Source organism: Paenibacillus illinoisensis NBRC 15959, assembly GCF_004000925.1.
Taxonomy (GTDB): Bacteria; Bacillota; Bacilli; order Paenibacillales; family Paenibacillaceae; genus Paenibacillus; species Paenibacillus illinoisensis.
In genome coordinates this window covers 57,672-114,873 of sequence record NZ_BIME01000016.1, presented here as the reverse complement: position 1 = coordinate 114,873, position 57,202 = coordinate 57,672, and the positions used below count along the sequence as shown (strand labels likewise).

Sequence of the window (57,202 nt, the reverse complement as noted above, 5' to 3'; positions counted from 1 at the left end):
GAACCACTGCCGATGATATTCGGTGGTGGTTTTTATTTTATATTCAATTATGATTATTATAAGAATGACTATTAAATAAATAAAGAGGAGGCCCTATTCAATAAGAATAGGGCCTCCTTATATTATGACTCATAAACACAATTTTAGTTAAGAAATAAATAGGGACCTACCCGGTGGGGATGTTGCACTAAATCATTTGTTTTTTTACTTAAGATGAAATTCTTATCTATTTGTGACTTCTTATATGTTTACGACCAGTTAGCAGCCTGAGGCTCTTTTTTCTTGCGGAGATTGAGCAATCGGGTGCGTTTGATGCGCTCCTTTTTCTGATTCTCTAATAATTGTTTAACGCCTCTAATAAGAAGCCGATATCTTAATTCATCATCATGCCCAAGTTTATGCATTTCTTCGAAGTATGCCTTGTCCATTCGTTCGTGCACCATCCAATCAGGTTAATCATTCAACTGTACCATAGGGATCTATACAAATTCTGAACAAGTATGGGCTCGACGCAACAACGGACAGCAATGGCAGGTTCGATATTCGAATATAGTTGGGGAAAGTGGGTTAATCCCAAATTTGAATTAATTAATTCGCGTTCTATGACATTCAACTGAATATGATGTGAAAGACCTGTCTAATCCATGGATTAGGCAGGTCTTTTAACTGTAAAGTTAACATCTATTCAATAATCAGACTATGAATCCTCTCCGAAACAGTACGTTTCCTATAATAAATAGCGATGGTCACAAGAACAAGCATCTCGGAGAGAGGAACAGCAAGCCATACACCCGTAACGCCCCAGAAAGATGGAAGGACTGCAATGAATGCAATCATGATGATCATCTCCCGTGCAGCCGTGATCCAGATCGCCATTTTGGCATTCCCTATCGATTGGAAATAGGTGCTCATGACAAAGTTGATCCCCATAAACAGGTAGGCAAAAGTAAATATTCTTAAACCGTACACGGCATTGCTTGTGACACTCTCACTGAAGCTTCCGAAGATCTGAACGAAGTAAGGTGCTCCCCATTGCACAACAAGCAGCAGTATGACACCACAAGCCAGAGCCGTTCTGGAGGCTATGCGAATGGTTTGTTTTTCACGCGCCATCTGTTTGGCTCCATGATAGTAACTAACCAGAGGTTGGGCAGCAGAAGCCAGACCCAGAAAAGCAAGCAAAACTACACCATGGATATAATTCAGTACCGTAAAGGATGCTACACCATCCGTACCTGCGATCCGGTCCAGTGAAATGTTGTGTGAGATGGAGAAGACAGACATGCCAAGTTCGGCAAGAAAGCTGGGAAAACCAATAAGAACAATGGTTCCGAGCAGTTTCGTATTCCATTTGAACCGAGTGAAGACAAGATTATTGGATTTTTTGAAAAAGTGAGACAACAGGACAAGCAGGGCTAAGGATGCCGAGACGATTGTACCGATGGCCACACCTTGCACACCCCATTCGAGTACATACAACGTTACATAATTAAGAACGATATTGGCTACGGCAAATGTGATCTGCGCGTACATGGAGGTGTTGGGATCACCGTCGTTACGGACAAAGATCGTCAGGGCATTTTCAATGGTGAAGACAAATCCGAACAACAGCATGATGTTTATATAGTCAGCGGCATAGGGAAACGTCTCTGCATTGGCACCCAAAGCATAGACCAGTTGGTCCTTGAACGTGAATGCGGTATACCCTATAGCCATCGTAATTAACAGAATAATCGTAATTGATTTCGTGAATATTTGTTTGGCGGTGGTCATATCCCTTTGACCCATATGGTTGGAATACAGGGTAGCTCCGCCCATGCCGATCCATAACGACATCGCTACAAAAAGGGTGTATACCGGTGAAGCAATACCAATTCCGGCGAGCGCAGTGGATCCAAGTTTGTGCCCAACCATGATGCCATCGATAATAAAATTAAAAGCAATGACCAGCATCCCAAGTATGGATGGCACAAGGTAGCTTACAAAAGCTTTTCCTACAGATTGCCTTTCGAGGGGATGCGTCCAGTTCGTGTTCATAATAACCTCCATTTAATAAACTGAATGTTCATTCTGTGATAAATAATACTGAACGTTCGTTCTGTATAATAACACGGGACGAATTTGCTTGGCAACTTTTCCTCCAAAACCTCGTTTATGTAGTAGAGTTACTGTAATCTTTTTTAATAAAGAAAGGGGGATCTGTTTGTGAAGCAGAACAAATATGATGAGTCAGAATTTTTCAGCAACTATAGTCAGATGGCTCGTTCTACTCAAGGGCTTGAGGCGGCAGGTGAGTGGTATAAACTGCGAACCATGTTACCTGAGTTAAAGGACAAAAATGTACTGGATCTGGGCTGTGGCTTTGGCTGGCATTGCCGATACGCACGGGAGCAGCAGGCCAGATCAGTTATTGGCGTGGATCTATCTGGGAATATGCTGCAGCGTGCACGGGAGATGACGGATGATTCACGAATTGAGTACAGGCATATGGCCATTGAAGATATTGAATTTGCCCCTGAACAATTCGATGTGGTCATTAGCTCGCTTGCACTGCACTACATTGAACAGTTGGATCAGGTATTTGCTCAAATCCATGCTTGTCTTGTCGAGGGTGGTACATTGGTATATTCAGTGGAACATCCGATCTTCACGGCTCGTGCTGCGCAGGATTGGCACTATGGGCCTCAAGGTGAGATTATGCATTGGCCTGTGGATGACTATCATCAGGAGGGAAAGCGTGTTACCAATTTTCTGAATCAGGACGTAGTTAAGTACCACCGGACATTGGCAACCCATCTGAATGAACTGATCCAGGCGGGATTTGTGATTCAGCAGGTGGCTGAGTCCAAACCTTCGCCTGAGATGATGGATCAATTCCCGGGTATGCGAGACGAGAATCGTCGTCCCATGTTTCTCATGATTGCTGCAGTTAAAGCATGAGCTATCTGTAAGTTGACTAGAATGGTTAGTATTAGGCGGCATAGCCTGAAGAGGGCTTAACCAGTAGGTTCAGATCGTTGGAACCCTGCTGGTTTATTTTATTTAATTTCAGAAAAGGAAATGAGAAAATGATCGGATCGGGAACCAAACCGGAATGGATACAGTCTTATTAAGTGAGGTGAACATCCGTTGGAATATCAATTTCTGGCCCAGGCCCAGACGATCGACAATTACACACTCAGCAGCATGATGGATGACTATGGGAATGATGTGTGGAACTATGCTTACTTTTTGACCAGAAGTACAGAGCAGGCAGACGAAATATCACAGCAAGTATTTATTCAGGCATATTCCGGGATTAAACACTTTCGCGGGGAGTGTTCCCTGAAAACCTGGTTGCTCACCATTGCTAGAAATACGACATTTACATACCGGAAATCGAGGTTTTTTCGCAGCAGTTTATGGGGGGAGACACTACCGATTGAATCAGAACAGGGTCCTTCACATATTCGTGAGATGACGCCTGCACATTATGCCCATCCCTCAGCTGAAGCCGAGGTAATAAGTAGGGAGCATGTACATGAAATATGGGACATCGTCATGGCTCTGCCGGATAAGTTTCGTGAGATCTTGTTGCTGCATCTGAAGTATGAGCTCACCATGAACGAAATTGCGGAAATGCTGAGAATCAGTACAGGCACGGTGAAATCGAGGTTATCACGGGGCAAAGATAAAGTGCGGAAACAATGGGAGGAGAGAAATAGATGAGGTTCAAGGATGAAGACTGGGAAAAAGAAATCCGCAAGGAGCCGTTTGCATCGTCTCCTTTTCAAGACCAGCACAAGCAGAATGTACTTCGTCAGGTGGAATGGATGAAAACGGGTGAGGAACATGTCAATGATGCTCCAGATCACAAACAGAAACAACAGATTATGAAGCGGAACCGTCGCACTGCTCGTTCACGTCCCCGGAAAGTTGTTGTAGTGACGACAGTTGCGGTAGCAGCAGCAGCAGCTATCTTATGGAATGGACAGGTTCTGGAGCCCATTGTAGAGAGGGTGTATCCTGTGTCTGCTCTGCAGCTCTCAGATGACCCTAGCATGAACCTGCTAACAAGTGAGATGAAGCAAACTGTGGCTATGTCGATGAGAGACTATCTAGGTAAACAACTGGAAGTCCATTATGCTAAGAAAGGGCCAATTACCGGCTGGGTATATATCGAGGCTGGCGACGTGAATAAATCAGAGTATGCCAAGATGTGGCTGGATGGGAAGACTGGAGCACTGGTTGAAGCCGATATGCGAAGTGAGATGCCTGGGAATGAGCTTGAGCACCGATTTTTGCGTCAAGTCCCTGGGCTTCTTAAAGGAATTAACAGTGATCCAACGTTGAAGCCGATCTCAGCCAGACGTTATGTGAAGATGAAGCAGGGTCAGGAGAAGCCTGTATGGTTCACCACATTATTTTTGGAGAACGGGAAGGGCAGTGGCAGCATTGAGTGGACACGGGATGAAGCAGTTTCGGTTTCTGGTACAGTGAGTAGCGACACAGTGTCCACAGATCTGATAACCAATGCGAGAAGCTCGATTGAAGCCTTGTCTGGTGAGCCAGCACCAGCTTTGAAAAGTGTAACGTTTACTCAAAATGATAAGCAGCTTGAAGAAACAACGGCCCTCTATTTTGGTGATCGGTATTTGGTAAGGAGTGTTGGTGGGAGATATAGCAATGAATATACTGTAATGGATTTTCAGAGGGGGGTTCCAGAACTCGAAACTGGTGAGGAGTATGAGCTCTACTTTGAGAAGTTGAGTAACATGGACGAAAAAATAATCAGGCAGAATGCAGCACCGATAATCCAAAAAATGTTCGATATTGATCTTGATAAATATGTCTTTGAGCGGGATACAAAGAATATTGGCATGGCAACATTCCGCTTGGAAGAGATGGCCAATATGATTCAAGTTCGTTATGAAGAAGATGCACGCATTACCATGATTACAATATCAGATCTTTAAGTTTAATCCGTATGGTACAATCCTAATAGCTGAGGAATTGAACATAAGGAGAGCATAATGAAATATTTGGTGAGTTCATGTCTGGCAGGAGTAGCTTGCCGTTACAACGGAACAGCGAGTCTGGATGAGAAGATTCAGGAGCTCGTAGCGCAAGAGCAGGCCTTGATGGTCTGTCCGGAACTGCTCGGTGGATTCTCCACTCCGCGGGAACCGGCAGAAGTTATCGGAGGTACAGGTAAGGATGTGCTCGCAGGCACAGCCCAGGTGATTGAGAGAGGTGGCAGGGACGTTACAGAACTGTATATTAAGGGAGCCTATCAAACGCTGGAATGGGCCAAAAGACTCAACGTTACTTGCATTGTGTTGAAGGAATTCAGTCCTTCCTGCGGCACACAAGCCATCTATGATGGTAACTTCGCTAATCACAAGGTACAAGGTGAAGGTGTCACATCAGCTCTGCTTCGGCATGAAGGCTATGAAGTCATCTCGGAATTTCAATTCATGGAACAATTGTAAAGCATACAAGGTATGGAACAAGCTGCCCAGGAGAATAATCAACTTCTCGAAGCAGCTTTTTTCTTTGTAACAACACAATACTTACTTTTAAATACTGAGAAACAATAATGTGCGTACTTTTAATTTGTGGTTATAGATTCTAAACTAATACTTAAGCAAATGATGAAAATAATGAAGACACCGAGAGTCAGCATACCATTCAATAATAAAAGAGAAGGAAGTGGAGTTTCATGGAGCCTACAACACAAGCAATGAAAAAGGAAGAAATTTTGAACGCGTATCATTTCCGGCATGCGACGAAGGTATTTGACGATTCACGCAAAATTACAGCGGAGGATTTTGAATTTATTCTGGAAACAGGAAGGTTATCACCGAGTTCGATCGGATTCGAGCCATGGAAGTTCTTGATTGTGCAAAAACCAGAGCTCCGCCAGCGCTTGTCTGAAGTATCCTCTGGAGCGCAGAAGCAATTGGCAACGGCGAGCCATTTCGTGGTCATCCTGGCCCGGACCGATGCAAGTTATAATTCCCCTTATGCGGAGTACATGCTCAAAGAGATTAAGGGGATGCCGGATGATGTATTCGAGTTAACAAGTGCGGCATATGGAAATTTTCAAAACAATCAGCGTCTGCTTGAGAACCCAAAAACGCTATTCGATTGGGCATCCAAACAGACTTACATTGCACTCGGCAATATGATGACCTCGGCAGCTCTTATTGGCATCGATTCTTGCCCGATTGAAGGTTTCAGCTACCAGGATGTACATCGTATTCTCGAAGAAGAAGGTTTGCTCGAAGATGGAGCGTGGGACATTTCGATGATGGCGGCTTTTGGCTATCGTGCAGAGGAACCAAAACGCGAAAAGTCAAGGCAGCCTCTGGACAAGATTACACAATGGATTGAGTAAATAAAATCATCCGAAGTAAGCCTCGGTTATCTCCTGTTACATCAAGGAGGTAGCAGGGGCTGCTTTTGCAAATGCCAACGCTCATATAAAACTTCTATAGAAATGAAGCTTGCTTATATATAGATATCTATGTATAATGAGGACATGCCAAAATATAATGCAATTGCACTAATCGCAAGGATTAGGGATCATGTAAACAAACGCATTGTTCAGGAACTGGAGCAGCATGACGTTACGGGGATTGTTCCATCCCACGGTGACATTTTGATGTTTTTGTACCGTGAAGATTCACTGTCCATCAAGATGCTGGCTGAACGTGTCCATCGCACACAACCAACAGTCACCGTGCTTGTGAACAAGCTGGAGAAGCTGGGCTATGTGGAACGCAGCAAGAGTGTGGAAGACAGCCGGGTGACGTTGATTCGCCTCACAGAGCAAGGACGGCAGCTGAAGCCCATTTTTGAACAGGTATCGGAAACGATTCAGGACATGTTCTATGGTGGAATGACAGATGAGCAAGCGGAACAGCTGGAGAGTCTGTTGATTGGAATTGTCCATAAGCTATAAAAAAAGAAAAAATTTTTTTGGACAAAAGAATAGATATCTATGAATATGTCTAGTGAGTATTAATTGCTCCACTATACTGCAACATAATATAACAAAAACCTGGAGGTACTTTATTATGAAACATCTTATCGTATATGCACATCCCCACGCAGACAGCTTCAATCGCGCCATTCTAAACACAGCTGTAGAAGCACTTGAAGCCCAAGGTCATGAGGTTGTTGTTCGTGATCTGTATGCCCTGGAATTTCAGCCTGTATTGAGCGCAGCTGACACGGCATCCATGCGCGCAGGACAGAATCCACAGGATATTGCGACAGAGCAGAAGTTTATCACGGATGCCGATGCAATTACGTTTATCTACCCAATCTGGTGGACTGGGCTGCCGGCAATTTTGAAAGGGTACGTTGACCGGGTATTTGCATATGGCTTTGCTTATGCTTCAGGCGAAGCAGGAATCGAGAAGCTGTTAACAGGCAAAAAAGGACTGATTATCAATACACACGGAACGCCTAGTGACATATATGACCAAATTGGCATGACTACCGGTATGAAAATGACCTCCGATGTCGGAATCTTTGATTTCGTAGGCATTGAATCCGTGGATCATTTGTTCTTTGGCAGTATCGGATATCTGGATGATGCGGCTTATCAATCCATGCTGGAGCAAGTGAAGCAAACGGTAAGCACCAAATTCTAACGAATACTAATGCAACAATTGGCAGGTCGATTCGGACGATGAATCGACCTGTTTGGTTTGCAAAATAGAAGAAAGGGGGTATAATCTTACCCATGGAACCTTTACTCATATTTAAAGCTTTGTCCAACGAGACACGCAGGCAGATACTGTCATGGCTCAAAGATCCGGAGCAGCATTTCTCACCTCTGGAATTGTCCCAGCATCCCGATGGAGGGAAGAGCGGGATCTGTGTCGGAACCATTCAGATGAAGGCTGGATTGGCTCAATCCGTCATATCCAGTTATTTGCTGACCATGCTCAAAGCCGGGCTGCTGCTCTCCGAGCGCAGGGGCCAGTGGACGTATTATCGCCGCAACGAAGAAACCATTCGTCAATTTGCCGAGTATGTACAGCACGAGTTATAAAGCCGGACGCCAGGACGGAAGCAAGAATGCAGCAGCAGGCGGGGATTCCGTCCGGATGTAAACGGCGAAGAATAATGCGGTAACTCCTATTTCTATGTGTTTTTACATCTATATATCTGGATATACAAAAATATATCTCACCAAAGGAGAACTTCTCATAATGACTACTGATAATCAAGTTTCATCCCATAAACAACATATTAGCGACGTTAAGCTGTCCATCCTGGATTTGGCTCCTGTCGTTGTGGGTGCTACACCCGCAGATGCGCTCCGGAACAGTCTGGATCTGGCACAGCATGCGGAGCGTTGGGGATACCATCGCTACTGGGTAGCTGAGCATCATAATATGCCCGGTATTGCTTCTTCCGCAACATCCGTAGTGATCGGATACCTGGCAAGTGGCACGAATACGATTCGTCTCGGTTCCGGTGGCATCATGCTGCCCAACCATGCACCACTCGTTATTGCTGAGCAGTTCGGAACATTGGAATCCCTGTATCCGGGCCGTATCGATCTTGGACTGGGCCGTGCACCAGGTAGTGACCGCCGTACCTCTCTTGCACTGCGCAAAGATCTCAACAGCGGAGAAGACTTCCCGGAATTGCTGGCTGAGCTGAGAGCGTACTTCGATGCATCTGCTACATCCTATCATGCCCCTGTTCGTGCGGTGCCGGGTGAAGGGTTGAACATCCCAATTTACCTGCTCGGTTCCAGTGATTTCAGTGCACGTTTGGCAGGGCGGCTTGGATTGCCGTTTGCTTTTGCCAGCCACTTCTCGCCCGATTATACTCGCATTGCCCTTGAAACATATCGAAGCAGCTTCCAGCCTTCCGACACACTGAAGGAGCCGCATGTTATTGTAGGTGTGAATGCAGTTGTTGCAGATACGGATGAAGAAGCAGCATGGCTCGGCACAACGATGCAGCAGCAGTTCCTGAACATCATCCGCGGGACAACAGGACTGGTACAGCCACCAGCCGATATGGAAGGCAAATGGACCGACCGCGAGAGAGCTGGAGTGGAACAGACGCTGAAAGCAGCCGTAAACGGCTCACCTGAGACGGTACGTGGACAGCTTGAATCATTTATTACCCAGACACAAGCGGATGAGCTTATTATTACATCCATGATTTATGACCATCAGGCACGTCTGCATTCTTATGAATTGATCGCACAATTGGCGGGTAAAGCATAACTTTAACAGCACATGAACAAGGATTAGAATATTGGATTCAATAACGGGTCGCTCTCGCAAGAGGCGGTCCGTTTTTAATTATCAAGAACTCATCCCAATGATTATATGAGGCAGTTCTGATTTTTTAGGGTAAAATGACATTACGGTCTATTTTGAAACGGTTAAAAGAGCCGTACGTATAAACCAAGAGCATTATACATATGTTGGCTTGTACAAGTTTCTTTATTCGCATGTGCATGAGGCATGCAGTATGAAAGCTTATTTTTTATCATGATCAGATACATAAGAGAGGAAGACATGCCCATGGAGCAACCCGAACAACCCCGCATTTGGCCGGATCGGTTTAAGCGGTTTTTTCTGAACAACAAGTTTGTCCTATTTCTGCTGATTCTGCTGCTGGTCGGACTAAACGTGATGGTGCTAACGAAGATATCCTTTGTACTGCATCCAGTTGCGGTGCTAATCAAGACGATTGTACTGCCTATCATTCTGTCTGGTATCCTCTACTATCTGCTGAATCCGCTGGTGGATGTGATGGAAAAGTGGAAGATTAAGCGTGGATGGTCGATACTGATCCTATACCTCGCGATTGGCGGCATTTTGACGGTTGTGGTATTGGCAGTCATTCCAGTGCTCCGCAATCAGATTATGGGGCTTATCGCCAATTTCCCGATGTATAGTGAAAATGTCAGACAGCAGTTCGAGGAGCTTACGGGCAGTCAGCTGTTCAGTCAGGTCCAGGAAACGGTGAACATGAACTGGCAGGATTGGTGGGGAACGATCTCCGAGAAAGCAACAGAGATTCTGAATTCCACCTGGAACAAACTCGGTGGTTTCCTTGGCGCTTTTACCGAAACGGTATTATCCATTGTAACGGTACCATTTATTCTGTTCTACCTGCTTAAGGACGGGAAGAAGCTTCCGGAGAAGATCCTGTCGTTTCTGCCAATCAAAAGCCGTACGGGTGCCATGGAGGTACTTCACGACATTAACCACCAGATCAGTTCGTTCATTCGCGGGCAAATTATCGTGAGCTTCTGTATCGGTATCCTGCTCTATATCGGTTATATGATCATTGGACTGGATTACGCATTGATTCTGGCCATTATCGCTTCCTTTACCAGCGTGGTGCCGTATCTGGGACCTGCGATTGCGATTACGCCTGCACTCATTGTGGCGCTGGTGACTTCTCCAGTGATGCTGCTGAAAATGGTGGCGGTATGGACAATTGTGCAGTTGATTGAAGGGAAGTTTATCTCTCCGCAGATCATGGGCAAAACGCTCAAGATTCATCCGATCACAATTATCTTTGTCATTCTGACATCAGGCAATCTGTTCGGTGTGGTGGGCATTCTGCTGGCCGTTCCGGGTTATGCGGTGCTTAAGGTCTGTGTATCCCACATCTTCAATTGGTTCAAGAGCCGTTCCGGTCTGTATGATCCAAACAAAAACAATTTACTGTAGGTATTGCATGTGGAAAACGGTACCCTTAACAAAAGAGAACCCCTGTCATCGGCAGCAGCCGAAAGACGGGGGTTCTCTTTGTCTGAACAGGCAGGCTTACGCCTAGCCATGTTTAATATGCTGGAGCGTTTGCAGGAAGATTTGCTCAATATGCGTATCATCCAGAGAATAATACACCGTCTTGCCTTCCTTGCGGCGCTTGACGATCCGCATGTTGCGGAGTGAACGCAGCTGGTGTGAAATGGCCGACTGTCCCATATCAAGCAGCACCGTAAGATCATGTACACATAATTCCTTCTGCAACAGCGCATCAATAATACGTAGTCGGGTTGGGTCACTGAACGCCTTGAACCAATCCGCCATCTCGGAAGAAGTCTCCCGATCTATAAGGGAAGTGCGGATAGACTCTACGTCCGCTTCCGTTCCCGAGCAGGCCGCATCACAATCCGCTGGCGCTTTAACCGGTTGTTCCATTTCCTATCACCGCCTATGCTAGCAACTATACGCCTATTATATCCAAAAAACGTCTAAAGCGAAATGATTACTATTAGCATATTCTGTCTGTAAAATCAACATCAATCGTTGACACTCCAGTTTAGGCGTGCATATAATAGGGTTAATCAAACATATGAATGATTGCTCATATATTAATTTCAATTAAAATGTTCATGCTGCTTCGAACTGCAAAGGGGAGAATTCACATGGGAACCGGTCAGGAACAGGTGAAACGGGAACTGCTGCTGGATGGATTGGATTGTGCCAATTGTGCGCTGAAGATTGAGAATGGTGTCAAAAAAATCAAGGGTATCACGGATTGCTCCGTTAATTTCGTAACCAAAACCTTACTGGTGCATACAACTTCCGATATGGATGAGCAAGTTCTGGAAGAAGCGAAGCGTAAGGTCCTGCGGCTTGAGCCGCACATTCGCATCTCGGAAAAAGGGAGACCACCGCTCGGCAATCAGGCTTCTGCTGGGCTGGGAGATCAATTGGACGGCCAACTGCACACACATGCAGGAACTGCGGCCGAAGGACATTATCACGAACATACAGGTCATTCTCATGACCATGATCATGAAGGAGCGCAGCACCATAGCCATGGTCATGGTGCTTATCATCATGCGCATGATCATCACAGTCATGCCGGGCATGATCACGGTCATTCACATGATCATGATGCGCATGCCGGGCATTCGCACGAGCATGGTGCAGGACAGACGAAGGTGCTGCTTGCAAGGCTTGCTGCTGGCTCTGCCCTACTTGCTGCGGCCATCTGGTCCCCACTGGACGGATGGGCACAGCTCGCTCTCTATGTAGTCGCTTATCTGATCGCAGGAGGAGATATCGTTCTCCAGGCGTTCAAAAACATTATTCGGGGTCAGGTATTCGACGAGTACTTCCTGATGTCGGTTGCAACGATTGGTGCTTTTGCCATTGGTGAGTATCCTGAAGGGGTAGCGGTCATGCTCTTTTATCAGCTTGGTGAGCTATTTCAGGGGATGGCGGTTAACCGCTCTCGCAAATCGATTCAGTCGCTTATGGATATTCGTCCGGACTATGCCAATATTCTGGTCGGTTCTGGCGATGAGACCAAGCGTGTCGCTCCAGAAGATGTGCGTATCGGTGATCGCATCGTTGTCCGTGCGGGTGAGAAGGTTCCGCTGGATGGAATAGTGAAGGCAGGACATTCCATGGTGGATACGTCTGCTCTTACAGGGGAATCCGTCCCTCGGGAACTGGAGCCTGGAAGTGATGTACTCAGTGGTTTTGTGAATAAGAATGGTATGCTGACGATTGAAGTGACCAAAACCTTCGGAGAATCGACGGTATCCAAGATTCTAGATCTGGTGCAGAATGCCAGCAGCCGCAAAGCGAAAACGGAACATTTCATCAGTAAATTTGCCCGTTATTACACGCCGGTCGTCGTTATTCTTGCAGCGTTGATTGCGTTTGTACCTCCGCTCGTGCTTAGTGGTGCAACATTTGCCGATTGGATCTATCGTGCACTGGTCTTTCTGGTCATCTCCTGTCCATGCGCACTGGTGGTTTCCATTCCACTCGGATTCTTCGGCGGGATTGGAGCTGCTTCTCGTAACGGGATTCTGGTGAAAGGCAGCAATTACCTTGAAGCATTGAATGATGTGAAAATAGTTGTTTTCGATAAAACGGGTACACTAACCAAAGGTGTATTCAACGTAACGGCTATTCGTCCGGAAGGTGGACGTACAGAAGGTGAACTGATGGAACTCGCAGCGATCGCGGAGGCCCAATCGAATCACCCCATCGCCGAATCCATTCGTGCAGCCTGGGCCCAAGATATCCGTACAGAAGGTGTTGAAGGATATGACGAGGTTGCCGGGCATGGGATCAGAGTCCGTGTGGATGGCCGTGAGGTGCTGGCAGGGAACGCCAAACTGATGGAACAGGCGGGTATTCTCTATACCAAGCCTGAAACGGTGGGAACAGTGGTACACGTTGCTGAAGCAGGCGCATATGCTGGCCATTTAATCATTGCGGACGAAGTGAAGGATGATGCTGCAGCAGCGATACAGGCACTGAAGACACTTGGCATCCGCAAAACGGTCATGCTCACAGGTGATGCCAAAGCCGTTGGTGAAGCCGTAGGCCAGGAGCTGGGAGTCGATGAGGTATACGCTGAGCTTTTGCCGCAACACAAAGTTGAACGGCTGGAAGAACTTGAAGCGGGCAAGTCTCCGAAGGAGAAAATGGTGTTCGTCGGGGATGGCATCAATGATACACCTGTGCTGGCTCGTGCGGATGTAGGCGTAGCTATGGGAGGACTCGGGTCTGATGCTGCCATCGAAGCCGCAGATGTGGTCATCATGACGGATGAGCCATCCCGATTGGCAAGCGCGATCCGCATTGCGAAGCGGACACGAATGATTGTCTGGCAAAATATCGGTTTTGCCTTGGGCGTTAAGGTGATCTTCCTCTTGCTGGGGGTGTTCGGCATAGCTACGATGTGGGAAGCTGTTTTCTCCGATGTAGGCGTAACGGTCCTGGCCGTTCTGAACGCCATGCGGGTGCTGCGCGTAAAGAACATTTAAGTTTTCGAAACGAACGACGCGGCTCTTCGTATATACGTAGAGCCGTTTTTTTATTTTTATGGCTGCAGGCATGTTTAGAGGCACGTTTGAAGAGAAGGGGAGAACAACTTGGCAGGAGCAATTGTAGGGTTAATATGCGGAGTGTGCTATTTCGTGTTGGGATTAATGCTGTTCAAAAAACCGCCGAAAAAGATTAATGGCATATATGGTTATCGTACCCCGCGCGCCATGAGTGATCCCGATTTATGGGACGAAGCTCAGCGTTACAGCGCCAACCTGATGATGCAGTTTGGGGTCATTATTACGGTGTTTGGTATTCTTGGATTCTGGTTTACCGATGTACAGGCTCTCGTACTCAGTCTGTTTGCAGTTGCGTTCTATACGTTCAGACTGTTTACAAAAGTGGAAGGGCGCTTAAAGGAAGTACAGCATGCTCAGAAGCGGAAGCAAAGCGAGCAAGGTGCATCATAGAAAATCTTTGTTCGATGTAAAAAAGATAGAGGCAGAGGATCCGCGGAGGCGGGTCTTTTTGTGTTCGGCGAGGTTCATGGCGCTGCTGCGATTGAAATCTAACGTTGACGTTAACGTTATAATTATATATAATTATGTACATAACATTATAGATATATTAAAAGTGAGGTGAAGGAAATGAGCTTGTATAAGATCGACGACGTAGCCAAGGAATGTGGGTTGACGAAGCGTACCATCCGGTATTACGAAGAGATTGGTGTCATGCCTTCACCTCAGCGGACGGACGGTGGCACGCGGCTGTATACGAGAGCGGATATCGACTATTTGAAAAAGGTTGTCCGTGCCAAGGAAGTGCTTGGCTTCTCTCTACAGGAACTGCATACGTATATCGCAACGACTGATGTGCTGAATGAGCAGCGATTTGATTACCAGCAGACAACCGAAGTGAAGGAACGGATTGAAAAACTCACGAGTATGGATGAAACGCTGGGTGGTCAACTACAGTTAATTGAACAGAAACTGCAGAGTATTCATGCCGTACAGGCAGAGCTGGAGGAATTGCGAGAACGGGTGCAGAACGGGATTCAGCGATTACAGAAGAATGAATCTATGGAACATCCCGAAGACGGATAAGCAAGGGAGCAACACATCACTCCATACAAACGAAATCGTGCAAGCACCGGGTGATCCGGTGTCATTTTGTGCCGTTTTGTTTCACTTGCTTTTGAAAGCGGAATGAAAATTTCATGTATTACAATCAAATTTCAATTTATAACCAGGAGGTATCATGTATGAAAAGAGAACCATCCTTACCTGACGAACTGCCGTCATCACGCGGAGGATTACTGTCCCAACCACGGGCTGTCTGGGCTGTCGCCTTCGCGTGTATCATTTCATTTATGGGACTGGGATTGGTTGACCCCATCCTGCCTGCCATTGCAGATCAGCTGCATGCATCCAAAAGCCAGGTTTCCCTGCTCTTTACGAGCTATAACGCCGTAACCGGGATTGCCATGCTGATTACTGGCGTTGTTTCCAGCCGGATCGGTGTCAAGTGGACGCTGCTTAGCGGGATTTTACTTATCGTCATCTTCTCCGCTCTGGGCGGAACATCAGATACAGTTGGTGCCCTGGTTGGTTACCGCGGAGGCTGGGGGCTAGGTAATGCCTTGTTTATCGCTACAGCGTTATCTGCGATTGTTGGTCTGTCCACTTCAGGGACGGCCAAAGCGATTATTTTGTACGAAGCCGCACTGGGTCTTGGGATTGCCGTAGGTCCACTGCTTGGCGGTGAGCTTGGTTCCATCTCGTGGCGTGGTCCATTCTATGGGGTTGCAGTCCTGATGATGATTGCCTTTATCAGCATTACGTTTATGCTGCCCAAAATGGCCAAGCCGAAAACACGCAGTTCCCTGTCCGATCCGTTCAAGGCGCTGAGTTATCCATCTCTGAAAACACTGGCGATTACGGCCTTTCTGTATAACTTTGGTTTCTTCACGTTGATGGCTTATTCACCTTATGTCATGAACCTGGATGAGCATGGACTTGGATATGTGTTCTTCGGTTGGGGCCTCATGCTTGCAATCACGTCTGTATTCGTGGCACCAAGACTGCAGCGTCGATTCGGCTCGGTTCCTTCCATGAGTGTGATGCTGACCCTGTTTGCGATTGACCTCATTGTTATGGCCGTGGGTACAGTCATGGGATCGTCCACAACTGTCATTGTTGCTGTTATCGTTGCCGGGATATTCCTTGGTATCAACAACACATTGATTACGACGGCTGTTATGGAGGCTGCTCCGGTTGAACGTTCGGTTGCTTCGGCTGCTTACAGCTTCGTACGTTTCCTTGGCGGTGCGCTGGCACCTTGGCTTGCAGGTAAATTGTCGGAATGGTTCCTGCCGGAAACACCGTTTTATTTTGGCGCATTGATGGTACTGGTTGGTGTCGTGGTTCTGCTTGCACGCCGTAGACATCTGCGTGATATCGATGCAGCAATTACACATTAATGGATGGGGGAATTGAAATGCTGGAACGAATCGTAGTAGCTGTTGATGGGTCGGATCATGCGCATAAGGCATTGGAAACAGCTGTTGACTTAGCTGAAAGTTTGAAGCATCCCGCCAGATTGATTATTGTGCATGTGAATCCTTCCGTATCCTTGAATGAGCCGGCTCTGGGAGTAGATCTGGAAGCACGAATTGCGGAAGAAGGGCAGCATATTATTGCACCGGTAGAACAGCTATTGTCCGGACATTCTATCCCTTATGAGACACTGCTCATTGCCGGGGACCCGGTAAACGAGATCTGCCGGGTGTCGCGCGAAAGAGAGTGCAGCCTCATTGTCATGGGTACGGGCGGCAAAAGCGTGCTGGCAGAAATCGTCGTTGGCAGTGTCAGCCACGGTGTATTGAAACAAGCAGCATGCCCGGTATTAACGGTGAAATAGGGCACTGCCGGAATTAAGGCTGGGTTGAAGATGCTGCTGTGGTGTATAAATAGATAAAGGATAACTGCGATCACAAGATTGTTCTGTCATGAACTTGACCCGCTGTAACTTCATAGGTCAAACTTGCAGCAATGATGGATTGGAGGATTCAATAATGAAAAAACAACATCTGTTTATCGGTGGTAAACCCACGGAATCAGTAGAATATAAGGCACTTCAGGCACCGTATTCCGGAGAAACATTGGCTGAAGTGTCTACCGCTTCGGCGGAGGAGGCAGAAGCAGCCATAACAGCTGCCGTTCAGGCCGGCAAGGAGATGCGCAGCATGCCTGCTCACCGGCGTGCAGACATCCTTTACAAGCTCTCCACCCTGCTGGAAGAGCGGAAGGAAGAGGCGGCACGAGTGATTGCGCTGGAAGCGGCCAAACCAATCACGGCTGCGCTTGCGGAAGTGGATCGTACGGTGGAAACGTACCGTTTTGCCGCAGAAGAAGCGAAGCGGCTCACAGGGGAGACCGTTCCTCTGGATGCAGCCAAGGGCGGTGAAGGGCGTATCGGATATACCATGCGACAGCCTCTGGGTGTCATCGGGGCGATTACGCCGTTTAATTTTCCGATGAATCTGGTGGCACATAAGGTTGGACCTGCCCTTGCAGCAGGCAATACCATCGTTCTGAAACCGGCTGAGCAGACACCGTTGTCTGCCTACTATATCGCGAACCTGCTTCAGGAAGCCGGGTTGCCGGATGGTGCATTAAACGTGGTAAGTGGGGATGGCAAAACGATTGGTGATGTGCTCGTATCCGATCCACGCATAGCCCATATTACATTTACGGGCAGCCCAGCGGTAGGGACAAGCATTCGCAGTCAGGCGGGATTGAAACGGGTAACGCTGGAGCTTGGATCGAATGCAGCTGTCATTGTGGATCAGGATGCGGATCTGGACAAAGTGGTCCCAAGATGTGTGACAGGTGCCTTTACGTATCAGGGTCAGGTATGCATTTCATTGCAGCGCATTTATGTACACAGTGCCATTGCAGACGAATTCATACGCCGCTTCGCGGAAGCAGCGAAACAAGTCGTGACAGGAGATCCGCTGAACCCGGATACTGTGGTTTCGGCACTCATTACAGCCAAAGACGTAAAGCGGACCCTGGATTGGATCGACGAAGCGAAACAGGCAGGAGCTACGGTCGCCGCAGGAGGAGAGGCTGAAGGAGGCGTGCTGCGTCCAACCGTACTCGTTAACGTGCCGCGTGATGCGAAGGTGTCGTGCCAGGAAGTCTTTGCACCGATTGTTGTTATTAACACTGTGAATTCGGTCCAAGAAGGCATTGAGCACGTGAATGATTCCATCTATGGACTTCAGGCAGGTATTTTTACGAACAATATTCATACTGCACTGCATGCAGCTGATCATATTGAGGCTGGAGGGGTCATGATCAACGACATTCCTACGTTCCGGGTGGATCACATGCCATACGGTGGTGTGAAGCAGAGCGGTATGGGACGTGAAGGTGTCAAATACGCTGTTGAAGAAATGACAGAACTCAAGTTTGTCATGTTCAATAAAAATTAAGGATATTTGCAAGCAGGCTGTTTTGCCCTGTCTAACATGAAATAATAAGGTCCCGCACCCAATGTAGTTGGTGTGGGGCTCTTTCTGTATGGATCGATAGGAAATAGTGAAAACACTTTCGATTTCCCTACTGACCCCCGGTTCACATCCCATCAGGAGGGTATAAATACTTTACATACCGCAAAACAATGCACTAATTGTTGTCCCAATCTTGTACCTAACTCAATCAACATAAAAGCAGTATGAATAACCCTGAATCATAATGCAGTGTAGACAGGAGGTGTTGCGAATGGCGTATACCATGGCGGACGTATCCGGCATGTCCGGTATCAGTCTGAATGAATTGAGCCAATATGTAAAATCAGGTTGGCTAACACCTGCATTTGCAGGTAGAGACCAGAATGAAGTTTATTATGAGAAACCGGAGCTGTTGAAGCTCCAGCAGATTCTGTTCTGTAAGGAGCTGGGAGTGGAACAGGAAGAGATCGGCTCCATGCTGCAGGAAGATCATCATGATATCATTCATATGATGCAGCAGCAGCGCATTCAGCTGCTCGAGAAAGCATTGCATTTGCATGGCTTGATCCAGACTCTGGACAAAACCATTTCCCATTTGCAGGGAGAGTATGAGCTTGAGGTCCGGGAGTTGTATCAGGGTTTTATCAAAAAAGGGCATCACAGTATGCTGCCTGATTCAACGGAGTCACCGAGCCATGAACCGGTCATAACGAAAAACTGGCATCCAGCACAATCTGAATCAGCCGTATCTTATGACGGGGAACTCAAAACCAAAGAAGATTACCTGGATTCCCAGGAAAAAATAGACCGAATCAACCGGGACTTGCAGCGGGCGATCGAAGATGGCCTGACACCTGAATCCCCGGAAGTTCAGCACATCATTGGCAGACATCTCGAATGGGTCAAGGATTACTACACGCCTACTGCCGAAATCTATCGTGATTTGGGCAATCTGTATGTGGAGCATCAAAATTTCCGCCAAATGTACGACGGTTATCATCCGAAGCTGGCTGAATTTTTGCGAGACGGCATGATGATCAAAGCGGAACAGGAATTGACCTAAATGCATAGAGTAACCATGGGCGAGCAGAACATGGATGTAAAGGCATAAGCCAAAAAGCACAGACCACTACTGGTCTGTGCTTTTTGGCTATCTTCAGTACGTATTGCTGTAACAACCTGCTTATTATAGGTACAATGACCTTCGGCAGAACCGTGGTTACAGCTGCTCTGTGAGCAGTTTCACGGCCTGTTCCAGGAAAATACGATCTTCGTCGTCAAAACGGTTTTTGATCGGGCTGTCGATGTCGAGCACCCCGTATAATTCGCCGTTTTTGATAATGGGCACGACAATTTCACTGTTCGATGCGGCATCGCAGGCGATATGACCTGGGAAAGCATGAACATCGTCTACAACGAGTGTACGTCGTTCCGCCGCAGATGTGCCGCACACCCCGCGTCCGAGCGGAATACGGATGCAGGCAGGCAGCCCTTGGAACGGACCAAGAACAAGTTCTTTGCCATCATACAGGTAGAATCCAACCCAATTGGTATCGGTTAAAAATACATTGAGCAGCGCCGCAGCGTTTGCCAGATTGGCAATGGCGCTTGGTTCATCGCGGATCAGAGCACTTAACTGTCCCAGGACGGCGGTGTGCTGCTCGCTTCGTGTTCCTTCATAGGAAACAGCTTGAAACATGGTGAATCACCCTCCCGAGCAAAAATGGTACTTATTTTCAAGATAGTGCAGTGCATGCCTTTAGTCAAGCGGAGGATTTCGGTAGAATTTTGATTAAGAAGGGGAAACCCCTGTAAATTCATCCTGTTTCTCAGCTTCTCGCACGGGGTAATTACTTAGCAATCACGGAGGGCTATAACCCTGGAAGGAGTTTGGATTATGCACGCAGAGGTACAGAATCTTTTTGTACGGATTCATCTTCTATATTTGGCCCAAAATCAGGATTTGACCGTTGGTGACGCACTGCCTCTATTGGAGGAGCGCGGCTATCGTGTTGGCGAGCGGGAGATCAAGCAGGAGCTTGAACATCTCACGCAGGAGAACTTCCTGACCGCCCATGGCGACCAGTGGAGCCTGACCGGGACAGGCATTGAAGAGTATAAGGAAATTACGGCTGTGCTTGGCCGGGTCAGCGATGAGCTGCTGGGAGCGGATAAGAAGGCTTCAACCGCCTGAAGATGAAACTCTGGCAGGACAAGCTGTTACGGACAGCTCGATTGAATCATACGTACAACAAGACCGGGACCCTTGCGGCCCGGTTTTTTTGATATCTAACCGATGACTGAACTGTTGCCATTCGGCGCAGGTTATGTTTAGATGACTATTGAATCTTATGGTCTGCAGAGATGGATCGGATCGGAGTGTCTTTTCATGTATAAATCTAAAGGGAGAATTCCCGAACTCGAGACAGCACGACTTCGTCTGCGCAAAATGCGCCGCCGGGATGCGGCTCAGATGTTCGCATACTGGTCAGACCGGGAGGTGACCCGTTATATGAATCTGGCGCCGATGATCGGGACAAGTGAAGCTGCGGATATGATTGGATTGCTTAATCATATGGCAGGGGAAGAGGAGGCGATTCGCTGGGGCATCGAACTGAAGGAAACAGGCCGTCTTATCGGCAGCTGTGGATACAATACATGGCAGCTTGAAGGCGCATTCCGCGGAGAGATTGGTTACGAGCTGGGTCGTGACTACTGGCGGCATGGATATATGACCGAAGTGTTCTCGGTGATGCTGCCTTTCGGGTATGAGACCATGGGGCTTAACCGGATTGAAGCATTGGTGGATCCAAGAAATGCCGCCTCGGGAGAGTTCCTGATCAACAACGGCTTTACGCGGGAAGGTCTGCTGCGTCAGGTACAGCATACTTCCACCGGATTTAAGGATATGGTGATGTATTCCCTGCTGTATGATGAGTGGCTTCGCAAGCATAAAAAATAAACAGAGAATATATAAGTTTAATTTTTTATTTACATCATAACAGCGATCGAAAGATTGTTCTGACCCGGAGTGGGAAGCGTAAATGATTGTTTTACTTATATAGAGAACAAAGAGAGAAGGGTTTGTGTGAATACAACCGGAGGTTTGAAACGCAGTTTCATCTTGGCGGGATTGTTGCTGGCAACCTTTTTGTCGGCGATTGAAGGAACGGTCATTGGTCCGGCGGGACCAACGATTGTCAGTGAGCTGGGAAGTGTGCAGCTGCTTAGCTGGATCTTTACCGCTTATCTGCTCACGATGGCTGTCAGCACGCCCATTTTTGGCAAGATCAGTGATCTGTACGGCCGAAAGCCCGTGTTCCTGATTGGCTGTGCATTGTTTTTGCTCGGTTCATTGCTGTGCTGCTTCTCACAGAATATGGAGCAGCTGATTATTTTCCGTGCCATTCAGGGGATTGGGGCAGGAGCGGTTGTGCCTGTTACGTTTACGATTATTGGAGACATTTACCGAATTGAAGAACGAGGCAAGATTCAGGGCTGGATCAGTTCGGTGTGGGGCATATCTTCCCTGGCAGGGCCGCTGCTTGGCGGTTACTTTGTCGACAATCTCGGTTGGCAGTGGATCTTTGGATTCAACGTGCCATTTGGCCTGCTTGCCATGTGGTTTGTATTTCGTTATTTGAAGGAAGACATCTCACCTCGTACCGCCAAAATCGACTACATCGGTGCGCTGACCTTCACGGTGGGCATAACGGCATTGCTCTTTGTGTTGTCAGCTGGCGGGCAGTATTATGCCTGGAGCTCTCCGCTCATTTTGGGGCTGAGTGCAGTTGCTGTTGTATTCATGATCTTATTCTTTGTCGTTGAGAAAAGAGCCCAGGCGCCAATGGTTCCACTGCATCTGTTCCGTATTCGGGACATCCGCGTTGCCAATATTGCGGGACTGCTCACCAGCACGTTGATGATCGGCCTGACCAGTTATTTACCGTTATGGGTACAGGGCGTTCGCGGAGGCAACGCGACTGAATCCGGACTGCTGCTCGCGCCGATGTCCGTAGGCTGGTTAATCGGTAGCGTGCTGGCGGGTCGTCTCCTGATGAAAATCGGGTCACGTCTGACTGCACTCATTGGATTGACCGGAATCGCGATTGGCTCGGGAGGACTTTTCCTGGTAGGGGGAACATCCCCGCAGGCCGTGCTGTTTATTTTGACCTTTATTTACGGACTTGGCTTTGGATTTGCGTTTACGATATTCACCATCATTGCACAGTCCTCTGTAGGATATCAGGAACGCGGATCTTCAACGGCACTGCATACGTTCATGCGTACTCTGGGACAAACGATTGGCGCGGCCGTATTTGGCACATGGTTGAACTACCGGATATCGAAATTATCCAGTGAACAGCACCTGGTCGATGCCGGCATTTCCGAAAGTGACTTGAATGAGCTGCTCGCACCGCATACGGACGCTGCTTTGTCGGATGACAAATGGGCATTGCTTCGGAATGTGCTGGAAGGCAGTCTGCATTCCCTGTTTGTCATCATGTTCGTCATCGCGATTGTATCCTGGTTAACCACATTAGCATTACGCAAACGTCTAATCGTACCGGAAGAGGCAGAGGCAGGGGCAGGAATGCCAAAACAGGCCAAGGTTGCCGGGAAGTGATTGTCGAACCCATGCGGTACATAAGACGAATACTTTGTTGATTAGCACAACGAGATAAAGCATTGATTTTCACAAGAAGGCAGCTGTGATCAGCTGCTTTTTTTGTTGGTTCCAAATGGAAATTTGATATAATTTACAGTAGGTTTTTAACTTTTCGCCGTACCAGATGGAGTTATCTGATATGAATGGGGCTGAGGTGTATTGAATAAGCCAAGGACTGAATCTAATTGGTTCATGCCATTTTCCATTAAATTATTTGCAGCCTTGCTGACCGTCATAACCATTTCTTTGTACGTTGGGATTTCAAGAGTGGTGACTTTGGCGGAACGAGCAGAAGGTACGTATTACTATCCTTTTTGGTATATATGGATCATAAGTTTGCTGATCAATGCAGCAACGATGCTATTCCTCATTCTGCCTTTCTCCCTGTTCATCGATCCTGTGCTTGCTTCAATGAAAATGAAGGGAGCTGGTACAAGGTTGATTTATGTAATTGTAGCTTATTTCCTGTTGGGGACGGGATGTGGTCTTCTATTCGCAATCTTCGTACTCAGGATGGATGCTTTTCGGCATACAGGGCCATATGTATATGTACTGATCGTTACGTTTGTTTATTTGTTTTGGCAATATATATTGAAATGGATTGGTAAGCTAAGGAAGCGCCGAGCATAATAACAGCCGGAGGCCTTGTTATCGTTGTTCTCGCCGTATTGATATGGATAAGGTAGGGTTGATTCCACAGCATTAACCGGTTACGCCGCAGAAGGGCGAAACCGGTTATTTTATTTTTTACTATTCATCCTGGTTATTTCTTCAACCATTAGCGGATAGACGGTCTGCGCCAAGCGCAAGCCTTTCCAACAACTCAGACAGCAATGTCTTGTCACTCTCGCTCAGACCACTGACTGCACGATCGATCTTGTGTGCATAACCTGGATAGATATCATCCATGGTCCGGTGACCTTCATCTGTCAGTTCCACAAATATAATCCGTCTGTCCTGCGGACAGTGTTTGCGAAGTAAGAGTCCTTTTTGCTCCAGCTTATCAATGACATAGGTTACGTTCCCGCTCTGCAGCAGAAGTTGTGCGCCTACCTGTTGAATCGGCTGTGCTCCTTTCATATACAGCACTTCCAGCACCCCGTATGCTGTAGGGTTGAAGCCGTGCACTTTGCTACCGGATACAGCGTGTTCATTCACGCTCTTGAATGTTTTGGCCAAGGTGCGGTACAGATGAAGTGAACGTTCGGTTCCGATTTCTTGTAATTCCAGCATGCTGATCCCGCCTTTTCAGTTTAGTGATATAAGTTGAAATAATAAGGTTACTATCTACCACTACGATGACAGAACAACCCTCCAATCACTGTTATCCCCAGATTTTTTTGAATCTTTTTCAAAGTTAAAATCCGGTGATAAAGTGAACGCGTTGCTTTTACAGGTTTTTTCTGTCCTCTTCGTTACGATTAACATGTAATCGATATATTCAACTTATATAGGGTTGAGTAGGTTACATTTGACGATTCAGATTGTCGCCATGTCCTTATTGTAAGCTTCTGTTTCCACGAAAAACATGCGATATGTCACAAGATCTGCATTTTTAGCATTTAAAATTTAAGCATTCGTCCTCCTCCAAGGCAGCTTGCACCTGAGAAAGTTCATCCTTCGGATGTTGGCACTTCTCCGTCTCCGGAAGGAGGTTGGAATAAGTTCCAATTTATATAATTAAAACCATATCAACATTCCGGCAAGTGGAGGAGAAGCGAAATGGAAATGACAATGAAGGGACAACGCGGACTGAAGCATAACCGTCCGTTTGTAACACTGATGGTGGCACAGGCCATCTCCAATCTGGGCGATTGGCTGCATCTGTTGGCGATCTTGACGTTGGTGGGGATACGTTGGAATGCTACGCCGTGGGAAATTACGTTTACTACACTTTGTGCGGCACTGCCTGTGCTGATAACAGGGCCGTTTGCAGGCGCGCTGGCGGATCGGATGAATCGGAAATGGTTGATGATCGCGGCGGACGTTGCACGAGTCGTGATTGTTGCCGGGTTCATTTTTGCCGATCAGATCTGGCATGTATACATATTGCTTATTCTCAAATCGTTATTCGACGTCGTATTCTCACCCGCCAAGAACGGGAAGTTGAAGGAATTTGTGCCGCATGAGCAGCTGGCTCAAGCCGTTTCCATCAGCTCGGTAATCGAACAGATGTCCAAAATTATAGGTCCTGCGCTTGGTGGATTGCTGGTGGCAGCCTTTGGGATTACCTGGTGTTTTATTCTGGATTCAGCCTCGTTTCTCATCTCGGGTATTATTTTGCTGTGGATTCCGGGTAAGCGGGTGATCCAATCTGCAAGACCGTCCGTACAAGAAAGTAAGGGAGAAGGAAAAAGGGGCATTTCATCCCGAGAGAAAGGTGTCTTCTTGAAGGATACGCTGGAAGGCGTTCGTATGCTCGCTTCACTTCCACAGGTAGGGTCTTCTCTCATTTTGCTGGCATCCGCCATTCTGTTCCTGCAATTTGCTGATTCCCAGACCGTTGTCTTGTTCAGACAGCTGCCCGGAATTTCGAGTGATCTGTTGGGATGGTGCGTTGGTGCCAGTGGGGTTGGTACGTTGATTGCAGCCATGAGTGTGAGGAAGTGGAAAAGAGCAGGGCATGTGCTGAAGATGGGGCTGGGGACATCAATAACGGGACTTGTCATTGGTGCAGCAGGCGTTGTTGTTGGCGTATGGCCGCATGCTGGTCTGGGTGCGAACCTGCTGCTGATATTGATGTTTGCCCTGGCAGGAATCGGAATTGGGTTCGCCGTGGTGCCTTTTCAAATTTTGCTGCAGGAACAAACTCCTGAAGCCATGACCGGGCGTGTATTTGGGACTGTTGGCAGCGTCATGACAGCAAGCAATATTATGGGTCCTGTTGTAGGGGGATTTCTGGTCACATCGTTTGGTGTTATCCCGGCCTTTGTATGTTCAGGTATTTTAATGACACTTCTGGGAATGGTCTATGTATTAAAACGCAGATCGAAAAAGATGGATGTAACGGTGACGAGTGAGGCAGTGGCTGTAAGCGAATAGCATCATTGTGTCAGTACTTAATTGACAACCATCATAACCAGAGTGTGTCCACGAGCGAAACCACAACGGTGGTGGGTTGTAATCGGTAAGATGATTTTCCACTGGATAATCATGAAAAAGCAGGGGCTCCGGAACCCCTGCTTTTTTTGTGTGTTTAAAGGTTTTTCATTGTCCACCTCTAATTCATTAAAGATGCTCAAAATGATCAAACACAAAGCTAATAACTCCATTAGAATAATGGAGAACACACTGGACAAGTCATTAACCGGGGAGTGAAGGCCATGAAGATCGAAATTGAGGAGTCAGCATCGAAGCAGTCCATACTGGACGTACATATAGCAGAGGCAGGATATGAAGCAGGCAAGTCGACGATACAAAACATCCAAATCCAGGTGTATCCAGGAGAACTGGTAGGTATTATTGGTCCAAACGGGGCCGGCAAAAGCACGACCATCAAAACGATGCTTGGCTTGCTGGAGCACGCCGAGTTTGAGATTGCAATTGGAGGAGAGGGCAGATATGCCTACATCCCGGAGCAGCCTGTCTTTTATGAATATATGACTCTCTGGGAGCATCTTGATCTTGCGGCAGCGGCGTACGAAATGGAGGAAGGGGAATTTGTTGCGAGAGCGGAGGAATTGCTGGTTCGTTTCAATATGGATCATGTACGCGATGATCTTCCCGGCAGTTTTTCCAAAGGCATGCGTCAGAAAATGATGCTGATGATCGGCTTCCTGGCCTCACCTGATGTATATATTGTAGATGAGCCTTTTATTGGACTGGATCCACGCGCAACGAAGGATTTCCTGCAGCTGCTTGATGAGGAACGCCGCCGCGGGGCAGGGGTGCTAATGTCCACGCATGTACTTGATACAGCGGAACGGATCTGTGACCGGTTTGTACTGATTGCAGCAGGCAGATCGGCCGCTGAAGGTACGCTGGATGAGATTCGCGCTGTCGCCGGGCAGCCCGAATTATCCTTATTCGACTGTTTTGATATACTGACATCCTAGTCAGGGAGGTGAATAGAGGGATGGGAAACTCTGAGCGATATACACCAATTCGTTTATATAGACGCAGGCGTCGAGAGCATTTCAATGGACAGTTAAAAAATCTGAGATTGGCAGTGGACTGGACCGTATGGTTGTATCTGCTGGTTCCGGGGCTGCTGTATCTGATTGGGTGGTATTCGAGTTTATGGACCAAACCGCTGCCTACATGGGCGACTGAACTATCTGTGCCTGTCCTGACAGGGCTAATCGATATCGTTATGCTCTCAGGCGGTGTACTGATCTTTGTGGAAGAAGCAGACATGCTGTTTCTGAAATCAAGACCATTATGGATGCGGACCTTAATGAAGCAAGGGCTTTTCCGAGCCTGTTTGCTGCATTTGGGCAAAATGATTGTGATTACGGCCTTGACCGCACCCTTGTGGTCTCGTGTTTATGGCATGTCATTTACACCTATCGCGCTCCTTGCGCTCTGGTTTGGTATAGTAGCTTCAATTCAGGCGATCGCTCTGCACATCATTAAGGTGCGAAATACCGGATGGAGACGCTGGATTCGACTCATCCCTGCCGCGATTGCCTTGGGACTTTTTACGATCCGTACAACGTCATGGATGGACGGAGAGATCTGGAGACAGCTTGCTGGAATCTTTGTCGGAATCCTTATCCTTGTCACTTTGATCCAAATGAGGCTGTTGATGAAGGGCACGTTTGAGGGGGATGTACGGGAGGATTTACGAGGTCGATTGAAGCTAACAGCGCTTATGTTAAGTCAGTCTGTGTCCAAGCCGAAGGTTCCTCGTACAAAAACAGTCGTTTTTCGCAAAAGGCGCAGGCTTCTGCGCAATCGTTCCATGTCCAACCGGACAGCCGAAACGGCTTTCAAAGCTTTTTTTCGAGACTCTTCCACGATGAAACTGTATTTGCAGCTGGGTAGTCTCTCCACAGCAGCAGTCATGCTTCCCCCTTTTCCCGTTAATGTCATCGTGTGCTGCTTGCTGATTATTATGCTGACCCTGCTGTTTTATCGCTCATGGGATGTGTTCGTGACTTCAGACTACGTGCAGCTCCTATCCTATGACCCGGCTGCTCTGCACCGTGCAGGATTGACGATGGTTCGGATGCTTTTTATCCCGCTGGGCCTTATCATGGGTTTGGCTTTGGGAATAACCTGGCTTGGCTGGCTGTTAAGTGTCATTGTTGCAGCAGCTGTCGTGGTCTTTGGACTCTTCTGCCTTTCCGTGGGAGGATGGATTCGAATGACCCGTTCAAGCTAAAGTATTCCAGTAGAAATCGCATATCGTTTTCCATTAGTGACCATGCTATAGGAGAGATCAACTGTAGCGAGGAGGAAAAAACGAATGATGGACGATAGTGAACTTCAGGTACATTTTTCTGACCATTCAGCATTGCTTGCGGCGGAGGCCACGCTGAAGGAGCTTGGATATAAGCCGTATCAATCGGGGCCGCTGGAATTGTACATTCCTACCGATCGCCAGGATATACAGTCGGCGGTGGAGATTGTGCAGTCACACGGAGGAAGCGCAGCGTTCCTGGCTGAAACAGACGGGTTTGATCAATTTCAGGATATATCCATTCCGGCTCATATCATTAACGAGGATTGGCAAGAAGGTTATGCAAATGGAAATCAGGACAGTGGGCTTCAACAAGGATTGCATAATCGGGACGATGACCCAACCTTTGACGATTCAGTGGATGGATTCTCCGGCAGTGTAAAAGCATAATCAGATGAATAGTCAAAAAACCTCGGGTCCCACAGCATGTGGGCACTTCGAGGTTTTCTTGTTTTTGGCATGTTTATTTATCTTTACTACTGGCGTTTTTGTACTCTGCGGCATGCATGCCAGCGGTGTATCCGGTAGAGAATGCAGCGGTAATGTTATACCCACCAGTGTAGCCGTGGATGTCCAGAACCTCACCGCAAAAGAATAGACCCGGCAGCAGCTTGGATTCCATTGTTTTTGGGTATATTTCCTTTAAGTGCACACCTCCGCCAGTGACGAATGCCTCTTTGAGAGAACGCGTGCCATCCACGCGGAAGGTAAAAGCCTTCATCAGCCCGCATAACGTGCTCAGCATGCCCTTAGGAAAATGGTGGAATGTCAGCTCTTCGCTGATTTCGGCACGTTTCATCAGTAATGGAATCATGCGTTCAGGTACCCATGCTTTCAAAATGTTCTTAACTGCCTTGCGTGACTCTTGCTCCAGAACCTGCTGGACCTGTCTTTCCAGTGCAGCTGGAGTGAGATCAGGAAAGAAATCAATGCTCATCGTGACCTGAGTGCTGCCGGATTTCATTTGTACCTTACGAATGAACTGACTGCAGCGGAGGGCGATAGGACCCGATACACCAAAATGCGTGAAGATCATATCACCACGATGCGAAATCACAGTCTTGCCTTTGGCATCCAGCACGGATAACCCTACATCCCGCAAAGATAACCCCTGAAGTTCTCTGGATTGGATCCAGCTCTCACCGGAAACAATGGGTACCTCTGTCGGGTAAAGCTCCGTAATTGTATGTCCGGCTGATTCAGCCCAAGGATAACCATCCCCGGTTGAACCGGTTTGAGGTACGGATTTGCCTCCAGTTGCTACAATGACCGCATGGGCTTTGACTGTCTTCCCCGAGGCAAGCTTGACACCCTGTACATGCTGTCCATCATGAATCAGCTCCGTGACAGGCTCTTTGGTACGAATCTCCACACCCAGAGAAACCACCTTCCCGACCAGAGCATCGACCACCGTTTTGGCCTTGTCTGTAACCGGGAACATTCTTCCATTGTCTTCTTCCTTCAGGGCAATACCCAGGTTTTCGAAGAAACGCATAATTCCCTGATTGTCCAGATTTTGAAATGAACTATATAAGAAACGCCCGTTACCGGGAATATGTCTGATCAATTCATCTGTCTCTTTGGCATTGGTCACATTGCAGCGACCGCCTCCGGAGATTCCGAGCTTGCGGCCCAGTTGATCTCCCTTATCCAACAGAAGCACAGAGGCTCCGTGCTCGGCAGCAGCAACGCATGCCATTAAGCCTGCGGAACCGCCACCAATTACAATGACATCGTACATATATTATTACCCTCTTTTTCCATTGATTTTGTCTACTTTATTACACTTAATTGAACACTGGTAAGAAATTGAATAAACCACATATAGATTCCAGCTATTTCCGTTTTCTATATATAGTACACTTGGACGTTAAAAATCGAATTATGCAGGATAATAGGACAAATGGTACACATTTTTAACCATTTATAATGAAAGCAACTGTTCTATTATGCAGTCTCAAGGGATATATTGTAATATACTGTCGCCTATGTTTTAATCAGAAATACATGAGGGAATGTGCGGGCGAGGAGGGAGATGGCATGGTGGTTGCGTTAAAGGACATTCTTTTACAGGTGCTGCTTGCAGGTTCTGCGGTATTCCTGATTCCCTTTTTTTATCTGGGGCTTCCCAAACAAGTTCAGGCCAAGACAGATCGTAGTAGAATGATGCTGAACAGCCTGGCAGTGACAAGTGCGGCCAGCATGCTGCTCTGTTTGCTGTTTGCCCATTATGCGAGTCCCGCGGCCGTTCCCATTTCATTGGGTGTGATACCTCTTACCATCAGCATATTGTACTGCCGGCCTGTGATAGGCCTCACGCTTACCCTTCTCCATGTAATCGCTTATTTTCTTATTGGACATCCCTATACCTTGTACGAGTTTCTCCTTCAAACAGGCATTCTTCTCTATCCTATTGTATGGTTGACGGCCAGACGATTCAAGCACTATACGCGTTCACGCAAAATAACGATGGTCAGCTCGTTGATCGCAGCAGAATTGATTGTATCCGCCCTGCTGTGCATTCCTTTGATGGATGGAAATTCTACTTTATCCCTAGCTCAAGGAATAGGCATCATGCTGGGGTACATCATTGGTGCTGTTCTTGCAGGCAGCTTTAGTATGCTCTGGATTGAGCATATGCATCATCATCAGGGGCTTGAACAACATCTGTCCGAAGTTCATCATCAATACATATCCGAAACGGAAAAGCTTCACCAAATACTGAACGCAGTTCCATTATCCATCGCTACAGTGGACCCGGAGGGAACTGTACAGTTTGTTAATGATACCATGGAGCAAACAGCAAGAAATCAACTCCCCTGTACGACCACTTCCAATCTGATTGGGCTCCCGGTCAGCCAGTTTGTCGAACAGGGGCAGGCTGACAGATTGGAGAACAGTATACGTAAGGCGGTTGTGGATGGGGAAATCAACGGTATGACCGTAAGATACGGCTCCTATGTATTCCAATCACGGACCGTGCCGATCTATTCTCTTTCACACGAAAGGTCAAGAGAGGTCACGGGAGCCATGCTCATTATTCAGGACATTACTGAGCTGGAAATGCTGCGAAGCGAGCTGGACAATGTGGATCGCCTCAGTCTGGTGGGGCAGATGGCTGCCAGCATAACTCATGAAGTGCGGAATCCGATGGCGGTTGTACGCGGTTTCCTTCAATTAATGCAAGAGAAGAGTCCTGAGTCGCTAGATCACTACTATCAGATTGTACTGGAGGAGCTGGACCGGGCAAACAGCATCATCAATGACTTTCTCTCCCTAGCCCAGAATCGGATCTCAGAAAAGGAAGAGTCCCAGTTGCACGACATTATTCATGAATTGAGCCCGCTGCTATGGGCGGATGCCAATCTGCGTGGACAGAGCATCGAACTCATGCTTGACCATAATGTGCCTAAGCTGCACCTGAATACGAAAGAAATCAAGCAGGTAGTGCTCAATCTGGCTCGCAACGGCATGGAAGCTATGACAGAGAAAGGGGTTCTGACGCTCGAAACGCGGATGGTGGATGACAAGGTCGAGCTGTGTGTACACGATACAGGTGCAGGCATAGCACAACCGAAGCAAGAGAAGCTGTTTGAACCTTTTTATACGACGAAAGCCAAAGGGACCGGACTCGGGTTATCCATGTGCCGAAGCATCGTGGAACGACACAACGGAACGATTACGGTGGAGTCACAGGAAGGCGAGGGCACGACCTTCAAGGTTTCGTTTCAACGATAAAAGCGCAGCATATTTTGCCAGAGATCAAGACATAATAATATGAAAGAAGCCTTACCGCAGGCGGAGTCTGAACCTTGCTTTCATTGCTTGGCGATGTATAATAGGGATAGCACATCATTAAAATCCATGTTTTGTATGGCGGAGCATTGATGATTGTGGATTCCGAGGCAATTACATGTTCCCCGAAATAATAGAACAACCATTAATAAGGAGTGAAACGAATGTCGATGTCATTTGATCAATACATGAAAGATATGGTTCAACCGATGCGGGATGAGCTGACTCGCCTGGGTATTCAGGAATTGCGTACCCCTGAGGAAGTAGAAGCTAGTCTGCCAGATGCTAAAGGAACAGCACTTGTCGTGATTAACTCGGTGTGCGGATGTGCCGCAGGCCAGTGTCGTCCAGGTGTATCTCAAGCGCTTCAGCACGATATTACACCGGATCACCTGTATACGGTATTTGCCGGACAGGACAAAGAAGCTACAGCAAAAGCACGTGAGTACTTTGCACCGTATCCTCCATCTTCACCTTCCATTGCTCTGATGAAAGACGGTGAACTCGTTCACTTTATCGAGCGTCACCAAGTGGAAGACCGTTCTGCGGAGGAAATTGCGGCTGATCTCACGAATGCATTTGACCGTTACTGCCGTTAATTAGCTCTAGGAGCGCCCCGCCCTTCGGATGACCGATGCCGGGGCGTTTCATTTTGAGCAAATAAGGTTATTGAACCATTCGGACCTTTCAAGCTGGACATCAAATTTCATTTATGTAGAAACGGGGTGTGTTGAACGATGAGTTTGCAACAACAGATCATCGCTGAGTTGAAGGTTAAGCCAAGCATTAATGAAGAAGAGGAAGTCCGCAAACGCGTTGACTTTCTGAAATCCTATGTGAAAAATTCCGGTACCAAAGGATTGCTTATTGCCATCAGTGGCGGAATTGACAGTGCGGTCGCTGCAGCGTTGTGCAAAAAGGCTACAGACGAACTCACAGCCGAGAACAACCAGGAATACAAAACACTGGGAGTGTTCCAGCCATACGGTGAGCAATCCGATATCGATCACAGCTACGCGGTTGCAAAGGCATTTGACCTGAAGCATGTGGTGGAAACCAATATTGAAGATGCGGTCAATGAGATCGCGCTTGAAGTGGAGCAAGGCTTCAAATCCATGGGCAGCCCACGTCATATGACTCCACAAGGCAAAGGGAATGTAAAGGCAAGAACCCGCATGGTCATGCAATACGCACTTTCTTTTGAAGAAAACCTGCTGGTGGTAGGTACGGATCATGCTTCCGAAGCCATCACCGGCTTCTATACGAAGTGGGGCGATGGGGCGGTTGACATTACACCGCTGAGCAGCCTGAACAAACGTCAGGTTCGTCAGCTCGCTGCATATCTTGGTGTTCCGCGCGAAATTCTGGACAAGGCTCCCTCAGCAGGGCTTTGGGAAGGCCAGACAGATGAACAGGAACTGGGCATTTCCTATGAGGATAACAGCGACTACCTGGAAGGCAAACAGATTGATCCTGCTGCGCAGGAGCGTCTGGAGTCATTCTATACACGCACTCACCATAAACGTAATGCCATCCCAGGCATCTAACATCTTGGTGTAAAGTTTACAGGGTGAATGATTTAGCTTGTTAATGAAAAAAAAGAGTCACTGCATCAGGCAGTGACTCTTTTTGCTGTAGTATCGGTTGGATGATATCCATTATGATCCATTCCAGGTTTCCATCTGACGAAGCTGCATGCCCAGCTATATCTTCCCTGATTCTTATTTTCACATAAATGGGAATGTCGGTGAGGTACTCGCTTCTCGCTCTACCTCCTGCTACAATAGAATACGTGTTCGGAGCAGTGATGAATAGAAACCATTCAAGATTCTACACAGCATAAAAGATTAAGCAGGTGAATCGTTAATGATATATGGAGTTGGAAACGATGTACTGGAGATCGGACGTATGCAGAAGCTGCTGTCTGGTCGTCATGCCGAAGCATTTATGAATCGAATTTTGACTCCGGCTGAGCGGAAATTGGCAGCTGAACGAGGGAAAAGGATGACTGAATTTGTGTCTGGCCGGTTTGCAGCCAAGGAAGCGGTGTCCAAGGCGTTTGGCTGCGGCATCGGCCGTGTGATGAGTTTTACAGATATCGAGGTGCTTCCTGACGAAAAGGGACGCCCGGTCGCAACGTTGTCGAGTCAGGCATGGGAACGGCTTCAATTGCCATATGACCAGCAGTATGATATTCATCTCAGCATTACGCATCAGACAGAGCTTGCAGCAGCTTTTGCCATCGTGGAGAAGACGGACAAATAGTCGGTAAGAATAGAGCAATAGGAATAGCAAGGTAACAGGAGAGGACGGAAATATGGGTTTAATGGAACAAAAGCAACACTTTAGTGTGAATTTGCTGGATTGGTACATGATTAACAGACGTGACTTGCCGTGGCGTCGTCACAATAATCCCTATTTTACGTGGGTATCGGAAATCATGCTTCAACAGACGCGTGTGGATACGGTTATCCCGTATTTCAACCGGTTTATTGCCAATTTTCCGACCGTTCAGGCTCTGGCCGAAGCGGCGGAAGAGGATGTGCTGAAGAACTGGGAGGGACTTGGCTACTATTCCCGTGCCCGCAACCTTCAGGCAGCTGCCCAGCAGGTGATGGAGCTGCACGGAGGAGAGATGCCGCAGGATAAACAGGCCGTATTTGCATTAAAAGGGGTTGGCCCATATACAGCCGGGGCCATTCTCAGTATTGCCTTCAACCAGCCGCAGCCTGCGGTAGATGGCAATGTCATGCGGGTTCTGTCCAGATACTTCCTCATTGATGAGGACATTATGAAGGGCAGCACCCGGGTGCTTATGGAAGAGCTTGCCGGAGAGCTCATTCCGGAAGGGCGGGCGCGTGATTTCAACCAGGCGCTGATGGAACTTGGCGCGCTGGTATGTACGCCAAAAGCGCCGCACTGCCTGACTTGCCCGGTCATGGAGCAATGTTCCGGCCGCATCGCCGGACGGGAGCTCACGCTGCCGGTCAAGACCAAGGCGAAGCCGCCGCGCCCTGAGCAGCGGCTGGTCGCCCTGGTCGAGGGCCGCGGCGAGCATCGCGGCCAAGTGCTTGTGCGCCAGCGCCCAGCGACGGGCCTGCTGGCCCGCATGTGGGAGCTGCCGCATGTACTGGCGGCGCCCGCCGCAGCCGGCAAGGCGGCGGGACCGCTGGCGGATGAGCCGGCCATGGCATTGCTGGCCGGCAGTCTGTGGGCGGAGGGCTTCGCTGCCCGCCCGGAGGGGCTGGCTACCCATGCGGAGCATGTGTTCAGCCACATCGTTTGGAACCTGCAGGTGTACAAGTGCACCGAGCAGGACCAGGGCAGTGAAGAGCTTCCGCTACTTGCTGCGGAAGCAAGAGCCGCCTATGATGCAGATGCCCAGGCGGCTGCCAAGGAGCTGGAGGCTTCCGTGCTGGAGACTTCCCCCTCAGCATCCTATCTGGACGGAGAGATCCTTGCGGAAGCAGCGGATATCTCCCCTGACTCAGCTCTGACCCAGACAGGCAAGGGGGACGGGCTCATCTATCGCTGGATTGGACCCAAGGATATGGATAAGCTGGCCTTCCCTAATGTCTTTTTGAAGCTGCTCAGCAGTTACTTTGCTGGGGCTTATGATGAAGTAAAGGAATAATCCCATAAACAAAAGAGCCTGATTCAGTCATCAAGACCGAATCAGGCTCTTCTTATTGTCAGGCAGTCTTATTTCGCTGCTGCGTAACGTTTGTTCACTTCATCCCAGTTGATTACATTCCAGAAAGCGGAGATGTAGTCAGGGCGTTTGTTTTGATATTTCAGGTAGTAAGCGTGCTCCCATACGTCCAGACCCAGAACCGGAGTCAGGCCTTCGAAGAGTGGGCTGTCTTGGTTAGGCGTGCTAGTGATGGACAATTTGCCATCTTTGCCTACAACGAGCCAAGCCCAACCGGAACCGAAACGAGTTGTAGCTGCTTTTGCAAAGTCTTCTTTGAACTTGTCAAAGCCGCCCAGTTCGCTGTCGATTGCAGCTGAGATGTCACCTGTAGGAGCGCCGCCGCCGTTAGGTCCGATGATTTCCCAGAACAAGCTGTGGTTAGCATGTCCACCACCATTGTTGCGAACCGCTGTACGGATGCTTTCTGGTACGCTGTCAAGGTTAGCGATCAGATCTTCCAAGCTTTTTTCTTGCAGTTCAGGAGCGCTTTCCAGAGCTGCGTTAAGGTTAGTTACATAAGTATTGTGATGGCGATCGTGGTGAATTTCCATCGTTTGTGCATCGATATGTGGTTCCAGAGCGTCGTTAGCGTAAGGAAGTGCCGGTAATTGAAAAGCCATAGTGAAAATACCTCCTGAGATTTTAATTTTTTTTAAGCATTTTGCACAATCAATTGAACGCTCCCGGGCAAGATTCAGACGAAGATAAGCACTACCATCTATTTCTTGCTGAGAGTCACTCAGTGAAGGGATGCAAACTGCTCAGGTACATATGTAATAATACCCTTGCCACTAATATTAAACCGCATCCGGGCTAATTAAGCAACATTTTTGTTTATTAAGTCCCCCGCAACGTTGATCAAATGCATGACTCGGGATAACAAACATATTTTACCCATTATGAATATATTTATGTGATATTAGCCGATTTAATAGACGAAAAAATTAATATTCAGATGTAAACGGTTACAATTAAGCGCTTTCAAAAGAAAATGCGTGTTTTATGGCGGAAAGTATGGTTTAATTGACGAAGAAGCGGTATTTTCTCGTTTTTTGTCATTATTCGAACATTGGGTTTTTGGTAAAAAGGGGAGCCCCTTTTTGTAAAACCTCATCAAGCTAACGAAAAGGGAGATTTAAGACATGCACGTTCGTTCCTTTCAGTTGAGTGATGCAAGCCAGATGACGGAGCTTCTCCAGGTTGCACTATCGGAAGAGTGTTATGAGAACACGATGGGCCCGTTTGCCCGTCAATTGTCATGGGATTCTGACCTGATTATGGTTGCGGAAGAAGAGGGAGACCTCGTCGGCGCCTTGATCGGTACGATTGATCACAACCAGGGATGCATCTACCGTATTGCGGTCCATCCAGACTATCGTCGCCGTGGAGTCGGCAAAACACTTGTCGAGGCCATGGAACAACGTTTCCAACAGCGGAAAGTCAGCCAAATATGGGTCGCGGGTGATGAGCACAACAAAGCAGCCATGCCTCTATATGAAGCTATGGGTTACGGCGCCAATAAAATATTAAGTGCCTTTCAGAAACTTAGTATTTTGTCCAAAGCCTAGGTTTGAATGATTAAAAAAGAAATAAAACAGATTCTCATTTTATATTAGGCATATCCCTTTAACGTAACCACGTAGGGATATGCCTTTCTATTTGTATGATCCTAAGCTGCGGATTATGCCTGAGGTGATTGGTGTTCATAACCAATTGTTTCACTCCGGCAAATAAGATAGACTTAGAGGGAGTATGAACGCCTTCATTGGAACAAAATTGATAAACGAGGTGTCCCTTTGAACTCCAATATACCTTCTACAGAGCGTATGAATTCCGAAGATCGAAGCAACCAGACAGGGTCTGGACAGCCGGGGAAATCCTGGGCTGCAGAACTATGGGACTGGGTGAAGACAATCGTTGTTGCTTTTGTGATCATGATGCTGCTGAATCTGTTTGTATTTAACCTGTCGATGGTCAAAGGTCAGTCCATGCAGCCGACACTTGTCGAGCGGGATCGTTTGTTCGTCAACAAGATTGTCTATGATATTGGAAAGCCATCCCGGTTTGACGTTATTGTTCTGCGGGACCCGAGTGAAGGTGTGGAGAAAAAGGAATTCCTGGTTAAACGCATTGTTGGGCTTCCGGGCGATACGGTTGAAGTACGTGACCACCATTTGTTTGTGAATGGAGAACAGCAGGCAGAGACGTATACGGATACCGAGGTGCAGGATCCTGATTTTGGCCCGATCACGCTCGAGGATGATCATTATTTTGTGATGGGTGATAACCGCCATGAGGGGAAAAGCAAGGACAGTCGCGTCTTTGGCAGTATCACATCCAGTGAGATTGTTGGTAAAGCCGAGTTTATTTTCTGGCCGTTTTCCGAGATTAAGAAACTGTAAAATGTTGGTTTGGAAACTTTGGACTTCATTTTGCGTCAAATATATGGACCCTTATCACAATTTAAATGCGGTACACACGGAAGTGTACCTTTATAGACGCCTGTCCTCTCAAGCGAGGCGGGCGTTCACTGTTTAGTGAATATGAGTGGAGAAGAAGAGAGGGAAGAGAACATGACGAGCGTACAGACCGGGGCAGCTCAGGCTGGTTCCGTGTGGGAACAGTTAAAACAGGAGATCAAGGCAGCTGCCCCCGGGCTGGGCATTGATGATGTCGGTTTTGCTTCGGCAGAGCCCTTTGTTTCGTTAAAATCACTGCTGGAGCAGCATCGGGACAACGGTTATGCATCCGGTTTTGAAGAACCGGACATCGAGAAGAGGGTGCGTCCTGCCTTGAAGGAGGGCGAGCCTGCTTCGCTTATCGCCATCGCTGTGGCATATCCATCAAAGATGGTTAATCCGCCGAAGTCGGAACCTGGTGCATATCGCGGCATTTTGGCCCGTTCGGCCTGGGGCAGGGATTATCACCATGTGCTGCGCGAAGCCATGGACAAGCTGGTTCAGTTTATACGGGAACGGGTGCCGGAGGCCATGATTGAGAGCATGGTGGACACAGGGGCACTTGTTGACCGGGCAGTATCCCAGCGAGCGGGTATTGGTTTCAGCGCCAAAAACTGTTCCATCATTTCACCCAAGTTTGGATCGTGGATCTATCTTGGTGAACTGGTGACCAACATTCCCTTCCAGCCGGATACGCCGGTAACGGAAGATTGTGGGGAATGTACAAAATGTATCGATGCCTGTCCGACAGGAGCACTGGTGGGTCCGGGACAATTGAATGCACAGCGGTGTATTTCTTTTGTAACCCAGACCAAAGGGTTCGTGGACGAAGAGTTCATGTTGAAAATAGGCAACCGCCTGTATGGTTGTGATACTTGTCAAATCGTCTGTCCGAAGAATCGGGGCAAAAACTGGGACCACCATCCCGATCTGCAGCCCGATCCGGAGATTGTGAAGCCGCTGCTGTTACCGCTGCTGGACATCGGCAACCGTGAGTTCAAGGAACGCTTCGGGCAGAGCTCTGCCGCCTGGCGGGGTAAAAAGCCGATTCAGCGTAACGCAGTGATAGCACTCGGCAATTTCAAGGACAAAAGCGCTGTACCGAAGCTGACGGAGGTACTGAAGCGTGATCCGCGTCCCGAGCTGCGGGGAACCGCAGCCTGGGCGTTAAGCAGAATTGGAGGAGAAGACGCAATGAGAGCAATTGGGGAAGCTGCCGCTAACGAACAAGATGGAAACGTACTAAGCATGCTGCAGAAGGCCAAGGAACGACTCAGTTCGTCCGGGTCCTTACCCGAAAAGCCGCAGGTTGGGCTAATGAGTGACAAGCAGCAAGAAGAACAGAAGAATGAATCAACCGATACGGATTCGAATGCATCCGGACAATCGGTGAAGCAGGAAGCGGCTGCGTGGAAACCTTCGCCCGTAACAGGGCTTCATGGTACGCCGGTATTTTATGATGAAGTGCTGACACCTATTGGTACACTTACGCTGTGTGCTACGGAAAAGGGACTCTGTCATATTGATTTTGGAGCATTTCATGTACGTGAGGCTCACCTGCAGCAATGGGCCCGAACCTGGATTGGCGAGTACCGATACGAGAAAAACGAAGAGAGGCTGAGCGAAGCTGCGAAGCAGCTGCAGCAGTACTTTGCCGGGGAGCGAAAATCCTTCGAGTTGGAAATGGATCTGCTCGGAACACCGTTCCAGCTTCAAGTATGGCAAGTCCTGTCCGATATATCTTATGGAGAGGCCTCAACACACCAGCAGGTTGCAGAAACGATCGGAAGACCCAAAGCTGTTCGCGCAGTTCTGGATGCCATTAGCAAAAATCCGATTCCGATCATTATTCCCTGTCACCGCATCAGCGGCAAAGACGGAACCCTGGTAGGTTATGTAGGCGGTCTGCAAACCAAGGAGCAATTGCTCGCATTGGAGCAGCAATCGTAAGAGCGGGGGACGTTCATGAAGTATGTAAACGTGGAAAGTGTGGAGGCGGGTGAGTGTCTAGGCAAAACCGTGTACTCAGGCAATGGAACAGTCTTGTTGTCTGCGGGAGTCCAGCTCACCGTATTTATGGTTAATACGCTGAAGCGTATTGGCGTAACCATGCTGTACATCCAGGATGAAGCGTATAAAGATGTGGAGACAGAAGACATTCTGGATGAAGCCACGAAGCGGGCCATTATTAATGAAATGAGCATGACGCTGGAGGCGGTACGCTCCGGGAAAGACTGGAGCCCGAAAAAGGTTGCCCTTAGCATAGACAAGCTGCTGAACGACGTATTAAACGGGCGGGAACTGCTTGTCCAGTTAACGGATATTCGAACCAAGGACAACGCCCAGTACGTACATGCCATGAATGTATGTTTGCTTTCTTCGGTGATGGGACTCAATTTGGGTTTGAACTACAATCAGCTGAAGGATCTGGCGGTGGGTGCGCTGCTTCATGATATCGGCAAAGTTGGAGAGCCTCCCGGCAGCGCTTCTGCGGCGAATGCATCCCTTCACCATACCTGGCGGGGGTTTGAAGTCATCAAGTCCAAGCGGGAGTTCAGTTTGCTCGTCGCCCATACTGCTCTTCAGCACCATGAGCATGTGGATGGTACCGGACTGCCGAGAGGCATTATGGGCAAGGACATTCATCTGTTTGCCAAAATTGTCGCTGCCGCCAATATCTATGATAATCTGATCAACGGCTCGTCTGGTCCAAGCCTGCTGCCGCATGAAGCCTGTGAAGAGATGATGGCCATGTCGGGTACGAAGCTGGATCGGGACATCCTGATTGAATTTAACCGCAGCGTATCTGTGTATCCGAATGGAACAGCCGTCAGGCTGTCCACCAGAGAAACTGGAGTCATTGTGAGGCAGCATCGGGGGCTGCCAGGCAGACCGGTCATTCGGGTTGCACGCGGAAGCACGCGTTATGATCTGGATGTGGTCGAGGTGGATCTGGCCAGGGAAACAACCGTTTTCATTGAGGCGGTTATGACCTAGGTTAACATGGAGCTTCATGAGAGGTTTACCCCCAGGTTGAAGCGAAGTTTGGGTTCACCGATTTTTAACTATTAGCTGGAAAATCCGTTTGCTCCAATCGTGCGGAAATGCTATGATAACTTTCAGGAAATCCGGTCCGTGACACGTGTACAAGCAGGCAAGTGGACATCAGGTGCTGACACGGATTATCAGGCTTTTTAGATTGCATACAGAGGTGTCTAAGAGATGGAAATAGTAATACCGATTATCACATTGATTGTAGGTCTGGTCGGGGGATTTTTCATCGGGGTGTACTACTTGCGTAAACAACTCGAGAAAATGCAAAGTGATCCCGACATGCTTCAAAAAATGGCGAAGCAAATGGGTTATAACCTGAATGGCAAGCAAATGCAGCGCGCCCAGCAGATGATGAAGAACCAGCAGCCTGGCGCGAAGATGCCTCAGCCGGGGCAACATCCTGCGCGTAAAAACTCGGGCCGCCGAAAATAATAGTTGTAAGCAAGCAAATTGCATAATCGATTATGCATAATGCGGAAGTGAAAGAAGGCTTACACCAAGTGGTTCGAAAGGAGGCGTTCGGCAGTGGCTGGCGTGAAAGATTATTTGAATTCAAAAGTATCCGACAATCGGGAGAAGATCGAGTACCATGTGGAACAGATCCTCAAACTGATCGGAGAAGATAGTACGCGAGAAGGGCTGCTTGAGACGCCTGCACGAGTAACCCGGATGTATGAAGAAATTTTTGGCGGGTATGAAGTGGACCCGCGCGATGTACTCGGCGTGACGTTTGACGAGAATCATGAAGAGCTTGTCATTGTGAAGGACATCGTTTATTACAGCCAGTGTGAACATCATATGGCGCCCTTCTTCGGCAAAGTGCATATTGGGTATGTACCCAGCGGCAAAATTGTCGGGTTGAGCAAAATGGCTCGGTTGGTCGAGGCAGTTACCCGTCGTCTTCAGGTTCAGGAACGTATCACTTCACAGATTGCCGACATCCTGAACGAGGCTGTTGAACCGCATGGTGTCATGGTCGTTGTGGAAGGTGAGCACTTGTGCATGTGCTCCCGCGGCGTGAAGAAGCCTGGCAGCAAGACGGTAACATCCGCGGTCCGTGGTTCCTTCCGGGACAATACGGCGCAGCGTGCTGAGTTTCTGTCTCTGGTTAAGGACTAAGACCCGAACCGGACAAGCTTTCAAGCCGTGTCCAATCATTAAAACGGTTCACCTAATAAGCCGAGTTCCCTGGGAACCGGCTTATTTATTTATATGAGCATTTGTGTACATCCAGCAATGTTTAAACCCCTTTCCTTGTCTTATCCTGATTCAGATTCGTTTAGTCGGAGGTTAGCAAATATGAGTGTACCTTTGAATTCAGACAATACCGGACAGCCTGGAGCAGAGCAGGCGCTTCCGTCCAGCTCGTCATCCAGGCTGCATCGTATACAGATCTGGGAAACCCCTTTACTTCGGTATGGAAGCAGTGTGCTAGAGGCATTTGCATGGGAAGAGGTGATGTGCCGCCGTGTAGGCGAAGGGCATCTGCCGGTTGCCCATATTTGGCGTCATCCTGACGCATTTGTTGCAGGTCTGCGGGATCGCCGGCTTCCCAAGGCTGTAGAGGCAATGGAAGGCATGAGAAAGCAGGGAACCGCTGTCTGTGTTCGTCCCTCGGGAGGTGCGGCTGTTCCTCTTCATCCGGGCGTGGTTAACATTTCACTGATTTTGCCTAACCCGGCTCGTGCTATTAATATTCACGATGACTTCCGCGAGATGGCTGCTCTAATTGCCGAGTCGTTAACGCCTTGGTCGAATCAGGCACGAACCGGAGAGGTCGAGGGTGCCTTCTGCCCCGGTGATTATGATGTCAGTGTCGGCGGACTGAAATTTTGTGGTATTGCCCAGCGAAGGCAGGCCAAGGCTTATATTATAACGGCTTTTATTATCGTCGAAGGGCAAGGAGACAAGCTGGCGGCAGATGTACGCAAGTTCTATCAGCATGCAGCAGACGGCCTGCAGGAAGGGTATCCCGATGTTCGTCCGGGCACCATGGCGAGTCTTCAAGAGCTGGCAGGAGTGCCTTCTGCAGCAGCTTACACCGCTTCCCTGGTCCGTACGCTTCGTAATCGATACCCTATGGCTGAGACTGACGGCGTATTGTCCGTTGATCGAGAGGCAGTCAGGCAGACGGCAGAGCAGATGAAACTGCGCTACGATTAGTATCGTTCGAGAACACTTGGAATTGGTTAATAGAGATGATATGATGTGATTTCGGAAGGAGAGTGCTAAGATGGAAACATTAAGATATACATTTGAATATGAGGTTGTTTCTTCAGGCGAGAAGTCTGAATTCAGCCAAATGGCAACAAGCAAGGAAGAAGCTGCGGCTTTGATCGTTGCACGTATTGCCGACCTGGAGTTCACGGGTGAGGAAGATATCAAGCTGGGGGATCTGATTGCCATCAGCAAGCAGGTTGGGGACAACTATGTTGCGTGCGAGGGCTGTGCTTCCTAGTCTAGCATGACGCGTTAGTGGCCTTATCTAAATACAAGCAAGTCTTCTTGAATCAAGAGGCTTGCTTTTTTATTGCAAATGAAGAAGAGATATCTGGCAGTCTACCGGCTGGAGATATCTCTTTTCTCTTGTTCCCTTTTTCCTTTTCGTTTCTAGTAGGGTGGCCACAACAGCTTGCGTGCCGTTTCATAACGTTCAGCCACCGCAGGCCAATAGACGACATTCCACCAGTCATCAATATATTTCTTGCGCTCATTCTGATGCTTCAGATAGTAGGCATGCTCCCATACATCCAGCGGCAGGAGAGGTACGATGTCGGACTGGGACAGGTTCTGGTGCTTCTCCGCCTGTAAAATCTCCAAACGGTGAGCACGTGGACTCCAGACAAGGAGAGCCCAGCCGCTGCCTTCCACTTTGTTAGCGGCTTCAGTGAATTGATTTTTGAATGCCTCATAACTGCCAAAATCCCGTTTGATCTGTTCAGCAAGCAATCCGGAAGGTTTGCCGCCGCCTCTGGGATTCATGATCGTCCAGAAGATCGTATGCAGGTAATGGCCTGCACCATTGAAGGCAAGTTCTCGTTCCCAATGTTTGACGAGTTCGAAATTATTTTTTTTACGTGACTCTGCCAGTTTCTTCTCGGCTGTATTGAGTCCATCCACATAGGATTGATGGTGCTTATCGTGATGAATGCGCATCGTCATTTCGTCAATATGTGGTTCGAGTGCGTTATAGGCATAGGGCAGAGGAGGCAGCGTGTGGCCTCCAATCGGAACAGGTCTCTCCTTCACAGGAGGTGTAGAAGGTAAGGTGATGCTCTCTGTAGTACCGGAAGAAGGCGATAGACCGGAGACCTCTGAAGACTGCACCTGTGAAGAAGAAGATGAAGGTGCGGGAGCTGATGGAGCTGACGGAGCGTTAGTTTTCCCAGCGATGGATGACGGCTCCTCTGCTGCTTCACGCTCGGTGCGTCCTGACAATTGAACATACTTATCCAAAGAAAAGGGTGCATCACTTATCGAATCCCGCATGATTCCAGGCTGAATCAAGGTATCGAGTACGCCGAGGAAATACTCCGATTCACGGATAAAGTGCAGAATGACTGCCTTAGCGAGCGGGACAGCTTGCACAGCGGCACTTTGCTCAAGCAGGACGTACAGCTGCCTGATGAACTCCCGCGATTGTGAACGTGAAGAGGCAACAAGCTGTTCTACGCTTCCGATGATGTAAGGGGCAGGGGGATGGGTTCCGGGTAACAGCTGTTTCAACAGCTGGTTGGCTACCTTCTCGGTATTTTCAAACGTCACTGCCCATTCTTCAAGCAGCTTCACATAAGTAGGCTCCAGATCGGGAACCAGTGCCCGAATAACGAGGGTATGCTCTTTCTCCTGCTCCTTCCAGAACCTTATCTCCTCCAGAATGCGCAGAGGCAGCAAGGGTCCATAGCCAGACCAATTCATATGCGGCAAACCTCCATTCAATTAAAATGTAATATCGGCCTTCAAGGGATACGGTGTGATTAACCATTTATAATCGTCCCAAAAGTATATTCGCCTGCCATGTTGTCCTATGTGTGCATAAAAAAAGAGCCCCTTGGGGGCTCTGATCACCGGAAAATTTTATTCTCCTCCGGTATTGGTATTTTCCACATCGTCGCTGCTTGTCTTCGTCACATGACTCAGGAACGTAGAGACACGGCGGAGATACTCCTTCGGGTGTTCCCTGAAGATCAGCTCATGATGCGCGTCCTGTACGATCCATTCCTCTGAGTAGGTGTTCGTCTGGTTGGCGGCGAGAAGCTCGGCGATCGGATATGGAGCCTTCTCATCCTCCGTTCCGTGAATGAAGAAGATGGGGAACGGATAGTCTTTCTTTTTGACTTCCTGATACGGAATCTGCTGTAATCCGGTGCCATTCAGAACCGGAAATAACAGATTCATGATCTGCAAAGTGGGTTGTCGCGGCAGATCGATCTGATTATGAATGTTGTGATACAGCGTATCCGGCTCCAGCAGGAAAGTGCTGTCGAGAATCATGGCATCCACGTTCTCGGTGAGCAGCCCCGTCTGTAATGCTGTGCCTGCGCCCATCGAGAATCCCCAGACGACAAGCTCCTGAGCACCGCGCTGCTTGGCGAACTGAATGGCACCAAGCAATTGCTGGGACTCGGCTTTGCCTCCTGTAGCGACTGCCTTGTTCACCTGTGAGGCGAAACCATAGTCAAACATCACTACATTGAACCCGAGCTGGTGGGCATAGTGAGCCAGGTCATACATGGGAACCCAGGTTTCCTCCCGATTGGCCCCATATCCATGACTGAAGATGATGGTTTTGTTGACATCCGTGTCTGCGGGGATATACCAGCCCTGCATCGTACGGCTGCCATCTGCTGCCGGGAACGTGATATCCTCGTACTTCATGTTCTTGGCCTGCATTGGATTGGAGAACACGGGAGCTACGGTCGGGTTGGATAGTACCCAAGCAATATAGCCGTGTAAGGCAATGAAACAAAAGAGCAGAAAAAATACAACGGAGAGCAGCAACGCTACGATAATATGTTTGAACCGGATCAGCCTCGGTGATAACGAAGAAGGCAGATCGGACACTTTCGTTTGCAGCGGGGCTTCGCTCTGGGATGTCGGAAACATGATTGCCCCTCCTTATTCAGATCAATTGAAGATAACAACGAGTTCAGATCAGATCATATGGCTTGATGTCCTTGCTTGCCTGTGCAGCAAAGTCTTGCTTATATATCTTTATCGTATGTTTCCATATAGTCAAAGTCAATTGATTGGGGGCATTTGTTACGCAATTGTTATATAGTCCGAAAGATATATGGGTAACATTTCCTGATGGTGCAAATTGCAGGGGATTTAGTCTTATAAAAAGAAAATATTTACACTTCTTATCGTCATGATTTGGCTCATTTTGGTTTACAGATGAGATCGTTTCTCATATAATTTATGTAACCAAGTTTCATGTGATGAAACATGAGGAGGGCATTATGCCATGGAAGACCGCAAACTAACCGTCCGGGCTGTGGAACGGGCGCTGGATATATTATTATGTTTTACCACACGGAGCGATCTTGGACTCACAGAAATTGCGAGCCAGATTGGTTTGCACAAAAGTACGGTTCATCGTCTGATGGCGACGCTGGAGGAGAAGGGCTTCGTCATTCGCGATGCGGCCACTGAGAAATACAGGCTCGGCATTCGAATCTGGGAGCTGTCTGCTCATATGTCCCGCAGTGATGATCCTGCCATTTTGCTGCTTCCTGCAATGGAGCGGCTCAGAGATCGTTTGGGAGAAACGGTCAGTCTGTACCTGCGGGATGGCAGTGAGCGTATCCGTATTCAGGCTGTTCAGAGTGATCAGGCCATCCGGCGGGTGGCTCCGGTTGGCGTACGTCTTCCTCTATCCGTAGGGGCATCCAGCAAGGTACTCATGGCATTTGCGACGGAAGAAGACCGGGAGGAACTGATGAATGGTCCCGAATGGCCCGTATTTATCGATCCCGAAGTTTATCTGGCCCAGATGGGTGATATCCGGGAGAATGGATATGCGACCAGCTACGAAGAACGTGAGCCTGGAGCGGCTGCAGTATCGGTTCCTATTATGGATCGAAAGGGGAATATTGCTGCTGCGCTATCCGTATCGGGTCCCGTTAGCCGCCTGTCCCAGGAAACTTTGCACGAATATGCACCTGTACTGAAGGAAGCAGCCGCGCAGATGGGCCTCATGTTGTCCTGATCCGGCGTGTCTGGAAGAAAAAGGGTTGTATTTCTGACTGGCTTGCGCTAGTCTGTAATGGACAGCCCAGCGGGGCTGGAATGAATTGAATATGGAACTGCGGTACACATACCGCAACTGTTAACGTTACTGGGGGAGTCCGAATTGTCCGGACTGAGACGGGATCGCATGAGATTCCGGACCCTTTGCACCTGATCTGGATCATACCAGCGTAGGGAAGTAATCGGCGATACAACCACGAACACTGCATAATCCAGCCTTTGGCATGTCTCCACTTGAGGGAGCTTGGCATCAGGCTTGTTATGGGGTGATGGACATAGGCCGGTTCCCTCGGGAACCGGCCTTTTTTATATACAGTGTCAAGCGATCATCCGCAGCAGAGGTGGTTACCTTCTTTTGCGGGAGAACTGGAGTTGGGTATAACCCGATTATGTCTGTGCCAGATTCTGTCTGCGCTATGCCGCTGTAATGTTCTTTCTTCGGAAGTTGGCCGCTCTTTTCTTGCCCATGCGTGGATGATATGGAACGGGTGCACGAGCGATCAAACTGGCCCATCCATGGGACGACCAACGAGGAGGAAGAGGTAGCGATGAACACAAACAACAGAACAACGGCACAGGAACATTCAGGACAGGGGTTGGAAAAGGGAACAGTAGCGGCCGGACGGGTTCAACCGTTTCCCGGCAGCCGCAAAGTTTACATTCAGGGCTCACGGCCGGATATTGCTGTACCGGAGCGTGAAATTGCCCTTCATGACACGAATACACCCCAAGGGGTGGAGCATAACGAGCCGCTGCGCGTGTACGATACGAGCGGCCCTATGACGGACCCCGGATTTCACGCCGATATCCGGGCAGGCCTGCCAGCTTTGCGTGCACGCTGGATCACAGAACGAAACGATGTAGAGGCGTACCAGGGACGTACCGTCAAACCGGAGGATAACGGGCTTAAGCCTGGAGGGAAGAGAACCGGAGCTGAAGAATATCCAGGCCTCCGCGGCAAACCGCTGCGTGCACAATCCGGACGCTGTGTCACCCAGATGCATTATGCGAGGCAGGGCATCATTACGCCTGAGATGGAGTTTGCAGCTATCCGTGAGGGCGTGGAGCCGGAGTTCGTCCGGCAGGAGCTGGCGAGCGGAAGGGCCATTCTGCCATCGAATATCAATCATCCAGAGAGCGAACCGATGCTGATCGGACGTCATTTCCACGTGAAGATCAACGCCAATATCGGCAACTCTGCCGTATCCTCTTCGATTGAAGAAGAAGTGGAGAAAATGACTTGGGCGGTACGCTGGGGGTCCGATACGGTAATGGATCTTTCTACGGGCAAGGATATCCATACCACCCGGGAATGGATCATCCGCAATTCCCCGGTACCGATCGGGACGGTGCCGCTGTATCAGGCGCTGGAGAAGGTGAATGGCGAAGCCGAGGCACTCACCTGGGAGTTATACCGGGATACGCTCATTGAGCAGGCCGAGCAGGGTGTGGATTACTTTACAATCCATGCAGGCGTACTGCTGCGTTACATACCGATGACCGCCAAACGGATGACGGGCATTGTGTCTCGGGGTGGGTCCATCATGGCTGCATGGTGTCTTGCGCATCACCAGGAGAACTTTTTGTACACGCATTTTGAGGAAATCTGTGAAATCATGAAAAGGTATGATGTAGCCTTCTCTCTCGGAGATGGACTCCGCCCGGGCAGCATCTATGATGCCAATGATGAAGCCCAGATGGCTGAACTTGCTACGCTCGGTGAACTGACACAGATTGCGTGGAAACATGATGTGCAGGTGATGATTGAGGGGCCAGGACATGTGCCGATGCACAAGATTAAGGAGAATGTCGACCTTCAGATGGAGATCTGCAAGGAAGCACCGTTTTATACACTTGGTCCGCTGACAACCGATATTGCACCAGGCTATGACCATATTACCTCAGCCATTGGAGCGGCGATGATCGGCTGGTTCGGAACGTCGATGCTCTGCTATGTGACACCAAAGGAACATCTGGGCCTGCCGAACAAGGATGATGTCCGGGAAGGCGTTATTGCTTACAAGATTGCGGCACATGCCGCTGATCTGGCCAAAGGCCATCCGCGTGCACAGCGCCGGGATGACGCGCTGTCGAAGGCCCGCTTCGAATTCCGCTGGCGGGACCAGTTCAACTTGTCACTGGATCCGGAACGTGCGCTGTCCTATCACGATGAGACACTCCCGGCTGAAGGGGCCAAGGAGGCCCATTTCTGCTCCATGTGTGGACCTAAATTTTGCAGCATGCGCATTACGCAGGATATTCGTGCATTTGCCGCAGATAAAGGCTTGTCCGAGAATGAGGCTGTAGCGGCCGGAATGCAGGAAAAGGCTGAGGAATACCGAACCCGAACCTAAGCGCCATTACAGCGCAATTTGGGCAGCCTAAGATAAATAAAAGCCGTTCTCTCCACTACTGGGAGAAGAACGGCCCCTAACTAACGCCTACCAATATTCAATTGCTGCTCCAAATAAGATGCCAGCGATGCGAGCGGGCTGTAAATCTCACTTCCCGTATTTGCTGAGGCAAGGGCAGCCGCGGGAGCCATGGATAGCTGAGCAGCTACAATGGTTTTCTCTGGTGACTGTGCAGCTAGTTGCTGCAAGCCCGTTGTCACCGCCTCCATATATCCTTCCTTATCGCCGCGCATGATCAGCTCAAATGTACCAGGAATTAATGCGGCCTTTGTTCTCGAAGCAGCCACAACGTCTGCCTGCCCGTTAGTTTCACCTTGCTGTAGTGCTTCATTCACCCGCGTCATCGTTCCTTCAACCGTTGCAGGATTGGTAAAAGCTAGAATGTATTCCTGCGAATCCTGCTGCAGCTTCTGCAATAATGGATCATCAATACCGATAACGGGAATGGAGACTTGCTGTGCTTCGTGCGCCAGTACTGCAGCGAATAGGGTACAGGTGACCAGAATCGCATCTGCATGACATTGGGCAATCCACTTTAATGTCTGGGATACCTTTTCTCGAATGACAGCCTCTGAGAAGTCCGTATCCTGCTTAAGGCGATCCAGACCGGGATCAACATAATGCACAAGTTCCACTTCATAGGGGGCGAGCACCTCTTCAATGAGTGCGATGTTGGAGTAGTGAGCGTGATAACAGCCGATTGTGATCATAATGACATCCCCTTTGCCAATGCTTCTTTTTGTGAGCCGTAGGTGCTGCAGATATTTAATCCATTATAGGAGCGCGACCGGGAACTGTACAGCGTTTAAATCAATGCCAATAACCGTCCCTCCGCCAGATGGCAGAAGGACGGTTCTATAGTCAGGCTCCAATACAGTCAGGGTTCATTTTATCGCATGGAAGGAGATGCATTCTTTTGAGCCATTTTTTGCTGCAGAATCTCGTGAAAGGATAGACCTTGAGTGTTCTCATTCTCCTTTTTGGGAGCAGTGGTCGCCGTGTTGCGCGGATATTGGTGGTGGTACGGGATCATTTGCTGAATAGGCATGCGGATCATCTTGGTTCCTCCTTTTGGTAGATATATAAGTTGAGCCTATAAACGTTACACTTAACACTGCGATTGCAGTACCCTCTTCCGATCGCTGTTATCCCCAGATTTTTTGAATTCCCTCTTTAAGGGGAAAATCCGGTGATAAAGGCGAGCGCTTCGCTTCTTCAGTGAGTCCTGCCCTCTCCGTTGGGGTGTAAACATTAAATTCATCTTATATGGACTATGTATTTTGATTGGTAGTTGTTCCAAGTGCGCATATAGGTATATGTGACTTGTTAGACGAAATCGGGAAGTTATGACGTAATTCCAATTGGATTGTAGTGATTTTACCCCGTATTCAGGGGATGTAAACGGTTTTAGGGAAATTCAGGAATAAAGAACCTGAAATACAAGGTTTGATATGGGAGGATCGAATCGGGTGTTAAGTGAATAGTCCCAGTTTCAGGAATGTCAATTGTGTCGAAAATAAGACAAATTGTCTGGGAGAGTAGGTATCATTGAAGCTAACTAACTTGGTACCATAGTCGGTTGTCGTGAGTGGGATGGGGGTGGTTTTATACGTGTTTTGCAGGTGAGAGAGGAGAGCAGTACCCAAAAAAGCCATCCAACGAGCTGGATGGCTTGTGCAACGTTAATCAAGAAATGTAAAGATAGATATCATTATTCTGTAGTTGGCCTAGCTTGTTTTACCGCAATATAGATATCGACCTGAACATGGGCAGGATCGATACTCCGTTCATCATATAACTCGAAATCACCCGTGAATGTTCGCTCATTCTGATGGCTCCAGCTCCAAACGGCGCCCCATGCTTCACCTACAACTTCTGCCATTGGACCCTTGCGGGAGGTGAATACGGCGTATGTTGCTGGTGGCAATTCGACGGAGTTCATGCCAGCTGGTAACGTTTCATCCGCAGCTACCTCGTGGCCTACGAGGATGGTGTATTCCCCGTGTATACCATTGGTATAATCTGTATAGCAGCCGTATCGGGGTGCTTCCGGTGCAGGGATGTGCTCTGACGAGAAGTAACGGCTCCACAGATCCTGAATGCAGCCTTGGCCGCTCATCTCGATCGCGTTGGTCGTTCTGGCTGATATGCCAGCCAGGCGTTTGCCAGGAAGTGCAACATATCGAACAGGTTGAGTTAAGATGGACTGGTCTTTATCGGTAAAATGAAGTTCGGTGCCATCTGCGGAATTCCTTACTGCCGATGTTGTTTTTCCTTCTGGATTGGAGGGGCTCCATCGTTTCAAAAAGGGAAGCTGATTGCGCAGCATTGCCCGTGCTGATTCCTCATTCATACCTTCTTCCATGAGAATCGCGGTGCACATCTCAATCATGCCTTCCATTGTAATGTTGGGCTGTTGGAACATGCCGTCTTTGTAGCAATAGATGCAATATTCACGGGTTGCACTTCCATCCGCTTCCGTTCCGAATTGGGCAGGGGTGGTCAGCGGCATTCCGCAGCTCTGGCATATCGTGACGTTCATTTATCATTTCCTCCTCGTTATGTACAGCTTGAATATAGATGAAGTATAACGAGAGGAACTGGACATCAGTCTGTCAGGTTTGCGAAGGGGCACCGTAATTTTGCACGATTTGTTCTGCAATCCGGCGAATCTCGTCACGTATATGAAGAGGCTCCAATACCTCGGCATCTGCGCCAAAGCCAAGAATGAACCCGTACAGCCAGTTATCTTCCGGAAAAGCCACCTGACTTATATAATATCCCTGGCCGTCGGGGATCACGTTCTCTATGCCAAACCACTCTTCAGCGATATGACGGACACGGGAGTGGAACCTCATCGTCATGGCAACTGTGTTCCCTGGAGTCGCCCACTCCTGTTGCCAGGGCCTGTCCTGCAGGTTGATGGGTTTGCGTTCAAAGCTTCCATGAGCAAGTGTCACGTCCTGCATACGGACCAGTTTGAACATGCGAAACTCATTACGCTCATGACAGAACGCATAGAGGTACCAGGAGTGCTTTTTAAGAACAAGGGTATGAGGATCGACGGTTCTGTGAGTTTGGGCTCCTTCGGCGCTGCAATAGGTAAAGGTGATTGAACGCAGCTGATCCAGTCCCTGTTCAATGATTTGCAGTTTGTTTTGCAGCGCTTCCGGGTGGGTCCACATCGAATAATCCACAATGAAACGATTGGTTTCGGCCTGAAAGTCGTCGTTTTTGGATTCCGGCACAATGCTGCTTAGTTTCTCCATCAACAGTTCCCGTGCTACATTGGTATGCGATGTGGAGACGCTGCGCAGTGCGGTAACAATAGAGGCCAGATCCCGGTCAGTCAACACATTTCGATCCAGGCGGTAACCTTCCGCAAGGCCGATGCCACCGCTCATGCCCTGGTACGTCACGACAGGAATACCTGCCTGGCCCAGGGTATCAATATCTCGATAAATGGTACGGACAGAAACTTCAAACGTGTCTGCCAGATCCTTGGCCTGTACACGGCCGCGATTGATTAGTAGTACAACGATGGCTAATAAACGGTCCAATTTCATAAAAAAGGTTTCCTCTCAATGATTTATATGTTGGATTCAGATATGTTATATTGTTGAGCATCACATATAGGAGTGGGATAAGCAATGAAGCGAATTACGATTCTGATTGCGGACGATGAAGTGGAGATCGCTGATCTGGTTGCTTTGCATTTGCAAAAAGAAGGATACCACATCGTCAAGGCATACGATGGCAAGTCGGCCCTGCAAGCCATTCAGACGCAAGTGATCGACTTGGCCGTTCTGGACATCATGATGCCAGGCATGGACGGTTATGAGGTCACCCGCAAGATTCGGGAACAGCACCACATGCCGATCATTTTCCTGAGTGCCAAAACGTCGGATATGGACAAAATTACGGGTCTCGTGATGGGCGCTGATGATTACATGACCAAGCCATTCAATCCGATGGAGCTTGTAGCCCGGGTGAACTCCCAGCTTCGTCGTTCCTTGCAATTCAGCCAGTCTATACCTGTCCAGCGTTCCATTCTGGAGAAGGGCGGACTCGTCATCGCGCCGGATCAGCATAGCGTAACACTCTACGGCAAACCGGTGGAACTAACACCGAAGGAGTTCGACATTCTGTATCTGCTCGCAAGTCACCCCAAGCAGGTGTTCAGCGCGGAAAGCATTTTTGAACAGGTATGGGGAGAGGCCTATTACGAGAGCGGCAATACGGTAATGGTCCATATTCGAACCCTGCGCAAAAAGCTCGGAGAAGATCTGGACAAGAACAAGTTTATCAAAACGATCTGGGGCGTGGGGTATACATTTAATGACTAAACAAAGAAGTTTTCGGACAACCATGATTATGCTGCTGGGTCTGAGCATGCTGGCCTCTGGCGCGATCACTTATGGGATTTACAAGCTTTTACAGGCTTATTATTCAGGTGTGAGAGCAGAAGATCAGCTTGCCGAATATCGCCATTTTATGAAAAGCATTGGAGATATCTATTTCTTCCTCATTTTATTCATCCCGCTCGCCATTCTGTTTTTCTTCTGGTTTACCAAGCCCTACGTGACCTATTTCAAGGATATTTCCACAGGGATCAGGCATTTGGCAAATGGAGACTTCCAGCATCGAGTCCAGATCTCTTCGAAGGATGAATTGGGCGCAATCGCGGAGGATGTGAATTTGGCGAGTGAGAAGCTAAGGGAGGCGGTAGAACGGGGGGATTTTGCCGAAACCAGCAAAGACCAGCTCGTCGTTAATCTGGCACACGACCTGCGAACACCGCTGACTTCTGTGCTTGGGTATTTGGATCTGCTCATGAAGGATGATCAACTGACAGAGGAGCAGGTCAGACACTTTACATCGATTGCCTTTACCAAATCCCAGCGGCTGGAGAAGCTGATTGATAGTTTGTTTGAAATTACCCGGATGAATTATGGCATGCTGCCGATACAGAAAATGCGGCTGGATCTTAGCGAACTGCTGAAACAGATGAATGAAGAATTATATCCTGTATTTGAGAAAAATCGTCTGCTCACACGCTTAACTATCGAGTCGGAATTGACCATCTCCGGAGACGGAGAATTGCTCGCCAGGGTGTTTGAGAACCTGCTGATTAATGCTGCACGCCATGGCAAGGATGGCATCTATGTGGACCTGAAGGGATACCGGGAGGCAGATCAGGTCGTCATTCAGGTTATTAACTATGGAGGGCATATTCACCCGGAAGATTTGCCGCATATTTTCGATATGTATTACACCGGAGATCGTGCACGGACCCCTCAGGAGGGTGGGACAGGCCTCGGCCTATTTATTGCCCGAAATATTGTGGAACAGCATGAAGGGACCATTTCGGCTCAGAGTGATGTGGTACGGACCTTATTTGAGGTGCGCCTTCCAGCAATGGAATGAGGTTTGCCGTCAAATTTAAGAAAAACTTTAAAAATGCCCTGCTTTTTCTTTAACTAGTTTTCTCTATCCTTGATTGTACGAGGTAAAGGAGGAGCAAGGATGAAGAAGTGGGGCTTTTTGCTATGCATCATTTTGATCGGGTATGTGATGACAAGATCGCCGGCATCTTTTCAGCAGAAGGATGAGATGATCATTGAAATTCAGGATAAGCATGAAAACCATACGGGGTATACAGTATCCATCACCGGTAATATTCAGGATCAAGTACATAAGGGCAACTTGCTGCTTGTTAATACAACCTATCCGGTTCATCCGGAAGGCATAAGAACCGATATTATAAATGTGGCGCAGCAGGACGATCTGGTCCGTGGATACGGATTGTTGGATCAAAACATATTGCTCTCAAGAGAGGTAGCCCAGGCTTTTCAGAAGATGATTGAAGCAGCGGGTGAAGAGGGAGTACGTTATTTTCTCATCAGCAGCGGATATCGGGACTTTGCCAAGCAGGATGAACTTTATCAGGAAAAGGGATCAGACTACGCGCTTCCGGCAGGACACAGTGAGCATAATCTCGGATTATCCATGGATATCGGCTCCACGCTGACCACCATGGATGAAGCGCCAGAGGGTGCCTGGCTCGAGAAAAATGCCTGGAAATATGGATTTATCCTACGTTATCCGAAAGACAAGGTGAGTCTCACGGGGATTCAATATGAACCCTGGCACTTTCGATATGTCGGACTTCCGCATAGTGCTGTCATGTATAAGAATAACCTGGTGCTGGAAGAGTATCTGGATTTGCTAAAAGAGAAAGATAACATTATGGTTGAAGTGGAGGGTGAGAAGTATCATATCCGCTATTACCGGGCAGCCGGGGATACGACCGTTTACATACCTGAGCATGGCCATTATGACATATCGGGAGACAACAGGGATGGAGTCATTGTCACAGTAAAGGAGTAACAAGGCTGCACAAAGGAGGTTCTTCAACATGAGGCAGAGAAAAATCAAACATAAAATCCTTTGGATTGCCGCGTTAATCATCTATTTATATCTGCTAACCAAGCTTATTCTCTTTAAAGGGGGGGCGGTCGACTTTGAAGTAGTCAAGGTCCAGCTTATGGTTTTCCTTCATCAGCCGGATCTGATTCATACACGAACCGTCAATCTGACACCATTTCAGGAAATCTCAAGAGATTGGAACAGCCTGTCACTGCATCGTCCAGGTACTGCAATCCATCTGGTGGGCAATGTGATGGCTTTCATTCCACTGGGGATGTTTATCCCGATGCTGATGGGCAATAAGCTGCTGTCAGGGGCGAACGTATTTCTGTCATCTCTACTTCTAAGTTTAGGCTATGAGGTAACACAGCTGCTCACTGGCATGGGCATATTCGATGTGGACGATCTGATGCTAAATACATTAGGCGGGGTGATTGGATATATTCTTTTTACCATGGCTCTCGGCATGAAACGGTTGTTAATTGGAGGAGAATCCCGAACGGTGAAGAAGGAGTATAATCCTAAGGAGAGTCCTGTGTAAGGAGGGAGATTATGATCCTAGTCACTTTACTATTGATGAGCACAGGTTTGATGTTTCTTGTGTACCCACGAAGTATAACAGATGGCTCCAGCCGGCAGATCGCGGAACGAGTGGTCATGTCGAGATGGGTCGGAGGCTCACTGATCATTATGTCATGTCTGTTCCTGATCATGGGTGCAATGCAGCTGCTGGATGAGGCG

The 57,202-nt window shown here is 48.5% G+C and carries 58 protein-coding genes and 1 riboswitch (1 of these 59 running past the window's edge); of the genes, 45 read left to right on the top strand and 13 right to left on the bottom strand.

The genetic code is table 11. The features are described from left to right. Nucleotides 1–248 precede the first annotated feature (248 nt). Together PIL01S_RS27200 and PIL01S_RS27195 are read right to left on the bottom strand one after the other, a co-directional pair. Entirely contained in the window at nt 249–428 is a 180-nt protein-coding gene (locus tag PIL01S_RS27200; protein ID WP_127540825.1) for a hypothetical protein, read from the bottom strand. A gap of 253 nt (nt 429–681) precedes the next feature. Next, entirely contained in the window at nt 682–2,037 is a 1,356-nt protein-coding gene (locus PIL01S_RS27195; RefSeq protein WP_127540823.1) for an MATE family efflux transporter, read from the bottom strand. 168 nt (nt 2,038–2,205) lie between these two features. Between PIL01S_RS27195 and PIL01S_RS27190 the strand changes: the two genes are divergently transcribed. From PIL01S_RS27190 to PIL01S_RS27145, 10 genes are all read left to right on the top strand, one after another. Then, nucleotides 2,206–2,940 carry a class I SAM-dependent methyltransferase gene (locus PIL01S_RS27190; RefSeq protein WP_127540820.1) on the top strand — a complete coding sequence of 245 codons (735 nt, stop codon included), beginning with the start codon at nt 2,206–2,208 and terminating at the stop codon, nt 2,938–2,940. Between the two features lie 189 nt (nt 2,941–3,129). Further along, nucleotides 3,130–3,708 carry an RNA polymerase sigma factor gene (locus PIL01S_RS27185; protein WP_127540817.1) on the top strand — a complete coding sequence of 193 codons (579 nt, stop codon included), beginning with the start codon at nt 3,130–3,132 and terminating at the stop codon, nt 3,706–3,708. Further along, nucleotides 3,705–4,955, top strand: coding sequence for a hypothetical protein (locus PIL01S_RS27180; protein ID WP_127540815.1), 1,251 nt, complete (start codon nt 3,705–3,707; stop codon nt 4,953–4,955). The genes PIL01S_RS27185 and PIL01S_RS27180 overlap by 4 nt, the downstream gene beginning before the upstream one ends. A 57-nt stretch (nt 4,956–5,012) precedes the next feature. Then, nucleotides 5,013–5,471, top strand: a complete 459-nt coding sequence (locus PIL01S_RS27175) for a 2-thiouracil desulfurase family protein (RefSeq protein ID WP_127540813.1) — start codon at nt 5,013–5,015, stop codon at nt 5,469–5,471. A 230-nt stretch (nt 5,472–5,701) separates the two neighbouring features. Beyond that, nucleotides 5,702–6,379 (top strand): NAD(P)H-dependent oxidoreductase, encoded by a 678-nt coding sequence (locus tag PIL01S_RS27170; RefSeq protein WP_127540811.1) that lies wholly within the window; start codon nt 5,702–5,704, stop codon nt 6,377–6,379. 144 nt (nt 6,380–6,523) lie between these two features. Further along, entirely contained in the window at nt 6,524–6,946 is a 423-nt protein-coding gene (locus PIL01S_RS27165) for a MarR family winged helix-turn-helix transcriptional regulator (RefSeq protein WP_127540809.1), read from the top strand. Nucleotides 6,947–7,061: 115 nt separating this feature from the next. Beyond that, nucleotides 7,062–7,643 carry an NAD(P)H-dependent oxidoreductase gene (locus PIL01S_RS27160; protein ID WP_127540807.1) on the top strand — a complete coding sequence of 194 codons (582 nt, stop codon included), beginning with the start codon at nt 7,062–7,064 and terminating at the stop codon, nt 7,641–7,643. A 92-nt stretch (nt 7,644–7,735) separates the two neighbouring features. Continuing rightward, entirely contained in the window at nt 7,736–8,047 is a 312-nt protein-coding gene (locus tag PIL01S_RS27155; RefSeq protein ID WP_127540805.1) for an ArsR/SmtB family transcription factor, read from the top strand. A gap of 160 nt (nt 8,048–8,207) precedes the next feature. Further along, nucleotides 8,208–9,242, top strand: coding sequence for an LLM class flavin-dependent oxidoreductase (locus PIL01S_RS27150; RefSeq protein ID WP_127540803.1), 1,035 nt, complete (start codon nt 8,208–8,210; stop codon nt 9,240–9,242). A 303-nt stretch (nt 9,243–9,545) separates the two neighbouring features. After that, entirely contained in the window at nt 9,546–10,706 is a 1,161-nt protein-coding gene (locus PIL01S_RS27145) for an AI-2E family transporter (protein WP_095362084.1), read from the top strand. Nucleotides 10,707–10,808: 102 nt separating this feature from the next. Here the strand turns inward: PIL01S_RS27145 and PIL01S_RS27140 are convergent, their stop codons facing one another. Continuing rightward, nucleotides 10,809–11,180, bottom strand: coding sequence for an ArsR/SmtB family transcription factor (locus tag PIL01S_RS27140; RefSeq protein WP_095362085.1), 372 nt, complete (start codon nt 11,178–11,180; stop codon nt 10,809–10,811). 227 nt (nt 11,181–11,407) lie between these two features. Here PIL01S_RS27140 and PIL01S_RS27135 point away from each other — a divergent pair, with 227 nt between their 5' ends. The 7 genes from PIL01S_RS27135 (at nt 11,408) to PIL01S_RS27105 (ending at nt 19,354) form a co-directional block, all read left to right on the top strand. Next, nucleotides 11,408–13,774 carry a heavy metal translocating P-type ATPase gene (locus PIL01S_RS27135; RefSeq protein WP_127540801.1) on the top strand — a complete coding sequence of 789 codons (2,367 nt, stop codon included), beginning with the start codon at nt 11,408–11,410 and terminating at the stop codon, nt 13,772–13,774. 108 nt (nt 13,775–13,882) lie between these two features. Continuing rightward, nucleotides 13,883–14,245, top strand: a complete 363-nt coding sequence (locus PIL01S_RS27130; protein ID WP_095362087.1) for an SdpI family protein — start codon at nt 13,883–13,885, stop codon at nt 14,243–14,245. Nucleotides 14,246–14,422: 177 nt separating this feature from the next. Beyond that, nucleotides 14,423–14,878 (top strand): MerR family transcriptional regulator, encoded by a 456-nt coding sequence (locus PIL01S_RS27125; protein ID WP_127540799.1) that lies wholly within the window; start codon nt 14,423–14,425, stop codon nt 14,876–14,878. A 158-nt stretch (nt 14,879–15,036) separates the two neighbouring features. After that, nucleotides 15,037–16,254 carry an MFS transporter gene (locus PIL01S_RS27120; RefSeq protein WP_127540797.1) on the top strand — a complete coding sequence of 406 codons (1,218 nt, stop codon included), beginning with the start codon at nt 15,037–15,039 and terminating at the stop codon, nt 16,252–16,254. A gap of 17 nt (nt 16,255–16,271) precedes the next feature. Beyond that, nucleotides 16,272–16,694 carry a universal stress protein gene (locus PIL01S_RS27115; RefSeq protein ID WP_127540795.1) on the top strand — a complete coding sequence of 141 codons (423 nt, stop codon included), beginning with the start codon at nt 16,272–16,274 and terminating at the stop codon, nt 16,692–16,694. Nucleotides 16,695–16,848: 154 nt separating this feature from the next. Next, entirely contained in the window at nt 16,849–18,273 is a 1,425-nt protein-coding gene (locus PIL01S_RS27110) for an aldehyde dehydrogenase family protein (RefSeq protein WP_127540793.1), read from the top strand. 289 nt (nt 18,274–18,562) lie between these two features. Beyond that, complete coding sequence (locus tag PIL01S_RS27105) at nt 18,563–19,354, top strand: MerR family transcriptional regulator (RefSeq protein ID WP_164764363.1); 792 nt, start codon at nt 18,563–18,565, stop codon at nt 19,352–19,354. 156 nt (nt 19,355–19,510) lie between these two features. Here the strand turns inward: PIL01S_RS27105 and PIL01S_RS27100 are convergent, their stop codons facing one another. Continuing rightward, a complete protein-coding gene (locus PIL01S_RS27100) occupies nt 19,511–19,990 on the bottom strand; it encodes a GAF domain-containing protein (RefSeq protein ID WP_127540789.1) in 480 nt (159 codons plus the stop codon). A gap of 198 nt (nt 19,991–20,188) precedes the next feature. Here PIL01S_RS27100 and PIL01S_RS27095 point away from each other — a divergent pair, with 198 nt between their 5' ends. From PIL01S_RS27095 to PIL01S_RS27080, 4 genes are all read left to right on the top strand, one after another. Then, complete coding sequence (locus PIL01S_RS27095; protein WP_095293227.1) at nt 20,189–20,485, top strand: hypothetical protein; 297 nt, start codon at nt 20,189–20,191, stop codon at nt 20,483–20,485. A gap of 195 nt (nt 20,486–20,680) precedes the next feature. Continuing rightward, nucleotides 20,681–21,253 (top strand): GNAT family N-acetyltransferase, encoded by a 573-nt coding sequence (locus tag PIL01S_RS27090; protein WP_127540787.1) that lies wholly within the window; start codon nt 20,681–20,683, stop codon nt 21,251–21,253. 144 nt (nt 21,254–21,397) lie between these two features. Continuing rightward, entirely contained in the window at nt 21,398–22,918 is a 1,521-nt protein-coding gene (locus PIL01S_RS27085) for an MDR family MFS transporter (RefSeq protein WP_246058577.1), read from the top strand. 318 nt (nt 22,919–23,236) lie between these two features. Then, entirely contained in the window at nt 23,237–23,590 is a 354-nt protein-coding gene (locus PIL01S_RS27080; RefSeq protein WP_127540783.1) for a hypothetical protein, read from the top strand. A 141-nt stretch (nt 23,591–23,731) separates the two neighbouring features. Here PIL01S_RS27080 and PIL01S_RS27075 read toward each other — a convergent pair whose 3' ends face one another. After that, nucleotides 23,732–24,193 carry a MarR family winged helix-turn-helix transcriptional regulator gene (locus PIL01S_RS27075; RefSeq protein WP_127540781.1) on the bottom strand — a complete coding sequence of 154 codons (462 nt, stop codon included), beginning with the start codon at nt 24,191–24,193 and terminating at the stop codon, nt 23,732–23,734. 489 nt (nt 24,194–24,682) lie between these two features. Here PIL01S_RS27075 and PIL01S_RS27070 point away from each other — a divergent pair, with 489 nt between their 5' ends. From PIL01S_RS27070 to PIL01S_RS27055, 4 genes are all read left to right on the top strand, one after another. Beyond that, nucleotides 24,683–26,002, top strand: a complete 1,320-nt coding sequence (locus PIL01S_RS27070; RefSeq protein ID WP_127540779.1) for an MFS transporter — start codon at nt 24,683–24,685, stop codon at nt 26,000–26,002. Between the two features lie 281 nt (nt 26,003–26,283). Beyond that, on the top strand, nt 26,284–27,015 hold the full coding sequence (locus PIL01S_RS27065; RefSeq protein ID WP_127540777.1) for an ABC transporter ATP-binding protein: 732 nt from the start codon (nt 26,284–26,286) through the stop codon (nt 27,013–27,015). 20 nt (nt 27,016–27,035) lie between these two features. Further along, a complete protein-coding gene (locus PIL01S_RS27060; protein WP_127540775.1) occupies nt 27,036–28,286 on the top strand; it encodes an ABC transporter permease in 1,251 nt (416 codons plus the stop codon). An 84-nt stretch (nt 28,287–28,370) separates the two neighbouring features. Further along, nucleotides 28,371–28,754, top strand: coding sequence for a hypothetical protein (locus tag PIL01S_RS27055; protein WP_127540773.1), 384 nt, complete (start codon nt 28,371–28,373; stop codon nt 28,752–28,754). A 73-nt stretch (nt 28,755–28,827) separates the two neighbouring features. On the opposite strand, the gene PIL01S_RS27050 is transcribed toward PIL01S_RS27055, so the two are convergent. Beyond that, complete coding sequence (locus tag PIL01S_RS27050) at nt 28,828–30,105, bottom strand: BaiN/RdsA family NAD(P)/FAD-dependent oxidoreductase (RefSeq protein ID WP_127540771.1); 1,278 nt, start codon at nt 30,103–30,105, stop codon at nt 28,828–28,830. 299 nt (nt 30,106–30,404) lie between these two features. Here PIL01S_RS27050 and PIL01S_RS27045 point away from each other — a divergent pair, with 299 nt between their 5' ends. The 5 genes from PIL01S_RS27045 (at nt 30,405) to mutY (ending at nt 35,793) form a co-directional block, all read left to right on the top strand. Continuing rightward, the gene (locus PIL01S_RS27045; protein ID WP_164764362.1) at nt 30,405–32,102 is read left to right on the top strand and encodes a two-component system sensor histidine kinase NtrB; all 1,698 of its coding nucleotides are present in this window, start codon (nt 30,405–30,407) and stop codon (nt 32,100–32,102) included. A 221-nt stretch (nt 32,103–32,323) separates the two neighbouring features. Continuing rightward, nucleotides 32,324–32,758, top strand: a complete 435-nt coding sequence (locus tag PIL01S_RS27040; RefSeq protein ID WP_095293217.1) for a BrxA/BrxB family bacilliredoxin — start codon at nt 32,324–32,326, stop codon at nt 32,756–32,758. Nucleotides 32,759–32,896: 138 nt separating this feature from the next. Continuing rightward, nucleotides 32,897–33,706 (top strand): ammonia-dependent NAD(+) synthetase, encoded by an 810-nt coding sequence (gene nadE / locus PIL01S_RS27035; protein ID WP_127540767.1) that lies wholly within the window; start codon nt 32,897–32,899, stop codon nt 33,704–33,706. 319 nt (nt 33,707–34,025) lie between these two features. Continuing rightward, on the top strand, nt 34,026–34,424 hold the full coding sequence (gene acpS, locus PIL01S_RS27030) for a holo-ACP synthase (protein WP_127540765.1): 399 nt from the start codon (nt 34,026–34,028) through the stop codon (nt 34,422–34,424). Between the two features lie 52 nt (nt 34,425–34,476). Then, entirely contained in the window at nt 34,477–35,793 is a 1,317-nt protein-coding gene (mutY, locus tag PIL01S_RS27025) for an A/G-specific adenine glycosylase (RefSeq protein ID WP_127540763.1), read from the top strand. Between the two features lie 68 nt (nt 35,794–35,861). On the opposite strand, the gene PIL01S_RS27020 is transcribed toward mutY, so the two are convergent. After that, a complete protein-coding gene (locus PIL01S_RS27020; protein ID WP_127540761.1) occupies nt 35,862–36,473 on the bottom strand; it encodes a superoxide dismutase in 612 nt (203 codons plus the stop codon). A gap of 522 nt (nt 36,474–36,995) precedes the next feature. Here PIL01S_RS27020 and PIL01S_RS27015 point away from each other — a divergent pair. The 8 genes from PIL01S_RS27015 to PIL01S_RS26980 all read left to right on the top strand — a co-directional run bounded on the left by PIL01S_RS27015 (nt 36,996) and on the right by PIL01S_RS26980 (nt 43,824). After that, nucleotides 36,996–37,421, top strand: coding sequence for a GNAT family N-acetyltransferase (locus PIL01S_RS27015; RefSeq protein WP_095293213.1), 426 nt, complete (start codon nt 36,996–36,998; stop codon nt 37,419–37,421). A 228-nt stretch (nt 37,422–37,649) separates the two neighbouring features. Next, on the top strand, nt 37,650–38,255 hold the full coding sequence (lepB, locus tag PIL01S_RS27010; protein ID WP_246058576.1) for a signal peptidase I: 606 nt from the start codon (nt 37,650–37,652) through the stop codon (nt 38,253–38,255). A 171-nt stretch (nt 38,256–38,426) separates the two neighbouring features. Further along, nucleotides 38,427–40,262: a tRNA epoxyqueuosine(34) reductase QueG gene (queG, locus tag PIL01S_RS27005; RefSeq protein WP_127540759.1), complete on the top strand. Its 1,836-nt coding sequence runs from the start codon at nt 38,427–38,429 to the stop codon at nt 40,260–40,262. Nucleotides 40,263–40,277: 15 nt separating this feature from the next. Further along, a complete protein-coding gene (locus PIL01S_RS27000) occupies nt 40,278–41,309 on the top strand; it encodes an HD-GYP domain-containing protein (RefSeq protein WP_127540757.1) in 1,032 nt (343 codons plus the stop codon). 225 nt (nt 41,310–41,534) lie between these two features. Continuing rightward, nucleotides 41,535–41,798 carry a YneF family protein gene (locus tag PIL01S_RS26995; RefSeq protein ID WP_095293210.1) on the top strand — a complete coding sequence of 88 codons (264 nt, stop codon included), beginning with the start codon at nt 41,535–41,537 and terminating at the stop codon, nt 41,796–41,798. A 93-nt stretch (nt 41,799–41,891) separates the two neighbouring features. Beyond that, nucleotides 41,892–42,485, top strand: coding sequence for a GTP cyclohydrolase I FolE (gene folE / locus PIL01S_RS26990; protein WP_095293209.1), 594 nt, complete (start codon nt 41,892–41,894; stop codon nt 42,483–42,485). Between the two features lie 180 nt (nt 42,486–42,665). Continuing rightward, nucleotides 42,666–43,529, top strand: coding sequence for a lipoate--protein ligase family protein (locus PIL01S_RS26985; protein WP_127540754.1), 864 nt, complete (start codon nt 42,666–42,668; stop codon nt 43,527–43,529). Nucleotides 43,530–43,599: 70 nt separating this feature from the next. Beyond that, nucleotides 43,600–43,824 (top strand): hypothetical protein, encoded by a 225-nt coding sequence (locus PIL01S_RS26980; RefSeq protein ID WP_095293207.1) that lies wholly within the window; start codon nt 43,600–43,602, stop codon nt 43,822–43,824. Between the two features lie 152 nt (nt 43,825–43,976). On the opposite strand, the gene PIL01S_RS26975 is transcribed toward PIL01S_RS26980, so the two are convergent. Both PIL01S_RS26975 and PIL01S_RS26970 read right to left on the bottom strand, forming a co-directional pair. Further along, nucleotides 43,977–45,284: a Fe-Mn family superoxide dismutase gene (locus PIL01S_RS26975; protein WP_127540752.1), complete on the bottom strand. Its 1,308-nt coding sequence runs from the start codon at nt 45,282–45,284 to the stop codon at nt 43,977–43,979. Nucleotides 45,285–45,443: 159 nt separating this feature from the next. Next, a complete protein-coding gene (locus PIL01S_RS26970; protein ID WP_127540750.1) occupies nt 45,444–46,472 on the bottom strand; it encodes an alpha/beta hydrolase in 1,029 nt (342 codons plus the stop codon). 361 nt (nt 46,473–46,833) lie between these two features. On the opposite strand from PIL01S_RS26970, the gene PIL01S_RS26965 reads away from it, so the two are divergent. Both PIL01S_RS26965 and thiC read left to right on the top strand, forming a co-directional pair. Beyond that, on the top strand, nt 46,834–47,577 hold the full coding sequence (locus PIL01S_RS26965) for an IclR family transcriptional regulator (protein ID WP_095293204.1): 744 nt from the start codon (nt 46,834–46,836) through the stop codon (nt 47,575–47,577). Between the two features lie 121 nt (nt 47,578–47,698). Further along, nucleotides 47,699–47,812: riboswitch (TPP riboswitch) on the top strand. Between the two features lie 354 nt (nt 47,813–48,166). Beyond that, nucleotides 48,167–49,972 (top strand): phosphomethylpyrimidine synthase ThiC, encoded by a 1,806-nt coding sequence (thiC, locus tag PIL01S_RS26960; protein WP_127540748.1) that lies wholly within the window; start codon nt 48,167–48,169, stop codon nt 49,970–49,972. An 80-nt stretch (nt 49,973–50,052) separates the two neighbouring features. On the opposite strand, the gene PIL01S_RS26955 is transcribed toward thiC, so the two are convergent. From PIL01S_RS26955 to PIL01S_RS26945, 4 genes are all read right to left on the bottom strand, one after another. Continuing rightward, nucleotides 50,053–50,742, bottom strand: a complete 690-nt coding sequence (locus PIL01S_RS26955) for a hypothetical protein (protein ID WP_127540745.1) — start codon at nt 50,740–50,742, stop codon at nt 50,053–50,055. A 179-nt stretch (nt 50,743–50,921) separates the two neighbouring features. Continuing rightward, complete coding sequence (locus PIL01S_RS29635) at nt 50,922–51,089, bottom strand: hypothetical protein (protein WP_164764361.1); 168 nt, start codon at nt 51,087–51,089, stop codon at nt 50,922–50,924. Nucleotides 51,090–51,743: 654 nt separating this feature from the next. Then, a complete protein-coding gene (locus PIL01S_RS26950) occupies nt 51,744–52,574 on the bottom strand; it encodes a zinc ribbon domain-containing protein (protein WP_127540743.1) in 831 nt (276 codons plus the stop codon). A 73-nt stretch (nt 52,575–52,647) separates the two neighbouring features. Next, the gene (locus tag PIL01S_RS26945; protein ID WP_127540741.1) at nt 52,648–53,598 is read right to left on the bottom strand and encodes a helix-turn-helix transcriptional regulator; all 951 of its coding nucleotides are present in this window, start codon (nt 53,596–53,598) and stop codon (nt 52,648–52,650) included. A gap of 84 nt (nt 53,599–53,682) precedes the next feature. Here PIL01S_RS26945 and PIL01S_RS26940 point away from each other — a divergent pair, with 84 nt between their 5' ends. The 5 genes from PIL01S_RS26940 to PIL01S_RS26920 all read left to right on the top strand — a co-directional run. Continuing rightward, complete coding sequence (locus PIL01S_RS26940; RefSeq protein ID WP_127540739.1) at nt 53,683–54,378, top strand: response regulator transcription factor; 696 nt, start codon at nt 53,683–53,685, stop codon at nt 54,376–54,378. Then, nucleotides 54,371–55,459 carry a HAMP domain-containing sensor histidine kinase gene (locus tag PIL01S_RS26935; protein ID WP_127540737.1) on the top strand — a complete coding sequence of 363 codons (1,089 nt, stop codon included), beginning with the start codon at nt 54,371–54,373 and terminating at the stop codon, nt 55,457–55,459. Before PIL01S_RS26940 ends, PIL01S_RS26935 begins: the two co-directional genes overlap by 8 nt. A 99-nt stretch (nt 55,460–55,558) precedes the next feature. Continuing rightward, entirely contained in the window at nt 55,559–56,422 is an 864-nt protein-coding gene (locus PIL01S_RS26930; RefSeq protein WP_127540735.1) for a M15 family metallopeptidase, read from the top strand. A gap of 28 nt (nt 56,423–56,450) precedes the next feature. Next, on the top strand, nt 56,451–57,002 hold the full coding sequence (locus PIL01S_RS26925) for a VanZ family protein (protein WP_127540733.1): 552 nt from the start codon (nt 56,451–56,453) through the stop codon (nt 57,000–57,002). 11 nt (nt 57,003–57,013) lie between these two features. After that, on the top strand, nt 57,014–57,202 hold the 5' portion of the coding sequence (locus PIL01S_RS26920) for a hypothetical protein (RefSeq protein ID WP_127540731.1). Its footprint extends 21 nt past the window's final position; only the first 189 of its 210 coding nucleotides appear in the window; it begins with the start codon at nt 57,014–57,016; its stop codon lies beyond the right edge, outside the window.

What these genes read in the sequence shown, in the direction of transcription:
- PIL01S_RS27200 (WP_127540825.1), bottom strand. Translation starts at nt 428, where the DNA reads ATGGACAAGGCATACTTCGAAGAAATGCATAAACTTGGGCATGATGAT.
- PIL01S_RS27195 (WP_127540823.1), bottom strand. Translation starts at nt 2,037, where the DNA reads ATGAACACGAACTGGACGCATCCCCTCGAAAGGCAATCTGTAGGAAAA.
- PIL01S_RS27180 (WP_127540815.1), top strand. Translation starts at nt 3,705, where the DNA reads ATGAGGTTCAAGGATGAAGACTGGGAAAAAGAAATCCGCAAGGAGCCG.
- PIL01S_RS27175 (WP_127540813.1), top strand. Translation starts at nt 5,013, where the DNA reads ATGAAATATTTGGTGAGTTCATGTCTGGCAGGAGTAGCTTGCCGTTAC.
- PIL01S_RS27170 (WP_127540811.1), top strand. Translation starts at nt 5,702, where the DNA reads ATGGAGCCTACAACACAAGCAATGAAAAAGGAAGAAATTTTGAACGCG.
- PIL01S_RS27165 (WP_127540809.1), top strand. Translation starts at nt 6,524, where the DNA reads ATGCCAAAATATAATGCAATTGCACTAATCGCAAGGATTAGGGATCAT.
- PIL01S_RS27160 (WP_127540807.1), top strand. Translation starts at nt 7,062, where the DNA reads ATGAAACATCTTATCGTATATGCACATCCCCACGCAGACAGCTTCAAT.
- PIL01S_RS27155 (WP_127540805.1), top strand. Translation starts at nt 7,736, where the DNA reads ATGGAACCTTTACTCATATTTAAAGCTTTGTCCAACGAGACACGCAGG.
- PIL01S_RS27150 (WP_127540803.1), top strand. Translation starts at nt 8,208, where the DNA reads ATGACTACTGATAATCAAGTTTCATCCCATAAACAACATATTAGCGAC.
- PIL01S_RS27145 (WP_095362084.1), top strand. Translation starts at nt 9,546, where the DNA reads ATGGAGCAACCCGAACAACCCCGCATTTGGCCGGATCGGTTTAAGCGG.
- PIL01S_RS27140 (WP_095362085.1), bottom strand. Translation starts at nt 11,180, where the DNA reads ATGGAACAACCGGTTAAAGCGCCAGCGGATTGTGATGCGGCCTGCTCG.
- PIL01S_RS27135 (WP_127540801.1), top strand. Translation starts at nt 11,408, where the DNA reads ATGGGAACCGGTCAGGAACAGGTGAAACGGGAACTGCTGCTGGATGGA.
- PIL01S_RS27125 (WP_127540799.1), top strand. Translation starts at nt 14,423, where the DNA reads ATGAGCTTGTATAAGATCGACGACGTAGCCAAGGAATGTGGGTTGACG.
- PIL01S_RS27120 (WP_127540797.1), top strand. Translation starts at nt 15,037, where the DNA reads ATGAAAAGAGAACCATCCTTACCTGACGAACTGCCGTCATCACGCGGA.
- PIL01S_RS27115 (WP_127540795.1), top strand. Translation starts at nt 16,272, where the DNA reads ATGCTGGAACGAATCGTAGTAGCTGTTGATGGGTCGGATCATGCGCAT.
- PIL01S_RS27110 (WP_127540793.1), top strand. Translation starts at nt 16,849, where the DNA reads ATGAAAAAACAACATCTGTTTATCGGTGGTAAACCCACGGAATCAGTA.
- PIL01S_RS27105 (WP_164764363.1), top strand. Translation starts at nt 18,563, where the DNA reads ATGGCGTATACCATGGCGGACGTATCCGGCATGTCCGGTATCAGTCTG.
- PIL01S_RS27100 (WP_127540789.1), bottom strand. Translation starts at nt 19,990, where the DNA reads ATGTTTCAAGCTGTTTCCTATGAAGGAACACGAAGCGAGCAGCACACC.
- PIL01S_RS27095 (WP_095293227.1), top strand. Translation starts at nt 20,189, where the DNA reads ATGCACGCAGAGGTACAGAATCTTTTTGTACGGATTCATCTTCTATAT.
- PIL01S_RS27090 (WP_127540787.1), top strand. Translation starts at nt 20,681, where the DNA reads ATGTATAAATCTAAAGGGAGAATTCCCGAACTCGAGACAGCACGACTT.
- PIL01S_RS27075 (WP_127540781.1), bottom strand. Translation starts at nt 24,193, where the DNA reads ATGCTGGAATTACAAGAAATCGGAACCGAACGTTCACTTCATCTGTAC.
- PIL01S_RS27070 (WP_127540779.1), top strand. Translation starts at nt 24,683, where the DNA reads ATGGAAATGACAATGAAGGGACAACGCGGACTGAAGCATAACCGTCCG.
- PIL01S_RS27065 (WP_127540777.1), top strand. Translation starts at nt 26,284, where the DNA reads ATGAAGATCGAAATTGAGGAGTCAGCATCGAAGCAGTCCATACTGGAC.
- PIL01S_RS27060 (WP_127540775.1), top strand. Translation starts at nt 27,036, where the DNA reads ATGGGAAACTCTGAGCGATATACACCAATTCGTTTATATAGACGCAGG.
- PIL01S_RS27055 (WP_127540773.1), top strand. Translation starts at nt 28,371, where the DNA reads ATGATGGACGATAGTGAACTTCAGGTACATTTTTCTGACCATTCAGCA.
- PIL01S_RS27050 (WP_127540771.1), bottom strand. Translation starts at nt 30,105, where the DNA reads ATGTACGATGTCATTGTAATTGGTGGCGGTTCCGCAGGCTTAATGGCA.
- PIL01S_RS27045 (WP_164764362.1), top strand. Translation starts at nt 30,405, where the DNA reads ATGGTGGTTGCGTTAAAGGACATTCTTTTACAGGTGCTGCTTGCAGGT.
- PIL01S_RS27040 (WP_095293217.1), top strand. Translation starts at nt 32,324, where the DNA reads ATGTCGATGTCATTTGATCAATACATGAAAGATATGGTTCAACCGATG.
- nadE (WP_127540767.1), top strand. Translation starts at nt 32,897, where the DNA reads ATGAGTTTGCAACAACAGATCATCGCTGAGTTGAAGGTTAAGCCAAGC.
- acpS (WP_127540765.1), top strand. Translation starts at nt 34,026, where the DNA reads ATGATATATGGAGTTGGAAACGATGTACTGGAGATCGGACGTATGCAG.
- mutY (WP_127540763.1), top strand. Translation starts at nt 34,477, where the DNA reads ATGGGTTTAATGGAACAAAAGCAACACTTTAGTGTGAATTTGCTGGAT.
- PIL01S_RS27020 (WP_127540761.1), bottom strand. Translation starts at nt 36,473, where the DNA reads ATGGCTTTTCAATTACCGGCACTTCCTTACGCTAACGACGCTCTGGAA.
- PIL01S_RS27015 (WP_095293213.1), top strand. Translation starts at nt 36,996, where the DNA reads ATGCACGTTCGTTCCTTTCAGTTGAGTGATGCAAGCCAGATGACGGAG.
- queG (WP_127540759.1), top strand. Translation starts at nt 38,427, where the DNA reads ATGACGAGCGTACAGACCGGGGCAGCTCAGGCTGGTTCCGTGTGGGAA.
- PIL01S_RS27000 (WP_127540757.1), top strand. Translation starts at nt 40,278, where the DNA reads ATGAAGTATGTAAACGTGGAAAGTGTGGAGGCGGGTGAGTGTCTAGGC.
- PIL01S_RS26995 (WP_095293210.1), top strand. Translation starts at nt 41,535, where the DNA reads ATGGAAATAGTAATACCGATTATCACATTGATTGTAGGTCTGGTCGGG.
- PIL01S_RS26985 (WP_127540754.1), top strand. Translation starts at nt 42,666, where the DNA reads ATGAGTGTACCTTTGAATTCAGACAATACCGGACAGCCTGGAGCAGAG.
- PIL01S_RS26980 (WP_095293207.1), top strand. Translation starts at nt 43,600, where the DNA reads ATGGAAACATTAAGATATACATTTGAATATGAGGTTGTTTCTTCAGGC.
- PIL01S_RS26975 (WP_127540752.1), bottom strand. Translation starts at nt 45,284, where the DNA reads ATGAATTGGTCTGGCTATGGACCCTTGCTGCCTCTGCGCATTCTGGAG.
- PIL01S_RS26970 (WP_127540750.1), bottom strand. Translation starts at nt 46,472, where the DNA reads ATGTTTCCGACATCCCAGAGCGAAGCCCCGCTGCAAACGAAAGTGTCC.
- PIL01S_RS26965 (WP_095293204.1), top strand. Translation starts at nt 46,834, where the DNA reads ATGGAAGACCGCAAACTAACCGTCCGGGCTGTGGAACGGGCGCTGGAT.
- thiC (WP_127540748.1), top strand. Translation starts at nt 48,167, where the DNA reads ATGAACACAAACAACAGAACAACGGCACAGGAACATTCAGGACAGGGG.
- PIL01S_RS26955 (WP_127540745.1), bottom strand. Translation starts at nt 50,742, where the DNA reads ATGATCACAATCGGCTGTTATCACGCTCACTACTCCAACATCGCACTC.
- PIL01S_RS29635 (WP_164764361.1), bottom strand. Translation starts at nt 51,089, where the DNA reads ATGATCCGCATGCCTATTCAGCAAATGATCCCGTACCACCACCAATAT.
- PIL01S_RS26950 (WP_127540743.1), bottom strand. Translation starts at nt 52,574, where the DNA reads ATGAACGTCACGATATGCCAGAGCTGCGGAATGCCGCTGACCACCCCT.
- PIL01S_RS26945 (WP_127540741.1), bottom strand. Translation starts at nt 53,598, where the DNA reads ATGAAATTGGACCGTTTATTAGCCATCGTTGTACTACTAATCAATCGC.
- PIL01S_RS26940 (WP_127540739.1), top strand. Translation starts at nt 53,683, where the DNA reads ATGAAGCGAATTACGATTCTGATTGCGGACGATGAAGTGGAGATCGCT.
- PIL01S_RS26935 (WP_127540737.1), top strand. Translation starts at nt 54,371, where the DNA reads ATGACTAAACAAAGAAGTTTTCGGACAACCATGATTATGCTGCTGGGT.
- PIL01S_RS26930 (WP_127540735.1), top strand. Translation starts at nt 55,559, where the DNA reads ATGAAGAAGTGGGGCTTTTTGCTATGCATCATTTTGATCGGGTATGTG.
- PIL01S_RS26925 (WP_127540733.1), top strand. Translation starts at nt 56,451, where the DNA reads ATGAGGCAGAGAAAAATCAAACATAAAATCCTTTGGATTGCCGCGTTA.